Here is a 49431-nt window from a genome sequence, read left to right as displayed (position 1 = left end):
CAGGCGGGCCACATGCGCCCGCGTCTGCTTTACCTTCGCCACACCGTGATCGTATCGTTTCGTTGCGTCACCGCGAGGGAAACCGAACCCTGATGCGCGCAGCGGACGGCATGTCGTGCACAGCCTCCACGACCACGCCGATTTGGTGTTCGTCACGAAATATCGGCGCGGGGCCTTCACCAGGCCGATGCCGGTCCGATGCGAACAGATCATGCGGGAGGTCTGCGCCGTCTTCGAGGTCGAACATCGTGAGTTCGACGGCGAGGACGGCCACGTCCGCCTGCTGGTCTGCTATCCGCCCAAGGTCGCCTTGTCCAGGCTGGTCAACTCGTTGACGGGGGTTTCGGCTCGGGAGCTGCGCAAGGAGTTCGGCGCCCACGTCCGCGAGTACCTGTGGGTTGATCATTTCTGGTCCGGCTCCTACTTCGCCGGGTCGGCCGGCGGGCCCCGCCGGCCGTGCTCGAGCAGTACATCGAGCAGCAGAAACGATCGGTCTGATCGGGGTGGACGCCGGTTCGCCTGGCGGCGAATCGGCTGTTCTTGCCCCGCGGAACTCCGGCGGGAGCGGGTGGTGGTCGCCGCCGGGGGGCTGGGCACCCGGGTGCAGGGGTGGTCCCGCTACCTGCCCAAGGAGTGGCTGCCCGTCGGCGGCCGGCCCGGCATCGTCCATCTGCTGGAGGAGATCGCCGAACTCGGCCCCGCCCATGTGGTGGTCGTCTACCACCCGTACTACGAGCGTTTCACGGCGTGGGCGCGCCACGCGCTGGCCGCACAAGGCCACGACCGCTACCTGCGCTCGGCGGGTCATCGCCTCCCGGCCGCTACCGGCGAACTGGCCGGGATGACGGTCGAGTGGGTCGCCCAGATCGGCGCCTACGGAGACCTGACCTCGCTGCTCAACGGCGCCGACCACCTCGCCCAGGCCGGTGGCGGGGGCGAGCTTTATGTGGCCTTCGGCGACAACGTGTACCCGCAGGCCAGTCCGCTCGCCGAGCTGCGGCAGGCCCCGCCCGGTGTCGCGGTCCTCGCTCGCCCCTACCGGGCGGAACTCGCCCCGCAACGGGGTGTGATCGTGACAGAGGTCGGCCCGGACAACGCACGACGATGCATGATCGAGCTGGTGGAAAAGCCCAGCCCGCGCGCGGCGGCCGCGCTGGAGCACCGGTATGGCGTGGGCGGGCTGATGCTGCTGGAAGGCAGGGCCCGCGTCGACGCCGCTTTCATCGACTTCGCCCGCGAGCACACCGGCGAGGCAAATGCGGAGCCGAGGCTGTCGCTGGTTCTGGCGGCCTGGGCACGAACGCACCCCGTGCGCGTCGTGAGCACCCCAAGCGAAGTCGTTGATCTGGGCGCCCCGGATGGCTGGAGCCGCAGGAAGCCGTGCCCAGCGCTGCCTGGCCCCGAGTGCTGAACGAGCCTAGGACGAAAGCATGGCCACGAGCAGGAGCGTCAGTGCGGCCTGCTCGTGCTTCATCGGTACGACGGCGGCGCCTCCGTGGTGACTCTCCCGTCAGAAGGAAGCCCTCGTAGGGGATTTTTCAAAGTTCGCCGGTTAATACTCCCCCTCGGAAGGCGGCCCACTCCGATGAGGTAAATCTGAGAGGATCGCGGTCAGGGTTCTTGGAGTCGCGTACGGCCTTGGCTCCTCCGGGCAGGTCCGCAATCTCGACGCAGTTGTTCTCCGCGCCACTTGCGGAGGACTTGCGCCAGGTGGCGTCGGAGAGGTCGTAAGCGTAGAGCTCCGCTTTGGATTGGTTCACGTTCTGCTTCCTTGTTCGAGCTGTCTGATGCGGGCGTGGGAGTCTTCCACAGATAGCGCAGATGCCTGGATACGCTCAACAGCTTTGGCGAAGGGGATCGTGTCGTCCCCCTCAATGTAGGTGGCCCCGCTCAGGTTCTCCAGCAACACGACATCCGGGATAGATCTGGAGAACCTAACCAGGCTGAAACCACCCATGGTGCCCGGATGGGCCGTTGAGTCCAACGGCATGATCTGAATGGTGACGTTCGGCATCTCAGCAGCATCAAGCAGGCGACGAAGTTGCTCCCGCATCGTCGCGGGCCGGACAGCGAAACGCTGGTGGAGTGCAGCTTCGTGGATGATCGCCCAGAACTCCAGTGGATTGCCGGGCCGACTGAGAATAGCCTGACGGGCTTGGCGTACCTCAGCAAGGGCTGCGATCTCATCCGGGGTGCGGAAGTGGGTGATCCCCGCGATGTTCTCACGCGCGTAGGCGGCGGTCTGTAGTAGCCCGGGGATCAGGAGCGGCGACCACTCGCACACGCGCTCAGCATCGGTTTCGAGAGAGATGTAGTCGGCGTAGGCAGGCGCGACGACCCCACTGTACGTCTGCCACCAACCCTTCTTTCCAGCGTCTCTGGCCAAGTTCTCCAGCGCAGCCACAACTTCTGGATCACTCACTCGGTACGCAGCGAGGAGGGCGGCGACGTCCACAGGGCGGATGCTCGCGGACGCGTTCTCGATCTTCGACATCTTTGGGGCCTTCCATCCCATGGCCGCTGCCGCGTCCTCCAAAGTCATGCCGGCCTCGTTGCGGAGACGCCTCAGCGTCGAACCGAGGCGTCGACGGCGGACGGTCGGAATCAGGGGAGCGTTTGGCATGTGGGCAGTCTGGCACTCCAACGACCAGTCAGTCACCGAATTCTCACACTGAGTTAGGTAGAAAGCTTGCGCCCACAATCGGAAAGCCTCCATCATCGACTGCAAGTCGCCGTCACGCTTCGCGATCGCCTCACTCCAGTCAGCGATGACGTCCGGCGGTGCTCGGACTCGTACACGTACAGGAGGTCACATGCGGGCGGAGCGAACAGAAGCGGAGCCGGGTTTCTACTTGGCTCGGGCGGCGAGTGGGTTCATCGTGCACATGAACGTCTGCGAGGAGAACTTGCGGGCAGTGCGGAAGGTAACGCTCGAGGTCTTGGCTGCTGCCGGGGTCAACATCGAGACGGCCGAGTCAGCGCGACTGGTCGCGTCAGAACTGATTGGGAACGCCGTGCGGGCCTGCGGGCACTGGGTGCCGGTCGTTGTCGAGGTCGAGCAGGACACCAAGGGGATCTGGGTAAAGGTGCATGACCCGAACCCGGCTCACCTGCCCGTACGGTCGGGAACGGCTCCCGACGACCCGAACGCCGAGTCTGGGCGCGGCCTATGGCTACTGGACGCGCTCGCCCCGGGCTGGGACGTCGTACTCACCCCCATCGGCAAGCAGGTCCGTTGCCTGCTCCCCGCGCCGGAGGCCCTGCTGGCCGTGGTGCTGGGCACCGCCGACACCGAACACGACGTGCGCAAGCGGGCAGAAACGATCTAGGCAGGGGCTCTGGCACAGTCGACCATCGGCAGGTGACGTCGCGCACGCTCTCCGGCCTGTTCGCCTTCTTCGCCCTGGTACAGGTCGCCGTTGACGAGGTCCGTGCGAGTCGCTCGACGGGGTCTCAGAGGTCGAGGAGGTGTTCCAAGCCGATGGTGAGGCCGGGGAGGTCGCGGATGCGGCGGACGCCGAGGAGCACGCCCGGGGTGAACGACGAGCGGTTCATCGTGTCGTGCCGGATCGTGAGGATCTCGCCGTCGCCGCCGAGCAGGACCTCCTGGTGGGCGATCAGCCCAGCCAGGCGCACGCCGTGGACGTGCACGCCCTCGACGTCGGCGCCTCGCGCGCCGGGCAGCTCGGAGCTGGTGGCGTCCGGCATCGCGCCGAGGCCCGCCTTGCGCCGCGCCTCGGCGACCAGTTCGGCGGTGCGCCGGGCGGTGCCCGAGGGGGCGTCCGCCTTGTTCGGGTGGTGCAGCTCGATGATCTCGACCGACTCGAAGAAGCGCGCGGCCTGCTGGGCGAAGTGCATCATCAGCACCGCGGCGATGCCGAAGTTCGGGGCGATCAGGGCGTTGACGCCGGGGTTCTCGGCCAGCCAGCCGCGCACGACCTCCAGGCGGGCCGCGTCGAAGCCGGTCGTGCCCACCACCGGGTGGACGCCGTGCTCGATGCACCACCGCAGATTGTCCATGACGACGTCGGGGTGGGTGAAGTCGACGACGACCTCGGCCGGTGTGAGCGACTCGATGGGGTCGCCGGCGTCGACCGCCGCGACGAGCTCCATGTCCTCGGCCGCGTGGACCGCCTTGCAGACTTCGACACCGACGCGCCCGCGGGCGCCCAGAACTCCAACCCTGATCACGATGCCCAAGCGTAGCGCCAAACCCGGGTCCTCCGGAGAAGACCCGGGCGGGTGCGGCCACGCCCGGACGTGACCACGATCGGCTTCTCAACGGCCCGGCGCCTGGCCCCGGGACGGGAGCCCGGGGCCGGCGGAAGGCGATCCGTTCAGGCCGTTGAGATCGTTCGGGCGGTTCAGGCGATGAAGGAGCTGAAGTCCTTGTCGCCGTACGGACCGATGACGGCGAGCGTCATCGGCCGGGAGAGGATCTCGCGCGCGATGGCGTCGACCTCCTCGGGGGTGACGGCCTCGATGCGGGCCAGCACCTCGTCCACCGACATGAGCGTGTCGTACACGAGCTCGCTCTTGCCGATGCGGGACATGCGCGACCCGGTGTCCTCGAGGCCGAGCACGAGCCCGCCGCGCATCTGGCCCTTGCCGCGGGCGATCTCCTCCTCGGTGATGCTCTCGGCGACGACCCGGGAGATCTCCTCGCGGCAGATCTTCAGGACGTCGTCGATCTTGCCGGGGAGGCAGCCGACGTAGACGCCGAACTGGCCGGTGTCGGCGTACTGCGTGGTGTAGCTGTACGCCGAGTAGGCCAGGGCGCGCTTCTCGCGGATCTCCTGGAACAGGCGCGAGGACATGCCCCCGCCCAGGGCCGCGTTGAGCACCCCGAGGGCGAAGCGCCGGTCGTCGGTGCGCGACAGCGCGGTGGTGCCGAGGACCAGGTTGGCCTGCTCGGTGGGCCGGTCGATCAGCCGCGCGCCCGAGCGCGCCACGGCCCCCTCGCCTGACAGGCGCGGGGCCACCGGCTCGGCCGTGCCGCCGAGCGCGCCCGCCCGCTCGTACGCCGTGGCGACGAGCTCCACGACCCGCTCGTGCGAGACGTTGCCGCACACCGAGACCACGGTGTGCGGGGGCAGGTAGTAGCGCTGGTAGTACTCGGCGATGCGGTCGCGAGAGAGCGCGTTGATCGACTCCACCGAGCCGAGGATGGGCCGCCCGATCGGGACGTCGCCGTACAACTCTGCGGAGAACGCCTCGTGCACGGCGTCGGACGGGTCGTCGTCGTGCATGGCGATCTCTTCGAGGATCACGCCGCGCTCGGACTCGACGTCCTCGGCGGTGACCAGCGAGGAGGTCACGACGTCGGCGAGGACGTCGATCGCCAAGGGCAGGTCCTCGTCCAGGACCCGCGCGTAGTAGCAGGTGTACTCCTTGGCGGTGAAGGCGTTGATCTCGCCGCCGATGCCCTCGATCGCCGCGGAGATCTCCAGGGCGTCGCGGGTCGGAGTGCCCTTGAACAGCAGGTGTTCGAGGAAGTGGGTGGCCCCCGTGTGCTCGGGGGCCTCGTCACGTGATCCGATGCCGACCCACATGCCGACCGCCACGGAGCGGACGGTCGGCATGGTCTCGGTCACTACCCGGAGCCCCCCGGGGAGGACGGTGCGGCGTACCACCCCGGCGCCGTCCCTGCCGGGGTGCAGAGTCGTGGTCGTCACGAGTTGCGGTCGTCCCGTCCGCCGCGGGTGCGGGCGCGCCGCGGCCGGTCGCCTCCGCGCTCCTCACGGGGCTCGCGGGCCTCGCGCGGCTCGCGGAACTCCGGCTCGGGGCGGGAGCCGCCGTCGACGTCGACGTCATCGCCGCCGCTCTCGGCCTTGGCCGCGGCCTCCTTCTCGATGACCTCGACCGGCACCAGGGACAGCTTGCCGCGCGAGTCGATCTCGGCGATCTCCACCTGGATCTTGTCGCCGACGTTCATGACGTCCTCGACGTTCTCGATGCGCTTGCCGCCGTGCAGCTTGCGGATCTGGGAGACGTGCAGCAGGCCGTCCTTGCCGGGCATCAGGCTGACGAACGCGCCGAAGGCCGCGATCTTGACGACCGTGCCCAGGTAGCGCTCGCCGACCTCCGGCATGTGCGGGTTGGCGATCGAGTTGATCGTGCTGCGCGCGGCCTCCGCCGACGGGCCGTCGGTGGCGCCGATGTAGATCGTGCCGTCGTCCTCGATCGTGATCTCGGCGCCGGTGTCGTCCTGGATCTGATTGATCATCTTGCCCTTGGGGCCGATGACCTCGCCGATCTTGTCGACCGGGACCTTGATGGTGATGATGCGCGGCGCGGTCGGGTTCATCTCGGCCGGGGAGTCGATCGCCTCCTGCATGACCGAAAGGATCGCCAGCCGCGCGGCCCGGGCCTGCTTGAGCGCCGCGGCGAGGACCTCGGCCGGGATGCCGTCCAGCTTGGTGTCGAGCTGGAGGGCGGTGATGAGCTCGCGGGTGCCGGCGACCTTGAAGTCCATGTCGCCCATGGCGTCCTCGGCGCCGAGGATGTCCGTCAGCGTGACGTACTGGTCGCCCTCGCCGATGAGGCCCATCGCGATGCCCGCCACCATCTCCTTCAGCGGGACACCCGCGTCCAGGAGCGACATGGTGGAGGCGCAGACCGAGCCCATGCTGGTCGAGCCGTTGGAGCCGAGCGCCTCCGACACCTGGCGGATGGCGTACGGGAACTCCTCGCGGCTCGGCAGCACCGGCAGCAGCGCCCGCTCGGCGAGCGCGCCGTGGCCGATCTCGCGGCGCTTGGGCGAGCCCACCCGGCCGGTCTCGCCGGTGGAGTAGGGCGGGAAGTTGTAGTTGTGCATGTAGCGCTTGGTGCGCTCGGGGTTGAGCGTGTCGATCATCTGCTCCATGCGCAGCATGTTCAGCGTGGTGATGCCCAGGATCTGGGTCTCGCCGCGCTCGAACAGGGCCGAGCCGTGGACCCGCGGGACCACGTGGACCTCGGCGCTGAGCTGGCGGATGTCCTTGGTGCCCCGGCCGTCGATGCGCACGCCCTCGTTGATGACGCGCTCGCGCATGAGCTTCTTGGTGAGCGAGCGGAACGCGGCGGAGATCTCCTTCTCGCGGCCCTCGAAGTCGGACCCGACCTTCTCCAGCGCCAGAGCCTTGACCCGGTCGAGCTCGGTCTCGCGCTCCTTCTTGCCGGCGATGGTCAGCGCGGAGGCCAGCTCGCTCTTCACGGCGCCGGCGACGGCCTCGTACGCGTCCTCCTGGTAGTCCAGGAAGATCGGGTACTGGGCGGTCTCCTTGGCGGCGACCTGGGCGATCTTGTTCTGCGCCTCGACCAGCACCTTGATGAACGGCTTGGCGGCCTCCAGGCCCTCGGCCACGGTCTCCTCGGTGGGCGCGACGGAGCCCTCGGCGACGAGCCTGAGCGTGTCGCGGGTGGACTCGGCCTCGACCATCATGATCGCGACGTCGCCGTCCTCCAGGACCCGGCCGGCGACGACCATGTCGAAGGTCGCGCCCTCCAGCTCGGAGTGGGTCGGGAATGCCACCCACTGGCCGTTGATCAGCGCGACGCGGACGCCGCCGATCGGGCCCGAGAAGGGCAGCCCGGCGAGCTGAGTGGAGAGGCTGGCCGCGTTGATCGCGACCACGTCGTACAGGTGGTCGGGGTTGAGGGCCATCACCGTGGCCACGACCTGGACCTCGTTGCGCAGGCCCTTGACGAAGGACGGGCGCAGCGGGCGGTCGATCAGGCGGCAGGTGAGAATGGCGTCCTCGGACGGCCGGCCCTCACGGCGGAAGAACGAGCCGGGGATGCGGCCCGCGGCGTACATCCGCTCCTCGACGTCGACCGTGAGCGGAAAGAAGTCCAGGCCTTCCTTGGGATGCTTGGACGCGGTGGTGGCGGACAGGACCATCGTGTCGTCGTCAAGGTAAACGACGGCGCTTCCCGCCGCCTGGCGCGCGAGCCGCCCGGTCTCGAACCGGACGGTACGCGTGCCGAACGAGCCGTTGTCTATGACGGCTTCCGTGCTGTGGACACCCTCCACGGGGGACCTCCTCTTGGGTCGGTCGCCCGCGTCCGTGCTGTCTCGCACGCTCAGGCACTCTCGCCGAGCGGCCGGGCGTCTTCGCGTTCGGCCCGCTCGTGCCTGGCATCGTGCCTACCGGCTCCCCGTCATGTGCAGCGCCGGTCTTCGATCGAAGCACCCGGGCTGTACGGCGACCTCGCCGTCGACATCCGGAAGCCACTACCGAGGACCGGCCCGCAGGCGTCACGGGGACGCGCGTGTTCAGCGCTGTGCGGACGCGGGGCACTTCTTCGGCTGTTCAGTTGTCTTTCATCACATCAGGCCAGTGTGCTCAATCAGAGCCCGGTCGCGCTACGACGCGCCGACCATGTTTCCCCGTATCAAGGTGGCCTTTGCCCTGATATGAGAGAGGGAGCGGCAGGAAGCCGCTCCCTTCCACATTATCGACGCAGGCCGAGCCGCTCGATGAGGGTGCGGTACCGCGTGATGTCCTTGCTCATGAGGTACTTCAGCAGGCGGCGCCGACGGCCGACCAGCAGCAGCAGCCCGCGGCGGCTGTGGTGGTCGTGCTTGTGGGTCTTGAGGTGCTCGGTGAGCTCGCTGATGCGCTTGCTCAGCAGAGCGATCTGCACCTCAGGGGACCCGGTGTCCCCATCGCCGGTACCGTAATCGGCGATGATCTGCTTCTTGGCGGCGGTGTCGAGCGACACGGCTCTCCTTAGATCTTCTACGGGCGCACGCGACTGGTCGAATGTCTACGAACGACCGTGTGCGCCTACAGTCGCCGTAAATGCCGACGGGCAGCGCGCAGCGCGCCGAAACCGAGCCGACACGTCAGGCTACCACCGACGCGGCACCACCGCGCTCGATGCGCGCACCCCACCCCGGGCGCCCCGGGCCGATCACCCGGCGATCAGGCGCCGGGCCTCGTCGACATCGCGGCGCATCTGCTCGACGAGCGCCTCGATCGAGTCGAACTTCAGCGTGTCGCGAAGCCGCACGGCGAAGTCGACCACCACATGGGCGCCGTAGAGATCGAGATCGTCGCGGTCCAGGGCGTACGCCTCCACCGTGCGCTCGACGCCCTCGAACGTCGGGTTGGTGCCGATGGAGATCGCCGCCGGCCAGCGGTGACCGTCGTACGGCGAGGGCGACTGGACGCACTCGAGCCAGCCCGCGTAGACGCCGTCGGCCGGGATCGCCGTGAACGGGGGCGACTCGACGTTGGCCGTGGGAAACCCGAGCAGGGCCCGGCCCCGCTGGTGGCCCCGGACGACCACGCCCTCCACCCGGTGGGGACGGCCGAGCGCCTCGGCCGCCGCCGCGACGTCGCCGGAGGCCAGGCTCTCTCGGATCGAGCTGGAGGAGATCGCCTCCCCGTCGGTCACCAGAGGAACCCCCTCGGCGACGAAGTCGTACTTCTCGCCGAGCTCGCGCAGCGTGTCGACGTCGCCCGCGGCCTTGTGGCCGAACCTGAAGTTCTCACCCACGACCACGCCCGCCGCGTGCAGGCGGTCGACGAGCACGGCCTGGACGAACTCGTCGGGGGTCATCCGGGAGAACTCCAGCGTGAACGGCAGCACGCAGACCGCGTCCACACCGAGCGCGCCGAGCAGCTCGCCGCGATGCCGGGGCGTCGTGAGACGGGTCGGGTGCGCGCCCGGCCTCACCACCTCGTCCGGATGGGGGTCGAACGTGATCACCACGGAGGGGAGGCCGAGATCAGCCGCCAGGGCCACGGCCCGCGTGACCATGCGCTGATGCCCCCGGTGCACGCCGTCGAACACCCCGATCGTGATGACAGACCTGCCCCAGTCTCTGGGCACGTCTTCGAGTCCGTGCCAGCGCTGCACCTCGACCCCGTTCCTGTGCTGATCTTCGTACCCGTTCACCACGCCTGCCGTGCGGGATGATTTTCTCCACACGGGGTCGAGAGTAGCCCACTCGGGCGGGCGGCTTGAGCCCGGAGCCGCACAGTGGGGGGACTACGGGGTGTCGTACCCGGCGAGCGCGCCCGCTCATGGACACCCCCGGAGGTCGTACGTGACGATCATCCCTGCCCGCCGCGTGCCGATACAGGCTCTCTGATTCGATTAGCGAATCGTAGTTAGGTCGTGGCATACTGTTACCAACACGCCCGGCGCCCAGGCGACGTCGGGCACCCTCCCCGGTCAGGCCGTGCACGCCTGACCGGTCAGCGTCCGGAGGGACGTGCTCGACGGGCCGGCGGCTCCAGTTGCCGGCACCAGGGCACGAAGACGATTGGTGAATACCGGGCAGCTCGTTGTGCCTTGATTCTGTGTAACGCACAGGATCGCTAAGCCAATCAGAGACGCTCAGGGGACGAAGACCGCGAGCGGTTTGACCGTCCTGCCGTGTTCCTCCACCAGGGCGAGCAGGGTGCCGTCCGGAGCGAAGACGCCGATGGGCCCGCCGCCGAGGCCGGCCGAGGGCAGGCGCCCGCCGTGACCGATCATGCGGGCCTGCTCCTCAGAGACGTCCATGCGGGGGAAGGCCGCCGCCACCGCCTCGGCCATCGGCAGGATCGCGCAGTCCTGGGCGAGCTGATCGATGGTCCTGGCCACCGACAGGTCGTACGGGCCCACGCGCGTGCGGCGCAGGGCGGTCAGGTGGCCGCCGACGCCCAGCGCCTCCCCCAGGTCGCGGGCCAGCGAGCGGATGTAGGTGCCGCTGGAGCAGCTCACCGAGGCGTCGACCTCGACGGCGTCCCCGTCACGCCGCACGGCGGTCACCTCGAACGCGTGGACCGTCACAGGCCGGGCCGCGAGCGCGACCTCCTCGCCCGCCCTGGCCCGCTTGTAGGCGCGCTCGCCGTTCACCTTGATCGCGCTGACCTGCGGCGGAACCTGGAGGATCGGCCCGGTGAGCGCGGCGACGCCCGCGCGGATCGCCTCGTCGGTCACCCCCGCTGCCGAGGTCTCGGCGAGCACCTCGCCCTCGGCGTCGTCGGTGTTGGTCGTGGCCCCGAGGCGAATCGTCGCGTCGTACCCCTTCTCGGTCAGCGCGAGGTGGCCGAGAAGGCGGGTGGCCTTCTCGACGCCGACCACGAGCACGCCGGTGGCCATCGGGTCCAGGGTGCCCGCGTGCCCGACCCTGCGCGTGCCGGCCAGGCGCCGCATCTTGCCGACGACGTCGTGGGACGTCCAGCCGGCGGGCTTGTCCACGATGATCAGGCCGCTGGGCGGCACGGGACGCCTGGCCCGCGCCGTGCCCTCGCCCGCTCCGGTGCCGCCCGTCGTGCTCATGCCAGACCCGTCCTTGTCGATGAATTCGCGGCGCGCGCCTCAGACCGAGGGGCGCAGAAGGCTGCGGAATCTCGCGACCGTCTCCTCAGGGGAGTCGTGCGAGGTGAAACCGGCCGCCCGGACGTGGCCGCCGCCGCCCATGGCCGTGCAGGCCCGGCCGACGTCGACCCCGCCCTTGGAGCGCGTGGACACCTGCCAGGCGCCGTCGTCGTCCTCCTTGAGCACGACCGCGACATCCGGCTCGTCGGTGCGGCGGATCACGTCGATGATGCCCTCGCACTCCTCGTACGGAAGGCAGTAGGCGGCGCGGTCGGCGCGCGGGACGTACGTCCACACCATGCCGAGCCCGCCCGCGGCGGCCGGGTCGAGGGTCACCCGGCCGAGGGCCGCGGCGAGCACCTTGAGGTAGGCGAACGGGGAACGGTCCCACAGCTCGCGCGCGATCTCGTCGGTGCGCAGGCCGGCCGCCACCAGGCGGGCCGCCATGTGGTGGGCGGCGGGCGTGGTGCAGGAATGCCGGAACGACCCGGTGTCGGTGACCAGCCCCGTGTACAGGCAGGTGGCGATGTCGCGGTCCACCGGGTACCCGAGCCGGCCGAGCAGCTCCTCCACGAGCATGGACGTCGAGGCCGCCGCGGAGTCGACGAGCGGGACGCTGCCGAAACCCGTGTTGGACGGGTGGTGGTCGATCACGATCAACTCGTGGGCCTTGCCTGCGTTGGGGGCGAGCAGACCGAGACGGTCGAGGGTGGGGACGTCGAAGCTGATCATCACGTCGGGCTCGGCCGGGTAGTCGCCGGGCTCGACCAGCAGGTCCTGGCCGGGGAGGTACCGCAGCAGCCGCGGCACCGAGAACCGCCGCTCGCCGAACGACGCCACCACCCGCTTGCCGGCGGCGCGCAGGGCCAGCCCCATGCCCAGCATGGAGCCAAGCGCGTCCCCGTCCGGGGAGACGTGGCAGACCAGCGCGATCTCGCGGGCCTCCCGGACGAGCTCGGCGGCCCGCCGCCAGTCGCCCTCGCGGACGACGTGCGCGAGCGGGGTGTGGGATGAGGTGCCGGTGGTCACAGTGCGGTACGCCTCGCCCTGTCGATGGTCGGCTCGGCCATGCCGCCGAGGTCGTCGCCGTCCTCGTCGTCCTCCTCGCCGGGCCTGCGGTAGGGGTCCGCCTCGCCCGCGTGGACCGCGCCCTCGGCCTTCTTGGCGATCTCCTCGTCCCGGGCGCGGGCCTCGGCGAGCAGCTCGTCCAGGTGCCGCGCGTTGTCGGGAAGCGGGTCGTGGCTGAAGGTCAGCGTCGGGGTGTGCCGGACGCCGGTCTGGCGGCCGACCTCCGAGCGAATGATGCCCTTGGCGCTTTCCAGGGCGGCCGCGGTGTCCGCCCGCTCGGCCTCCGACCCGAACACGGTGTAGTACACGGTCGCGTCACGGAGATCGGGGGTGATGCGGGTGTCGGTCACGGTGACGAAGCCGAGGCGGGGATCCTTGATCCGCCGCTCCAGCATCTCGGCCACGACCTGCTGAATGCGGTCCGCAAGTTTACGGGCGCGTGCTGCGTCCACGATCGCGCTCCCCCTCTTTGCTCGCTTTTCTCGCTTAACGGCCCGCGGGAAGCATGACTTCCCGCGGGCCCTAATCTTCGTCCTCGTTGAAGAGCCGTTGTCTCGCGGACAGGACCTCGATCTCCGGATGGAACGCGACCAGCCGCTCGCACGCCTCCAGCACCTCGCCGCAGTTGGCGGCGGTGGCGGAGACGACGGCGACGCCGATCTCGCTGCGGCGGTGCAGGTCGAGATGGCCGGTCTCGGCGACCGCGACCGCGGGGAACCGACGGCGCACCTCGGCGATGAGCGGGCGCACCACGGAGCGCTTCTGCTTCAGCGAATGGACGTCGCCGAGCAGGATGTCCAAAGTCAGAGCACCTATGTACATGGCCGGCGCCGCTTGTCACGGGGTTGAGGGCACGGCAGGGGCGACCGCGGGGCCCACGAGGGGAACCCCGCGGACGCCCGCCGCCGTGCTACCTCCACACCGTCAGACGCGCGGCTTCTCCCGCATCTCGAACGTCTCGATGACGTCGTCGATCTTGATGTCGTTGTACCCGAGGCCGATACCGCACTCGAAGCCCTCGCGGACCTCGGTCGCGTCGTCCTTGAACCTGCGCAGGGACGACACCGTGAGGTTGTCGGCCACGACGACACCGTCGCGGATGATCCGGGCCTTGCTGTTGCGGGTGATCGTGCCCGAGCGGACCAGACAGCCCGCCACGTTGCCGATCCGCGGAACCTTGAAGACCTCGCGGACCTCGGCCGTGCCGGTCTGCGTCTCCTCGAACTCCGGCTTCAGCATGCCCTTCAGGGCCGCCTCGATCTCCTCGATCGCCTGGTAGATGACCGAGTAGTAGCGGATGTCGACGCCCTCGCGCTCGGCCAGGTCGCGCGCCCGCACCTCGGGGCGCACGTTGAAGCCGATGATGACGGCGTTGTCGTCCGCGATCGCCAGGTTGACGTCGTACTCGGTGATGGCGCCGACCGCGCGGTGGAGCACCCGCAGCCGGACCTCGTCGCCGACGTCGATCTTGAGCAGCGCGTCCTCGAGGGCTTCCACGGAACCGGAGACGTCACCCTTGATGATGAGCTTGAGCTCGTCGGTGTTGCCCTTCTCCATGTCCTGGAACAGCTCTTCGAGCGTGCGGCGGCGGCTGGACTTCGCCATGTCGGCGATGCGCTGCCGGGCCACGCGCTGCTGGGCGATCTGCCGGGCCATGCGGTCGTCGTTGACGACGATGAAGTTGTCACCGGCGCCGGGGACGGCCGTGAGGCCGAGCACCTGGACCGGACGCGACGGGTCGGCCTCGGTGACCGGCTGCAGGTTGTCATCCAGCAGCGCCCGGACGCGGCCGAAGGCCTCGCCACAGACGATCGAGTCGCCGACGCGCAGCGTGCCGCGCTGGACCAGCACCGTGGCGACCGGGCCGCGGCCCTTGTCCAGGTGGGCCTCGATGGCGATGCCCTGGGCGTCCATCTTCGGGTTCGCCCGAAGGTCGAGCTCGGCGTCCGCTGTGAGGAGGATCGCCTCCAGCAGGTCGTCGATGCCGAGACCCTCCTTGGCGGAGATGTCCACGAACATCGTCGAGCCGCCGTACTCTTCGGCCACCAGACCGTACTCGGTGAGCTGGGCCCGCACCTTCGTCGGGTCCGCGCCCTCCTTGTCGATCTTGTTCACCGCGACCACGATCGGCACCTCGGCCGCGTGGGCGTGGTTGAGCGCCTCGATGGTCTGCGGCTTCACGCCGTCGTCGGCGGCGACCACCAGCACGGCGATGTCCGTCGCCTGGGCACCACGGGCACGCATGGCGGTGAACGCCTCGTGACCCGGGGTGTCGATGAAGGTGATCTTCCGCTCGTTGCCCTCGTGCTCGGTCGCCACCTGGTAGGCGCCGATGTGCTGGGTGATGCCGCCGGCCTCGCGGGCCACCACGTTGGTGTTGCGGATCGCGTCCAGCAGCTTCGTCTTACCGTGGTCGACGTGACCCATGACGGTCACGACCGGCGGGCGCGGCGCGAGGTCGGACTCGTCGCCCTCGTCCTCGCCGAACTCGATGTCGAAGGACTCGAGAAGCTCGCGGTCCTCCTCCTCCGGGCTGACGACCTGGATGACGTAGTTGAGCTCGGCGCCCAGCAGCTGCAGGGTCTCCTCGTTCACCGACTGGGTGGCGGTCACCATCTCGCCGAGGTGCAGCATGATCTGCACCAGCGACGCCGGGTTCGCGCCGATCTTGTCGGCGAAGTCGGACAGGGAGGCTCCGCGCGGAAGGCGCAGCGTCTGGCCGGTGCCGCGGGGAACCTGCACGCCGCCGATCGACGGCGCCTGCATGTTGTCGAACTCTTGACGCCTCTGGCGCTTGGACTTGCGACCACGCGTGGGACGCCCGCCGGGACGACCGAAGGCGCCCGCGGTGCCACCACCACGGCCGCGACCGCCGCCACCGCCGGGACGACCGGCGAAACCACCGCCGCCACCGGTGCCGGCACCGGCTCCGGCGCCGCCGGGACGACCGCCCGCACCCGTGCGCGGACCGGCGAAGCCGCCGCCACCAGGACGAGGACCGCCACCGCCGCCACCGGGACGACCGCCGCCGCCACCGCCGGGACGGCCACCGCCGCCACCGGGACGACCGCCGCCGCCACCGCCACCGCCACCTCCGCCCCCACCGGGGCCGAGCGGACGGGAAGGCATCATCATCGGGTTCGGACGCGGGCCACCGGGACGGGGACCACCCGCACCGGGAGCGCCGCCGGGCCGCGGGCCGGGCACCGGGCCCGGACGCGGGCCACCCGCACCGGGCGGGCCGGGACGGGCGCCGGGCGGACGCGGCATCGCGCCGTCGCGGGGACCGCCGTCACGACGCGGCTCGCGAGGACCGTCACGGCCGTCGCGGCGCGGCTCGCGGGGGCCGCCCTCACGGGGACCACCGTCGCGGCCGGGAGGGCCACCGCCCTCACGGCCCGGACGCGGCGGGCGCTGGCCCATGCCGCTCGCGGTGGACGAGAAGGGGTTGTTGCCCGGGCGCGGGCCGCGCGGGCCCGGCTTCGGGCCGCCCGGACGCGGCGCGCCGGACGACGGGGCTCCGGACCTGGGACCCGCCGGGGCGCCACCGGGGGCGCCTCCGCCGGGAGCCGAGGAGCCCGCCGGACGCGGCCCGGGGCCGGGACGCGGGCCGGGCTTCGGACCGGGGCCGGGACGGGCGCCCGGGGCCGCCGGGCGGGGCGTCTCGGAACGCGGCGCGTCGGAGCGTGCCGCCTCGGTGCGCGGCGCCTCGAACCGCGGAGCCTCGGAACGCGGGACCTCGGGGCGCGGCGCGGCCGGGCGGGGAGCCTCGGGACGCGGCGCCGGGCGAGGGGCCTCCTGCGCCGGCTGCTGGTTGACCGGCTGGTTGACATGGGGCATCGGAACGGGCGGACGCGGCGCGATGTTGCCGGGACCGGGGCGCGGCCCGGGACCGGGACGCGGGCCGGGGCGCGGAGCCGCCTGGCCGGGTGTCGCACCGTTGCCGGCCGGGCTCGGGCCCGGACGGGGGGACGCCTTCGGCGCCCTGGACGACCTGTCGCCGCCCCTGGAATCGGAGGAGCCCCTGTTGAACGCCTCCGTAAGCTTGCGGACCACCGGCGCCTCTATCGTTGAAGACGCCGATCGTACAAACTCGCCCATTTCTTGGAGCTTGGCCATCACGACCTTGCTCTCGACTCCGAACTCCTTGGCGAGTTCGTAGACTCGGACCTTCGCCACTGCACTCCCTAACTCGGCCCGGGAGGCTGTGCCGCCGGACCGTCGCTACCTAGACGTACTCATCGCCGCATGCTCATCAGGCGCTCATCGCTATCTGACCCGCCCATCGACTCGGCGTCCTACATGACAGTTGGTAACCATTCACCCGGTCCTATTCGGCGTCAAGCCCCGCGAGACAAGCCCGCACGCACGCCGCGTCGAGCGGCCCCGTCGTGCGAAACGCACGCGGGAACGCCCGGCGACGTTCGGCGAGCTCCAGGCAGCGCAGAGCCGGATGCACATACGCACCGCGGCCATGCGACCGGCCTCGCTGGTCGGGAACGATCTCGTTCTCGACCACCACCAGGCGGAGCAGCTCGGACTTTACCGTGCGAACCCGGCAGCCCACACATGTTCTGAGAGGGGCCGCCCGGCCACCGTATTCAAGCTTACCTTGTGGAGGCATCGGCGGGACCGACGGCATTCCCCGTATTCCCCGTATCTCCGGATACCCGGACGTCCCCGGCCGCCGCGGCCTGGGTGTCGGGACGGATGTCGATGCGCCACCCGGTGAGGCGAGCGGCGAGGCGGGCGTTCTGCCCCTCCTTGCCGATCGCGAGCGAGAGCTGGTAGTCGGGCACCGTGACCCGCGCCACGCGCCCGTCCAGGTCGATCACCTCGACATGGGAAACCCGCGCGGGCGACAGGGCATTCCCGACGAACTCGGCCGGGTCCTCCGACCAGTCGATGATGTCGATCTTCTCGCCGTGCAGTTCGGTCATCACGTTGCGGACCCGCGACCCCATCGGGCCGATGCAGGCGCCCTTGGCGTTGACGCCTCCCCGGCGCGAGCGGACCGCGATCTTGGTGCGGTGGCCGGCCTCCCGGGCGATGGCCGCGATCTCGACGGTGCCGTCGGCGATCTCGGGGACCTCCAGGGCGAACAGCTTCTTCACCAGGTTCGGGTGGGTGCGCGACAGCGTGACCGAGGGACCCTTGTGCCCCTTCTTCACCTGCACGACGTAGCAGCGCAGCCGCTCGCCGTGGACGTACTCCTCACCGGGGACCTGCTCGTTGTGCGGCAGGATCGCCTCGATCTTGCCGAGGTCGACCAGCACCACGCGGGGGTCCTTGCCCTGCTGGATGACGCCCGCCACCAGCTCGCCCTCGCGGCTCGCGAACTCGCCGAAGTTGATCTCGTCCTCGGCGTTCCTGAGCTGCTGCAGGATGACCTGCTTGGCGGTGGTCGCGGCGATGCGGCTGAAGTTGCCCGGGGTGTCGTCGTACTCCCGGATCACCTGGCCGTCCTCGTCCAGCTCGGAGGCCCAGATGCTCACGTGGCCGGACTGGCGGTCCAGCTCGGCACGCGCCTTGCCCGCCGCGCCCTCGGTGCGGTGGTAGGCGATGAGCAGCGCGTCCTCGATCGCCTTGACGACCAGGTCGAAGGAGATGTCCTTCTCCCGCTCAAGGCTGCGCAGGACGCTCATGTCAATGTCCACAAGGCTCCCCCTTAGCCCTTGGCGCCGTCGTCGCCGGCGTCGTGTTCTTCGTCTTCGTCTTCGTCGTCCACGTCGTCGGTCTCGTCGGCGTCGTCATCTATGTCGTCCGCGTCGTCTTCCAGGCCGTCCAAGCCGTCCGGCCGGTTGAACTCGACCTGGACCCGCCCCTTGGTGAGCTCCTCCCAGGCGAACAGACGCGCCGCGCCGCCCACCGAGAGCTTGACCCCGGCCTCCTCGGCCGACAGGACGCGGCCCTCGACCGTGGTGCCGTCGCGCAGGTCGGCCTTCACCAGCCTGCCCTTGGCCCTGCGCCAGTGGCGCGGCTCGGTCAGCGGGCGGTCGACCCCGGGCGAGCTGACCTCCAGGACGTACGGGCCGCCGCCCATCGCGTCGCTTTCGTCGAGCGCCTTGGAGACGAGCTTACTGACGTCGGCGACCTTGTCGAGGCTCACGCCGCCGTCGCCGTCGACGACGATGCGCAGGAGCCGCCGCTTGCCGACGGGCGTCACCGTGACGCCCTCCAGATCGAGGCCCTCGACGGCGACGACGGGCTCGAGAAGCTTGATCAGGCGGTCGCGTCGAGCATCGGCGCCCATGCTGACCTCCCATTGATTATCGGCCATCCGGGCACGGCGGCCAAAGGTGTACCTCGCCCCAACGGTTCACCAGCCTATCGACACCAGGACGCGGAAAGAGCGCCACTCGGTCACCCACCGGGTGATGCGCCGTACGATGCTATGTGCCAAGCCAGCAAAAGCCGTCATCCACGGGAGGTGCCGTGCGTCAGCGTGCCGTGTCCCGGCGCGCGGTGCTGCGCGGCACCGCCGCGGGGGCGGTCGCCGCGGCCGTCGCCGGCTGTTCCACCGGGCAGAACGGGCACGGGGGCACCGCCCCTTCCGGCCCCGCCACGCCCGACCCCGAGACCGTCCTGGTGACCAAGGTCATCGCCGACAAGGAGCGCATCGTCGCCCTCTACCGGCAGGCCGCCGCGCCCGGGTCCAAGGCCGCGGCCGTGCTGCTGCCCTTCCAGCGGCGCCACGAGGCCCACATCGCCGAGCTGCGCCGCCGCCTGCCGAGGTCGCCGATGCCCGCGACTCCCACGCCGTCGGGGCCCACGCCGTCACCCACGGGGTCCGCCTCGCCCGGCAAGATCTCGATCGGCAGGCTGCGCGAGGCCGAACGCAAGGCCGCGGCCACCCGCCCGCGCCAGATCGGCGACGTCTCCCCCGCGCTGGCGCAGCTTCTGGCCTGCATCGGCGCCTGCGAGGCCGCGCACGCCGCCGCCCTGGCGAGGGTGTCGTGACCGGCGCGCCGCAGCCGCCGGGCACTCTCAACGCCCTGAACGCCCTCAACAAGGTGCTGGACGCCGAGCACGCCGCCGTGTACGCGTACGGCTTCGTGGGCGCGCGCACGAGCGGCCGGCAGCGGTCCTCGGCGACGGACGGCTACAACGCCCACCGCGCCCGGCGCGACCAGCTCCGCGGGCTGATCGCGGCCAGGGGCGGCACGCCGTCGGAGTCCGGCGCGGCCTATGACCTGCCGTTCCCGGTGAACGCCGCCGCCGACGCCGCGCGCCTGGCGGCCCTGGTGGAGGACCGCGTCACCGCCGCCTACCTGGAGCTGGCCGCGGTCGAGGACGCCTCGCTGCGCCGGCTGGCGGCCCTGGCGATGCAGGAGTCGGCGGTCCGGGGGTACGGCTGGCGTCCGGCCATCGCGGACCTGCCCGGCTGGACCGCTCCGGTGGGCGCCACGCCGCCCCCGCAGCCGATCACTCCGCCGCCGGTTTCCCTTGGCCAGCCGGACTTGTCGCGATAATTCCACGTTCGCCAAACGCGTTTCGGACGGAGAAGGCTCAGGCCTCCGGCGCCGCGGCGGCCAGCACCCGCGCGACGGCCTCGGACAGAGGAATCTCCTCCTTGACCCCGCTCGCGCGGTCGCGCAGCTCGGCGACCCCCTGCGCGAGCCCGCGGCCGATGATCAGGATGGTGGGGACGCCCAGCAGCTCGGCGTCCTTGAACTTCACCCCCGGCGAGACCGCGGCGCGGTCGTCCACGAGCACGCGCAGCCCCTTGGCCTCGAGCTCCTCGGCGAGCCTCACCGCGACCTCGACCTGGTTCTCCTTGCCGGTGCCGACGATGTGGACGTCGGCGGGCGCGACCTCGCGCGGCCAGACCAGGCCCAGCTCGTCGTGCTTCTGCTCGGCGAGGACGGCCACGGCGCGCGAGACGCCCACGCCGTAGGAGCCCATGGTGACGCGGATCGGCTTCCCGTCGGGGCCGAGCGCGTCGAGGGACGCGGCGTCGGCGTACTTGCGGCCGAGCTGGAAGATGTGGCCGATCTCGATGCCGCGGTCGATGGACAGCGGGTGGGCGCAGCGGGGGCAGTCGTCGCCCGCGCGGACCTCGGCCGCCTCGATCGTGCCGTCGGCCTCGAAGTCGCGCCCGGCCACGACGTGCGCCGCGTGCCTGCCGGGCTCGTTGGCGCCGGTGACCCAGGAGGTGCCCGCCACGACGCGCGGGTCCACCAGGTAGCGGATGCCGAGCTCCTTGAGGATCTGCGGGCCGATGTAGCCGCGCACGAGGCCGGGGTGGCGCTCGAAGTCGGCGGCCTCGAAGATCTCGGGGATGCCCGGGGAGAGCGAGGCCTCCAGGCGCTTGAAGTCGACCTCGCGGTCGCCGGGCAGGCCGACGATCAGCGTCTCGGTCTCGTCGGAGCCGGGCGTGCGCACCTTGACCACGATGTTCTTCAGCGTGTCGGCGGCGGTGACGCCGAGGCCGTACCGCTCGTTGACGAAGGAGACCAGCGACTCGATGGTCGGGGTGTCCGGCGTGTCGAGCACCTCCAGGGCGGGGTGCCCGGTGGTTACGGCCTTGGGCGCGGGGGTGACGACGGCCTCGGCATTGGCGGCGAACCCGCAGTTGTGGCAGGCCACGAAGGTGTCCTCGCCGGTGGGGGCGGACGCGAGGAACTCCTCGGACGCCGAGCCGCCCATGGCGCCGGAGACCGCGAAGACGATCTTGTAGCTGATGCCGAGCCGGTCGAACAGCTTGATGTACGCCTCGCGGTGCAGCTCGTAGGAGCGCTTGAGCCCGTCGTCGTCGAGGTCGAAGGAGTAGGAGTCCTTCATGAGGAACTCACGGCCGCGCAGGATGCCTGCCCGGGGACGCGCCTCGTCGCGGTACTTCGTCTGGACTTGATAAAGGATGACCGGATAGTCCTTGTAGGAGGAGTACTCCCCCTTGACCATGTCGGTGAACAGCTCCTCGTGGGTGGGACCCAGGAGGTAGTCGGCGCCCTTGCGGTCCTTCAGCCGGAACAGCGTGTCACCGTACTCGACCCAGCGGCCGCTGGCCTCGTAGTACTCGCGGGGCAGCAGCGCGGGGAACAGCACCTCCTGGCCGCCGATCGCGTTCATCTCCTCGCGCACCACGCGCGCGACGTTCTCCAGGACGATCTTGCCGAGGGGCAGCCAGGAGTAGATGCCCGGGGCGACGCGGCGGACGTAGCCGGCGCGGACGAGCAGTTTGTGGCTCGGCACCTCCGCGTCCGCCGGATCCTCACGCAGGGTGCGAAGGAACAGGGTGGACATACGCAGCAGCACGGCTACTCCTCGGTCGCGGGTTGACAGGTATACAGGCTATCGAGTCCGGCGTCCGTCCTCGCCCCGATAACGGCCCCACACGGCCCCACACGCCGTCGTTCCCGCGCCACAAGATCTCGGCGCGCCACGCCCCACGCGCCCCCCGCCCTCCATAGGCTGGGCATGTGAGCACGCGGCTCCCTCCCCCGGACGCTCCGTGCCTCGGAGGTGACCGGGCCGCGTCATCTCGATGACCTCCGGCGCGCGAGTCTGGCCGGGACGATCGTGTTCCGCGAGAATCGCTCCAAGACGATGCGGGGTGTGATGCCCCGCTTAGGAGGCCACATGTCGCTGCGCGTGGCGATCGTGGGATCGGGTCCGGCCGGCATCTACACGGCCGAGGCGCTGACGAAGCAGGCGGGCGAGCCCGTCGAGATCGACGTGCTGGACCGCCTCCCGACCCCGTACGGCCTGGTGAGATACGGCGTCGCCCCCGACCACACCTCGATCAAGTCGATCGCCGGCTACCTGCGGCGGGTGCTGGAACTGCCCGCGGTGCGGTTCCTCGGCGGGATCGAACTCGGCTCGGACGTCACCGTCGAGGAGCTGACCGCGAGCTACGACGCGGTGGTCTACTGCACCGGCGCCATGGTGGACCGTCACCTGGGCATCCCCGGAGAGGACCTTCCGGGCAGCGTGGCCGCGACCGACTTCGTGAACTGGTACTGCGGCCACCCGGACGTGCCGCCGGACACCTTCTCCCTGGACTCGCTCAGCACCCCCGAGGTCGCGGTGATCGGCGTCGGCAACGTCGCCGTGGACGTCGTGCGCGTCCTCGCCAAGGCCGCCGAGGAGCTGCGCCCGACCGACGTGCCCGAGGAGGTCCTCGGGCGGCTGGCCAAGAGCCAGGTCACGGGCATCCACATGATCGGCAGGCGCGGCCCCGAGCACGCCAAGTTCACGCTCAAGGAGCTGCGCGAGCTCGGTGAGCTGGCCAACTGCGACGTCCGGGTCCGCCCCGAAGAGGCCCGCACGGGCGACCTGGAAGGGCTGCCGCGGCAGGTCCGGGGCAACGTCGAGGTGCTGCGCTCGTGGTCGGCGCGCGCGTCCGAGGGGCGTCCGCGCCGCCTGGAGGTCCGGTTCTGGCTGCGCCCGGTCGAGATCCTCGGCACGACCCGGGTGGAGGCGCTGCGGCTGGAGCGCACCCGCCTGGTGGACGGGCGGGTCACCGGCACCGGCGAGTACGAGACGATCCCGGTGGGCATGGTGCTGCGCTCGGTGGGCTACCAGAGCGTCCCGCTGCCGGGCGTGCCGTTCGACACCGCGACCATGACCGTGCCGAACGTCGCCGGGCGGGTCGGCGAGGGGCAGTACGTCGCCGGGTGGCTCAAGCGCGGCCCGACGGGCGTCATCGGCACCAACAAGTCCGACGCCGCCGAGACCGTCCGCACGCTGCTGGCCGACCTCGCCGCGCGCCCCGGCCGCCCCGGCCCGGCCGTCCGGCTGGACGATCTGCTGGCCGCGCGCGGGATCTCGCCGATCACCTACGACGACTGGCTGGCCATCGAGGGCGCGGAGGCGGCGCTGGCCGCGTCGCTCGGGCGCGGCGAGCACGTCAAGCTGGTCGGGCGGCCCGCCATGTTCGCGGCCTGCGGGCGCACCCCCCCGGCCGTGCCCATCGTGTGAAGCGCCCGCGCCGTGCCCGGTCGTGGGCTCGGTCGTGGGCCCCGGTCGGTCGATCAGTCGTCGATCAGTCGTCGCCGAGGGCGAGGCGGGCGCGGCGCAGCGCGGCGGCCAGCGTCTTGATCGTCGCGGGCTCGTCCATCACGCCGCCGCCCGCGTCCCGCCGCGCCTCCCACGCGCTCACGCGTTCCGCGTAGGCGTCGCGGCGGGCGAGGTGGAAGGCGTACACGGTCGCGTACCGGCTGACCAGGTGTGAGGGGTGCATGTCCCAGCCCTGGTAGAAGCCGTGGCGCAGCGAGTGGCGCACCATCCCGGCGTGCGCGCGCCACAGCGCGTGGACGTCGCGGGTGTCGTCGGAGGCGGGCGAGGCGGCGAGCGAGCCGTCCGACAGCTCGACCCCGGTGCCCGCGAGCGCGACCCGCATGACCTCGCGCGCGTGGTCGCACACCGGGTGGTCGAGACGCTGTTCCTCCGGCGGGAGGCCGCAGGCGGCGGTGTAGTCGAACACGCCGAAGTGCGCCGCCGCCAGGCGCCCGCCCAGCGAGGGGACGAGATCCGGCGAGCGGGCCAGGAACTGGACGGTCTGCGGCGCCTCGACCTGCATCTCGAACCGCAGTGTCCCCGCCGCGAGCCCCAGGCCGCCCTCCAGGGAGGCGAGGACTGCGGCGAACTGCCCCAGATACGCCTCCATAAGGACTTTAGGGAAGGTGACCGTGAAACCGGGCGGAAGCTGCCCGGCCCGGTCCGTCACGCCCGTCAGGAAGCCGTCCAGCGTGCGCACGGCCCGCGCGGGGTCACCGTCCGCGAACGACTTGACCCGCAGGCCCCAGCGGCGCGGCAGCGTCCCCTCGGCGCTCATGGCGGCGACGGCCTCCGCGGCGGCGTCCGCGTGGGCGTCCTCCTCGCCGGGACGGACGCCGTACCCGTCCTCGAAGTCGACGCGCAGGTCCTCGACGGGCTCGGCCGCCAGCTTGCGCGCCACGCGGCGGCGCACGTCGGCGGCGAGGGCGCCGGGCGGCACGCCGAAGACGTCGGTGAGCGCGGCGTCGCCGGGGAGGTGGGACTCCAGCAGGCCGAGGGCCGTCTCTCCCCAGGCCCGGACGATGTCGCGGCCGAAGCGGTGGGCGGGCACGTACACCGTGTGCACGGGCTGCCAGGACGCCGGCGGGCCGGGGTAGCTCCCTTCCTGCTCGGCGAAGGCCAGAGCGAACCCGGGGACGACGCGCGGCTGGTCGCCCAGGGTCAGGCGCACGTCAGATCGTGTCCACGAGGTGCCGCCAGCGCCGCACCCGCTCGGCGTCCACGGGGTGCGACCAGGACTCGCGCACGGCGACGCCCACGTGGAAGGCGCGGACGCCGTAGTCCAGCAGCGGGGGCACCACGTGGGCTTGGAGCCCGCCTCCGGCGAGGATGATCGGGGCGTCGCCCGCCTCGGCCCGCGAGCGCAGCACGGGCAGCCCGGCGGCGATGCCCGACGGCGCGCCGGAGGTCAGCACGGTGGCGAGGTTGGGCAGCAGGCGTACAGCCCGCCAGCTCGCCTGCACGTCGGCGGCGTTGTCCACCGCGCGGTGGAACGTCCAGGGCAGAGGGGCCACCGCGTGGATGAGGGCCTCGGTCGCGGCGAGGTCGACCGCGCCCTCCTGGTCGAGGAAGCCGAAGACGAACCCGGCCGCCCCCGCCTCCGTGAGGGCGCGCACGTCCCGTTCCAGACCTTCCAGCTCCTCGGGGCCGACGGTGTAGCCCGCGTTGCACCGGAGCATCACCATCTGGGGCAGCGCGGACTCCTTGGCGATCGCCGCGACGGTCTCGGGGGCCGGGGTGAGCCCGCCCACCGAGATGTCGGCCACGATCTCCAAGCGGTCCGCGCCGCCCTCCTCTGCGGCCACGGCGTCGCGCACGTCCATCGCGATCACCTCAAGCAGCGATCCGGTCATGGGTCCAGAGGTTATCGGACCCTCATGTCCGGAGTTAGACCGCTACCACCCACAGGCCCTCACCTGTCCGGGATTGGACGGTCAAAGAGGATCTTTCCCAGGTAGGCGAGGGTGTTTGGATCTGACCGGATCTCATCGGACGCGCACGTGCGACGGAACCCGCCGGCGGGCGCGCGGCACGGCGTGCGCGGTCGGGTCGGCGGCCCGCTGGAACAACGCGCCGGAGGCCCGATGGGGCAGGTCCACCGTCCGGACATGACGGAACCCGATCTTGCTGTAGTAGCCCTGCAGCGCGGGGTTGTCCTTGGAGCAGTCCAGCCGCAGCCACCGCCGGCCGCCGGCCGCCACGCGCAGCGCCGCCCAGTCGAGCAGCGTCTCTCCGAGCCCCCGTCCCGAGAAGGCCCGCCTGACCGCGAGCTTGTGGACGTACAGGGCCGTCTCCGGGTGGTCGGAGCGCCGCCAGAACTCGGGGTCGGCGTGGTCGTCCAGCGCCATGGTGGCCGCGGGCCCGTCCTCGCCGTTCTCGAAATCCTCGCCGTCGGCACCGGCAGCGGCGCCAGCGCCTTCCAGCACGTACAGCGTGCCCGCGGCGATCAGCGGCTCGATCCGCGCGGCGGGGAACCCGCCGGCCGGCCACTGCCGGATGCCGCGGCCGTTCAGCCAGCCCGCCGTCTCCGCCAGGAGCGCGAGGACGCCGGGAAGGTCGTCGAGGGTGGCCGTACGGAGGGTCAGGGAGCCCAGGGAGCCGAGAGAGCTGAGGGACTCGGCACGGTCGAAGGTGTCGCGGAACATGATCGATCCTTTCGTCGCCGTGGGTGACGCCTCGGGCACGGAGGGTGTCCGATGGAGGGCGTGCGGCTTTCTCAGTGAAGAGCGGCGCGAACGGCGTTCGCCGCAGAGCCGGCGAGCCGGGCGGGCGAATCGTGCGCGATGGGCCCGGCGCGCGCGGCCGGCGCGTCAGCCGGAATGCGGCCTTTGCCCGCCCCCACGGCGGGCCCGCGCGGCCGCGTCACCACATGGGCGGCGCGCGCGAGGTCAGCTCAGTTCGAGCTCGTACCTGATCAGATGCTTGTCGGCGGGCAGTACCGACACGGCGACCCGGACCGGGGCGTCCTCACGGTCGTATCCGACCCGGACATAGACGACGACGGGGGTACCCGGTTCGAGTTGCAGGCGCGATGATTCCTCGGGAGTCGGCATACGCGCGGAAATGTCGTCCACAACGCGGACCTGCCGGTGGCCCAGCTCCTCCAGGACGCGGTTGGCGCCGCGGGTGATGTCCGCGGGCCGCGCGATCTCCGAGTCCTGGACGAGCGCGTGCGGGAAGTACGAATCGTTGGTGTTGTACGGCTGGTCGTCGACGTACCGCAGGCGGCGGCGCACCACCGCGAAGGCGTGCTCCTCCAGCTCGAGACGGGCGGCGATCTCCTCGGGCGGCCGGACGATGGAGACCTGGATCTCCTGTCCGGGCTTGCGGCCCTCCTTGGTGACGGCCTCGGCGAACGCCTCCCGGCGCAGCACTCCGGGCGAGGCGCCCAGCTCGTCCTGCGGGCGCATGAGCAGCGCGCGGCGGTCGCGGACGAAGCTGCCGCGGCGCCGCATCCGCGTGATGAGACCCTCGTTCTCGAGTTCGGCCAGCGCGAGGCGTACCGTGTTTCGGCTGACCTCATGGCTGTCCATGAGGTCCATCTCCGTCGGTAGCTGGGCGCCCGGCCCGAGCTCACCGGAATAGATGGCCCTGCGCAGCTCGCCGGCCACCTGCTGATACAGCGTCGACCGTGCCAAATCTCACCTACGGTTCCGTCCTTTTGTACCTACGAATCTAGACGATCTCGATCTGACAGCAAACAACCCCTTGACCCAAGCGTCTCCACCCCGCATTATCCAAACGTTGGTACAAATCCATCAAAGGGCCGGCGAGGGGGTGAGGGCCTGTGCTGGCAGTCCGGGCGGGCACGCCGTATCTGCCCTGGCATGATCCGCGCGAGGCGACGCGCCTACTGCGCTACGCGCTGCATCGGGAGGGGTTCACGCACACCTACCAGAGCAGCGGCAACGGGATGTCGGTGCTCTCGGTCACGACCGGGCTGACCGTCTGGTGCAGGAAGGGCTCGTTCGTCTGGAACGAGGACGGCCTCACCGTCACGCATCCGGCGGCCGATCCGGTCGGCGCGGCCCAGCTCGTGAAGCGCCATCTGCGAAGGCCCGCCGACGAACGCGCCCAGGCCGAAGGGCCGCGCGAACTCGGCGAGGAGCCTCCCACAGACTCCGTGCGATGAACGGCGGCCAGGACCCCAACCCTCGCCGGGGTCCTGGAAGTCGCGCCGGGGCGAACGTGTCCTGGCGGGTCCCCCACGCCCGCCAGGACACGTTTTCGTTTTTCCGGGGGACCAGGGTCCTGGGTCCCTCGTCTCCGGCTCGACGCGTCCGCCGCCGGCATCACGGTGGTCCGGCACCGCGGTGACCGTCAACCCGCGGGTGGGGGAATCGGTCCTTCAGGTTAGGAACTTTCCAGACACTTCCGAATGGCGCATGCCGAGGCGCCCGCGGGGTGCTTCGGCCGCGTGCCACCGACCCGCCGGCCGGGCGGCGGACGGGGCGTAGGGGGTGGTTACGGGCGTCTGAGTGGGCTGTTCTCGGATAATGCGGTATATCCGACACCGCCCCCTGCCGCGCCGGCGCCGACCCCATCCCCCTAGGGTCTGTCTCGGACGCGACCTCGCTCCCAACGGCGCTGATCACGCCACCTCCGGGACCATTAAAGCAAGCAAGTGCTTGGCCAAATCGAGGCGGCGTCACCGGCGTGATCGGCGGGCGCGGCGGGCCCCACTCCGTCATCCCGCCCTTGACCTGAACCACCGTTGAGGTTGCATGCTGGTCGCGGAGACAGAGCCAATTCGGAGGCGAGTACGACGATGAGCACCCCAGCGGCACGGCTGGCCACGCCGCATGGGGCGGTCACCGCCCACGGGCATCCCGGTGCCGTACGCGAGGACCCGCCCTCCCTACTGGCTCCCGTTCCCCCTGACAGGCGCGCGGGCGCCACAGCGGGCAACACAGCGGGCAACACGGCGGGCGACACAGCGGCAGCCGTCGACTCCCGCCACTTCAGGAACATTCTCGGCCGCTTCGCCACCGGCGTCGTCGCGATCACGGCCATCGACCCGGCCACCGGCGAGCCCTGCGGCATCGCCGCCAACTCCTTCACCTCGGTGTCCCTCGACCCGCCGCTGGTCGCGTTCTGCGTCGCCCACACCAGCACCACCTGGCCGAGACTGCGGTCGGCCGGCCGCATGTGCGTGAACGTCCTGGCCGAGCACCACGAGGACGTCAGCAGGCAGCTCGCGGCGAGGGGCCCGGACAAGTTCGCGGGCCTCGCCTGGACCTTCTCCCCCGGCGGGCACCCTCTCATCGACGAGACCCTCGCGTGGATCGACTGCTCGATCGAGGCCGAGCACATCGCCGGGGACCACATCATCGTCGTCGCCCGCGTCCACGACCTGGGCGCGCACGCCGACCGGGGGCCGCTGGTGTTCTTCCGCGGCTCATACAACCGGCTCGACGGATGACGCGGATCCAGCCGTAAGGCATCATCGGGTTATATGACACTGTTCTCGGTGGAAGGCAAGACGGTCGTCGTCACCGGCGGCTCCCGCGGCATCGGCAAGATGATCGCCGCGGGCTTCGTGGCCGCGGGCGCGAGCGTCTACATCTCCTCGCGTAAGGCGGCCGAGGTCGAGAAGACCGCCGCCGAGCTCGGCTGCGTCGCGGTGCCGGCCGACCTGTCGACGGCCGAGGGCGTCGAGACCCTGGTGGGGACGGTCGCCGGGCGCGAGGACCGGCTGGACGTGCTGGTGAACAACGCGGGCGCCACCTGGGGCGCGCCGCTGGAGGAGTACCCCGGGCACGCGTTCGACAAGCTCTGGGACATCAACGTCAAGGGCGTCTTCTTCCTGACCACGCGGTTCCTGCCGCTGCTGCGCGCGTCGGCCTCCGCCGACGACCCGGCGCGGGTGATCAACATCGGGTCGGTGGACGGGCTGCGGGTGCCGGTCGTCGAGAACTACGCGTACTCGGCCGCCAAGGCGGGCGTCCACATGCTCACCCGCCACCTGGCGATCAAGCTCGCCCCGGAGTTCATCACGGTGAACGCCATCGCGCCCGGCCCGTTCGAGTCCAAGATGATGGCCTACGCGCTGGACGACCCCGCCGCGCGCGCCGTGATCGAGTCGCACGTCCCGCTCGGCCGCATCGGGCGCCCGGACGACATGGCCGGGGCGGCGATCTACCTGGCGTCGCGCGCCGGGGCGTACCTCACCGGCGCGATCATCCCCGTCGACGGCGGGATCACCGCGGCCTGACCCGCCGACGGGCACGCCAAAATCCACGATCCACTCGAAACAGCTAGATCACGGACATAGCCCACAAAAGTAACGTAGACCTAAAAATCGTCTCTTGTCATGGACAAATGGTCATGAAACGGTTGCTGAATGATCAACCGTTTCACGGTGGTCGCGTCGGCCCTCGCGGCGGCCGCGATCGTTCTCCCCGCCGGAGCCGCCCAGGCGACTCCCGCCCACACCCCGCCGTCCGGCACGTGCGACCCGACCGGAACCACGCCCGTATATCGCAACAAGGTCCCCACCCCCAAGAGCGTGCTCGGCTTCGACCTCGGGCAGCAGGAGGTCACCTCCGCCCAGTCCGACACCCTCCTGGACACCATCGACAAGGCCACCGACCGCGTCGTGACCGGCACCCTCGCGACCACGGCCGAGGGCCGCCCGGTGCGGTACGCCATCGTCGGCGACCCCGCGAACGTCACCAAGGCCGGGCTCGCCGCCATCGAGCTGTCGATCAAGACGCTGCGCAACCCGCTGACACCCTCCGGCCTCGCCAAGCAGCTCGCCAAGCGCACCCCGGCGATCCTGTGGGTCACCGGCAACGTGCACGGCGGCGAGGAGAGCGGCACCGACGCCTCCCTGAAGACGCTGTACGACCTGTCCGACCGCGACGACTGCGCCGCGCGCAAGATCCTCGACAACGCCATCGTGGTCGTCGTGCCGACCCAGAACCCGGACGGGCGCGAGGCGGACACCCGGCGCAACGCGTACGGGTTCGACATGAACCGCGACTGGTTCGCCCGCACGCAGCCGGAGACGGACGGCAAGCTGGAGCTCCTGCGCAAGTACCCGCCGCAGCTCTACATCGACGCGCACGAGCAGGGCGGCACCAAGTACTTCTTCCCGCCGAACGCGGACCCGATCTTCCACGACATCGCCGAGCCGGCCTACGACTGGATCAGCAACCTGTACGGCCAGTCGATGATCGACGAGTTCACCAAGCGCGGCATCCCGTTCACCAACCGCGACGTGTACGACATGTTCTACATGGGCTACGGCGACACCGTGCCGACCACCGGGTTCAACGCGGCCGGGATGACCTTCGAGAAGGGCGGCAGCTCGCCCATCGACGTCCGCACCTTCGAGCAGGCGCTCACCCAGTGGGTGTCACTGTCGGCCGCCGCCTCCCACAAGGAGAGCATCCTCACCACCTGGCACGGCATGTACACCGAGGCACTCAAGCAGGGCATCGCCGGGCAACTGGAGCCCAACCAGGTGTACAACCCGGGCCACGAGGTCATCACCCAGGTGCCCGAGCGCCCCGTCCGCCACTACTTCCTGCGCGCCGACGACCCGGGCAAGAAGGCGGCGGTCGAGTCGATCGTGCGGCGCCTCCAGCGCATGGACGTCCAGGTGTTCACGCTGGCCACCCCGCTCACCGTCCCGGACTACAAGGAGTACGGACGGGCCCCGGGCCGCGCCACGCTGCCCAAGGGCACGTACTGGATCCCCATGGCGCAGGGACAGAAGCACTGGGTCCAGGCCATGCTCGGCGAGGACAGCTACACGCCGTTCCCCTACTTCTACGACGTGACCGCGTGGAGCCTGCCGCTGCTCGCCAACGTGTCCGGCGGGTCCTCCGGCAGCCGACTGTTCCCGCTCGGCCTGCCGGCCAAGCAGATCCCTGCCGTGGTCTCGCCGCCCGCGCCGGCCAAGAAGCCGGTGGTCGCCGTGCTCGAACCGTCGCGCACCTCGACCAGCACCGTCGAGTCCCTCGGGTGGCTGCGCCAGCGTCTCGACCGCGAGTGGAAGCTGCCGTACACCAAGCTCACCCCGGCGGACGTGGCGGCCGGCAAGCTGTCCGGCGTGCAGGTGCTGCTCGTCCCGAACGGCCCGGCCGCCTCGGCGTCCGCCGCGCTCGGCCAGGCCGGGCGTGACACGCTCAAGGCGTGGGTGAGCGGCGGCGGCCGGTACGTCGGCTGGGCAGGCGGCGCCCAGCTCGCGGCCCTGGCCGGGGTCAGCACGGCGACGTTCACCGCGCCGACCTCCGACGTCCCCGGCTCCCTGCTCCGCGTCAACGTGGCCGCCGGGCCGCTGGCCGCCGGGGTCGGCCGCACGGCGTGGTCCTTCTACTCCTACGACGCGCTGATGCGGGCCTCCGACCCGGCGCAGGTCGTCGCCTCCTACCCGGCCGCGACCTCCCCCGACTGGTTCGTCTCCGGCTTCCAGGTCGGCGCCGAGGAACTGGGCGGGACCGCGGCGGTGCTGGACGAGCCCGTCGGCGCGGGGCACGCGGTGCTGTTCGCCGCCGACCCCAACTTCCGCGCCTTCACCGACGGCACCGCGCGGCTGGTGGTCAACGCCATCACCGCCGACCTGCCCTCGGGCGCGGCGGGCCGGACCCTCGCCGCCGCCCCGAAGGCCGCGGCCGTCGTCCCGGCCGACCACGAGGCGGCGATCCGCGTCACCGTCGCCGCAGCCGACCGCGCCAAGGTCGCCGCGGCCCTGACCGGCTTCGGCGCCACGTGGATCGAGCAGGCAGGCCCCTCCGGCTCCGTCCGCTTCGTCGTCGACAACCCCGAGGGCCTCGCCGCCGACGAACACCCCTGGGCCGCGCAGCTCCCCGCGACCCTCCGCACCGCCGGCGTGACGCCCGTGGCGGTGGTGCTGCCCTGACCTGACCCCTTTCCCGATTTTCCGGTACGGCTCGCGTCCCCGCTTTCCGGGGGGCGCGAGCCGTACCCATGTGTGCCGCTCGCCTCAGGCGCGCTGGGCCTCAAGACCGGCGATGATGAGCTCGACGGCGACGTCGAAGGCGGCGTCGGCGTCGCCTTCGATGGCCTCCAGCACCCCGCCCGCCTCGGCCGTCAGGAAGCCGAGGACGAAGGTGAACAGCACCTTGCGGGTGTGGACCAGCCGGTCGGAGGGCACGCCCGCGGCGACCAGGATGCGGGTGTACACCGTCCACATCTCGCCCTCGCGGTCGAGCAGCTCCGGGTGGGCGTTGACGTACGACCAGAGCGACGGGTGCGCGCGCGCCAGGCAGCGGTAGGCGTGGGCCAGCGCGCGGAGCTGGTCCTGCCACGGGGTGCCGTCGTCGGGCGGCAGCCGGAGCCGTGACCCCGCCAGGGCGCTGGCCCCGCGCAGCAGCCCGGTCTTGTTCGGCACGTGGTGGTACAGCGACATCGGGTTGACGTCCAGGTCGGCGGCGAGCTTGCGCATGGACAGCGCGTCCACCCCGGCGGCGTCGATGAGACGCAGGGCCGCCATGTAGATCTCCTCGGATGTCAGGGGGCTTCCCCTGCGCGCACTCACAGCCATACACCGTATGATAGCGTCCATACAGTGTATGGCTGGCGGTATCAGAAGACCGCCGACGAAGGAGGGGTTCTCATGCCGGTCACCCGGTCCATTCCCGCCCCCCAGGGTCTGCCCCTGCTCGGCAACACGCTCCAGGTCCCGGCGCACGCGCCGAACGCGTACTTCGAGAAGCTCGCGGCCGAGCACGACGAGGGCATCTACCAGCTCGACCTGCTCGGCCGCAGGGTCCTGTTCGTCTACGATCCGGACCTGGTGGCGGAGGTCTGCGACGAGACCCGGTTCTACAAGGGCATCGACCCGCCGCTGTCCATCGTCCGCGACTTCGCCGGCGACGGGCTGTTCACCGCCCGCCACGACGAGCCGGTCTGGGGCCACGCGCACCGCATCCTTATGCCGGCCTTCAGCCAGCGCTCCATGAAGACCTACTTCCCGCAGATGCTGGAGGTCGCGCAGGCCCTGGCCGCCAAGTGGGCCGTCTCGGACGAGGTCGACGTGCCCGCGGACATGACCCGGCTCACGCTCGACACGATCTCGCTCACCGGGTTCGACTACCGCTTCGACTCCTTCGAGTCCCCCGAGCTCCACCCCTTCCTGCAGGCGATGGGCCGCGCCCTCACCGAGGCGATGCTCCGCGACCGGCAGATGCCGCTGGTCACCAGACTGAAGAAGAAGCAGGACGAGGCCTACCGCTCCGACATCCACGTCATGCAGACCCTTGTGGACGAGGTCATCGCGCAGCGCCGCGCCGCCGGCGGAGGCGGCGGCGCCAAGGACCTGCTCGGCCTGATGCTGGAGGCCGCCGACCCGCGCAGCGGCGCGCGGCTGTCCGACGAGAACATCCGCAACCAGGTGCTGACCTTCCTCATCGCCGGTCACGAGACCACCAGCGGGCTGCTCTCCTTCGCCCTCTACAACCTGCTGCGCAACCCGCACGTGCTCGCCATGGCCTACGCCGAGGTCGACCGGCTGCTGCCCGGGGACACCGTGCCCACGTACGAGACGATCATGAAGCTCGAGGTGATCCCGCGAGTCCTGGAGGAGACGCTGCGGACCTGGTCGCCGATCCCGGCGTTCGCCGTCAAGGCGTTCGCGGACACCACGATCGGCGGATACCAGGTGCGCGAGGGACAGATCGCCGTCGTCCTGCTGCCGGCGCTGCACCACCACCCCAAGGCGTGGGACCGGCCGGAGGAGTTCGACATCGACCGCTGGCTCCCCGAGAACAAGGCCGGCCACCACCCGGCCGCCTACAAGCCGTTCGGCAACGGCGAGCGGGCCTGCATCGGACGCCAGTTCGCGCTGACCGAGGCCAGGCTCGCCCTCGCCGTGGTCCTCCAGCGGTTCGCGATCTCCGACCCGGACGCCTATCAGATGCAGATCAAGCAGACGCTCACCCTCAAGCCCGACGACTTCACGATCCGCGTCCGCGAGCGCAAGCCGCACGAGAGGGGCGAAACGGGCAGGGCCGCGACGGCGGAGGTCGCCGAGGAGACGCCCGTCGAGGTGGTCGCCGACGGCATCGGCCTCACCGTCGCCTACGGCTCCAACCTCGGCACCAGCGCCGACGTCGCCGAACGTCTGGCCGAGCGCGCGGGCCGGTCGGGCTTCGCGACGACGCTGACCACGCTCGACGAGCTCGACCCGCCCCGGGAGGGGCTGCTGGTGGTGGTCACCTCGACCTACAACGGCAAGGCGCCGGACAACGCCCAGCGCTTCGACGCCCTCGCGGACCTCCCGTCCATGGAGGGGGTGCGGCTGGCGCTGCTCGGCTGCGGCAACACCCAGTGGCCCACCTACCAGGACTTCCCCCGGCGCGCCTTCGACAAGCTCACCCGGGCGGGCGCCGTGCCGCTCGTCGAGCGCGGCGAGGCCGACGCCGACGGCGACTTCGACGGCGACGTGTCGGCGTGGACGGCCTCGCTCTGGGCGGCGCTGGCCACCGAGTACGGCGCCGCCGCCGCGGAGACCGGCCCCCGCTACGAGATGGACGTGCTCACCGAGGCCGACGTGCGCCCCGCGGTGGTGTCCCCGCAGGCGTTCCCGCTGACCGTCATCTCGAACGAGGAGCTGACCGGCGACCCCGCCGGGCTGTGGGACTTCTCGCTGGAGGCGCCGCGGCCGGGCGTGCGGTCGATCGTGGCCGAGTTGCCCGAGGGGACGGCGTACACGGCCGGCGACCATCTGGCGGTCTTCGCCAAGAACGACCCCGAGCTGGTCGAGTGGGCCCTGCGCTGCCTTCACGTGCCGCGCGACCAGATCGTACGGCTCCGCGCGCGGGGGGCGACCCACCTTCCCGTGGACACCCCGGTCACGGCCGGGCTGCTGCTGTCGGAGTTCGCCGAACTGCAGGAAGTGGCCACCCGGTCGGACCTCGCGGTGCTGGCCGGCCAGACCGACTGCCCGTGGACCCGGGGGCGGCTGGCCGACCTGGAGGCCGCCTACGCCGACGAGGTGCTCGCCAAGCGGGTGTCGGTGCTGACGCTCCTGGAGCGCTTCCCCGCGGTCTCGCTGCCCCTGCCGCTCTTCCTGGAGATGGCGGGACCGATCCGGCCGCGCTACTACTCGATCTCCTCCTCGCCGCTCGCCTCCCCCGGCCGCGTCCGCGTCACGGTCGGCCTGGTGGAGGGGCCCTCCTGGTCGGGCGGCGGCGCCTACAGGGGCATGTGCTCGGCCTACCTGGCGGGCCTCGCGCCCGGCGACGTCTTCTACGGGTACGTCAGGGTTCCGAGCCCGCCATTCCGCCTGCCCGCCGACCCGGCGACCCCGGTGATCCTGGTCGGCCCGGGCACGGGGTTCGCGCCGCTGCGCGGGTTCCTGGAGGAGCGGGCCGTCACCGGGGCGAGCGGGCCCGCCGAGGTCTTCTACGGCTGCCGCCACCCCGAGCACGACTGGCTGTACCGGGAGGAGCTGCGGGCGTGGGAGGACGCGGGGGTGGCCCGCGTGCACACCGCGTTCTCGGCCGTCCCCGGCCATCCGTTCCGCTTCGTGCAGGAGGCCGTCGCCGCCGAGGCCGACCGGCTCTGGGAACTGCTGGAGGACGGGGCCCACGTGTACGTCTGCGGCGACGGCCTCCGCATGGCGCCCGCCGTACGCAAGGCCCTGGCCGCGATCTATCACGACAGGACGGGCGGCGACGGCGACCGGTGGCTGCGCGCCCTGGAGGATGAGGGGCGCTACCAGCAGGACGTGTTCGCCTGACACCCCGACCGCGAACGACGGCGCCTGAAACAACGGCCCGCGCCGCCGAAAACCCCGGCGGCGCGGGCCGCGTACATGAGAGGATTTCACCGTTCGTAGTCACGACGACACGGAAGGCGACATCCCCCTTGTCTGCTCTTGCGACAGAGCCATACAGTTGCTGCATGGCGACGGTTGAGGTACCCGACGTACCCGAGGCGACCGTGCGCGCGCTCGAATCCCAAGCGGCCGAGTACGGACTGACGCTCACCGAATATCTGCGCGGCGAACTCGAACTTCTCGTCGGCCGCTCCCCGAACGCGGAAGCGGTGGCACGCATCGCTCGGCGAGGTTACAGCGGCGGTCCGACCAGAGATGACATCGTCGAACAGATCCGGCGCATGCGGGACGCCTCGTGATCGTAATCGAAGCATCGGCGATGGTAGAAGCCCTCGTCGCCGGGCCCGCCGACCCAGCGCTGTCCGAGTTCATCGCGGGCCAGGAACTGCACGCGCCCAATCTTCTCGACTTCGAGGTCGCGGGCGCCCTGCGCGGCTTGGTACTGGGTCGCAAAATGGAACGTTCCCGGCTCGACAATGCGATCATGGACTACAGGGTGTTCCGCATTAAGCGGCACTCGATGACGAAGTCACTGCGCAGGATGTTGGATCTTCGCGACAACTTCACGGCCTACGACGCCTCGTACGTGGTTCTGGCGCAGGCTTTGGCCGTGCCTCTGCTCACGTCGGACCTGAAGATGAAGGCGGCGGAGAAGGTCGGTGTAGAGGTGCGCATTCTGGAGAGCAGCGGCGTCTGAGGTGGCTCGCGCCCGTCAACAAGGCGCGAGCCGCACCGCGTGGTCTGGGCTCAGAGGAGGTCGCGGAGGGCCTCGGTGAAGCGTTCGGGGCTGCCGGGGGCGAAGGCCAGGTAGAAGTACGGCTCGGTGAGTTCCAGTTCCATGAGTGCCGGGGTGCCGTCGGGGAGGCGGACGAGGTCCACGCGGGCGTACAGCAGGCTCTCGGGGATCTCGCCGAGCGTCTTCTCGGCGACGGCCACCTGGTCGGGGGCGGGCTCGCGCAGGTCGGCGCCGACGTGGTTGGCGCGGGGGGCCGCCGTCCCGTCGGCGAGCATCGCGGTACGGCACACGGCGTGGCTGAACCGGCCGCCGAAGTACAGCAGAGACAGCTCGCCTTCGTCCTCGACCATGCGCAGGTAGGGCTGCACCAGCGCGACCTTGCCCTCGGCGACGATCATCTCGGCCTGCCGCGCGGCCTCGGCGGCGTCGGCCGTGCGGATCGTGTCGCGCGCGCCCGCCGAGACCGACGGCTTGACGACGTACTCCTCCCCCGGCCTCCACCCCTCCCAGGACGAGACGTCCGCGTCGTCGCCGGGGCCGATCCAGTGCGTGGGCACGATCGGGACGCCCCCCGCCGCCAGGTCGCGCAGGTAGGTCTTGTCGGTGTTCCGCTCCAGCACGGACGCGGGGTTGAGCAGCCGCGTCAGCCCCTCCACCCGGCGGGCCCAGTCCACGAACTCCCGGCGCCGGTCCATGTAGTTCCACGTCGAGCGCACCACGGCGGCGTCGAACGCCGCCCAGTCGGCGGACGGATCGTCCCAGCTCACCGCCGCGCCGTCGATGCCCGCCTCGCGCCAGTGCGCGAGCACGACCTCTCTGTCGTCGTCCGGACCGTCATAGGTGACATAGGCGATCTTCACCGGCAGCTCCATCCCGTGGCCGACGTGTCAGTACCGTGAGCATCGTACGGACATGTCATCACCGGGGAGTTGACCGGGTCGTTACCCGGACCTGGGTCAGCGGGACGGCGCGAAGGCGCGCAGGAAGGTGTCGACGCCCGCCGCGACGGCCTGCTCCAGCTCGGAACCGCCGATCGGGCGGCTGCCGAGGGCGGTGAGGGCGGGAAGCTCAGAGCCGATGAGGGCCTGGAAGTGGGCGGCGGCGCGGACCGGGTCGGCGATCCGCAGGTGGCCGGCGTTGGCGGGCCGGGCGAGCCTGCCCGCCAGCGCGTCGGCGGTGCGGTTCGCCCCGGTCGCCAGCACGGACTCGTACAGGCCGGGGAAGTGGCCCGCCTCCGCGTACAGCAGGCGTTGCAGCGCCCACGCGTCCTCGCCGATCATGCAGTCGACGAGGCGCATGGCCACAGCCACCAGGTCGGCGAGGCCGGTCGGGAAGGACTGCAGGGCGGCCTGCACCTTCTCGGACGAGTCGCGCGCGGCTCCCTCCATCACCGCTGGAACGACGCCGGATCCGAGCCCTGGAACGACCCGGGGACCGAGCCCTTGAAGCGGACCGCGAACCAGACCACCCGGCCGGCCGCGTCCCGGTACATCCCCCAGCGCTCGGAGATGGCGTCCACGAGGAAGAGCCCTCGCCCGCCGTCGCCGTAGAGCTCGTCCCGGACCTGCGGCACCCTTCCGAACCCGCGTCCAGGACCTCGACGTGGATGCTGTCGCCGCACTCGCTCACCGCGAGCGTCACCCGCCCGCCATCACGGGAGTCGGAGTGCGTGACGCTGTTCGTGATCAGCTCGGACACGAGCAGCACCACCTCGTCCCGCACGGGATGCCCGCTCCCCAGCACCTCGGCCACAAACCGCCGAGCCCGCGAAACCGATTCGGGTACGCCGGGCAGTTCCAAAACGCCCAGCACTTCGCCTGTCACCATGGCGTCCTCGCTTCGTCTTTTGGCGGCTGCGGAGTGACACGCGGCCAGCCACGATCCCGTGCCATCGGCGCTCCATCTCGCAGCGACAGATCTCGGAAAGAAGGAATTGCCTTCCCAGACTGACTCCACATGGATACGCTGCGAAGCGAAACAGTCACACAGTGAACACACTCTTGCTGTGCGAAGCCCGCACTGATCGCCAACGAAGAACCCCGCGTAAGGGAGGGCCCTTGCCCCAACCGATCCCTCTGCGCCCGGACGCCTCGCCCCTGGCGCTGTTCGGCTACGAGTTGCGCCGGTACCGCGAGGAGGCGCAACTCACTCAGGAGCAACTGGCGAAAAGGATCGCTTTCTCCACCAGTCTGGTCGGAATGGTTGAAAGGGCGGCACGTCGCCCCGAAAAGGCGTTCGCCGAGAGATGCGATCAAGCACTAGGCCTGGATGGCGTCCTGACGCGGTTGAGCGCCGTCGCCCGCCGCGAGACCGACGCCGAGCACTTTCGAACGTGGCTGGACATCGAGCAGGAAGCGGCGACTCTGCGAGCATGGGATCCTCTGCTGATACCAGGCCTGCTCCAAACGCAGAGCTATGCGCGTCGCATCATCGCCGGCGAGCCGGGCATCACTCCCGAACAAGCCGACCAGCAGGTGGCCGGTCGAATGCGTCGCCTGTCGATCTTGTCGCGAGAGGACCCCGCCATCATCTTCGCTCTCATCGATGAGGGCGTTCTCCGTAGACCCATCGGCGGGCCGGACAACATGCGAGAGCAGTTGGCCTACCTGATTCAGGTAGCAGAACATCCCACAGTGACGATTCAAATCGTTCCGTACAGCGCGCAATCAACTTGCGGGCTACTGAGTGCCTTCGTCATCACAGAACAACACAATTGTCCCCAAGCCGCCTATGTGGACTGTTCTCCGCGAGGCCGGACGATAGAAGATCGAGCAGCCGTCTCGGAACTAGCGAGGCGGTACGACACCATCCGCGCCGAAGCGTACCCACAGCACTTGTCGATCAAGCTCATCGAGGACGTGATGGAACAATGGGTCTAAGTCAGACTCGATGGAGAAGGTCAAGCTACTCCGGATCGGATGGCGGACACTGCGTGGAGGTGGCCGACAACCTCTCGGACATCGTCGCCATCCGCGATTCGAAGAAGCCACACGGCCCCACAATTACGGTTGCGGCAGACGAGTGGCGCACATTCACCGGAAGCCTGAAGGCCTCCCGCACAACCACCTGACCTGCATCCACAGCACATCGCTCTGGAATAGCAGGCCGACCGGGAACGGGACGCTCGGCCGGTGCCTCGCCGCAACAGGCGCCGGCTTCAGCATCGTCCCTTCCCGCCGACGCGGCGCCGGATTGAGCACCCCCTTGGCCAGAGCGGAGGGTGCCATTCAGAGCGGAGGTGCCATTCGGCGCGGGGGTGCCACCCGTGGGGAAGTCACGTCCTTGAGGGTGCCATCCGTGGGGAAGTGTCGTCCGTGGGGGGCCGTTCGGCGTGGGGATGTCCGGGCATGCCCTGAACGCCGGGACACCGCATCAGACGCGATCGTGAGCAAGTTCCAGTCCGCAAGGAACCGTGAAGCAATGGACCTGAGGCTCGCCTAGTGGCGCAAGTCGACGTACTCCGGCCCTGATGGTGGTCAGTGCGTCGAGGTGGCCACCAACATCCCCGGCATCATCGCCGTCCGTGACTCCAAGATCCCCAACGGTCCCGCTCTCACTGTCACGACAGACGCATGGCGCGCGTTCACCGCCTCATCGGCGAGCTCCGGCTGGGCCGCCGCAGCGAGTTCGTCGGACCGCTCCAAGGAGGACGTGCACGATCGCCGGCGGCCTGGAGGGCACCGTCGTCGCCAACGGCCGAGAAGCGGATCTCTCAACGGCCGAGAACCAGCGAGCGACGCCACATTCATGACCGTCGAACTCCCGCGCCCGCCACGGGGACCGGGCCCCTCAAGCCCGCACTTAGCCACAATGCAGCCGTCTCCAAGCCACCTCGTGCACCGTGGTCACGCCCCACCTCCCACGGCTCGCTTCCACGAGGCCGCGGGGGGATCCGCCACGACGACATGTCCGGCGGGACATCCCGAGATGGAGAAAGATCATGAGTGCATACCCCACGCGAGCCGACCAGGGCCATGATTCGGCGCTGGCCAGAGACCTGCGGCGGGCCCTGCGCGGCCCGGTGTCCGTCCCCGGGGACGCGGACTTCGAGGCGGCGCGCAAGCCGTGGAATCTGACGGTCGAGCAGCGGGTCCGGGCCGTGGTGGAGATCGAGGACGCCGCGGACGCGTCCGTGCTCGTCAGGTACGCGGCCGGGGCCGGCCTGGCGGTGGCGGTCCAGCCGAATGGCCACGGCGCCGCCGCGGGCCTCGACGGTGAGATCTTGGTGCGCACCGGGCGCATGCGGCGCGTGGAGGTCCGGCCGGAGGAGCGCACCGCGCGTGTGGCCGCGGGCGCCTCCTGGAGCGAGGTGCTCGCGGAGACGGCCAAATACGGTCTGACCGGACTCTGCGGAAGCTCTCCCGTGGTCAGCGCGGTCGGTTACACCCTCGGCGGCGGGCTGAGCTGGTTCGGCAGGCGGCACGGCCTGGCCGCCAACGGCGTCCGCTCGTTCGACGTGGTGGACGCCGAGGGTTCGCGCCGGACGGTGAGCGCGGCGTCCGATCCGGAGCTGTTCTGGGCGCTTCGGGGCGGCGGCGGCGACTTCGCGTTGGTCACGGCCATGGAGATCGAGCTCCACCCCGCGCCCGAGGTGTACGGGGGCAGGATGGTGTGGCCGGCGGCACGGGCCGCCGAGGTCCTCGCGGCGGTCCGGGACACGACTGCGGTCGCGCCGGAGGAACTGACCGTCTGGTTCTCGCTGATCGACTTCCCGCCGTTCCCCGAACTGCCGGAACCGCTGCGCGGGCTCTCCGCGGCGGTCGTCGATCTCACGTTCCTCGGCGACGGCGCGCAGGCCCGCCACCTGCTCGGCCGGTTCGACCGAATTCCGGGCCTGGTCTTCGACACGCTGGGCTCGGTGCACATCCCCGATCTGGGCGCGATCTGTGCCGAGCCCACCATGCCCGGCCCCGGGATCCTGCGCGCGGAGCTGCTCGACCGGCTCGACGACGCGGCGGCCACGATGTTCCTCACCGCCGTGGCGCCGGGCGCGATGGCCCCGCTCGTGACGGCGCAGATCCGTCACCTCGGGGGCGCGCTGGCCCGTCACGCGACCGGCGCGGGGGCCTGCGGGCACATCTCCGAGCCGTATCTGGTCGGGCTGCTCGGAGTCCCCTGGTCGCCCGCGGACGTGACCGCCGTAGAGGCACGGCAGGCGAGCGTGTTCCGGTCCCTGGACCGGCACACGAGCGGGCGCAAGCCGTACACGTTCCTCACCCACGAGGAGCGCGCCTCGGCCGCGTTCACGCGGGACACGCTGGCCCGGCTGCGGGAGGTCAAGCGGCGCGACGATCCGCGTGGGGTCTTCCGGGCGAACCACCCCGTGCTGGTGTGAGAGGGGGGCCTCGCTTTACCTTTCGGGTACTTCGGGTGGGTGTGCGGGGGGGTACGAACGTCATGACAGGGGGGCGCCATGAGGAAGATCATGAAGGTTGTCGCCTTCGCGACCACAGCCCTGTTCACCATGTTCACCGCGTCCGCCGCCTCCGCCGTACCGACCGTGACTGCCCGGCCCGCCGGGTCCGGCGTGTCCGCGGGCGGGGGGCCGCCGGGTCCTGAGGTCAGGCAGTCCGTCAGCCTGGAGCAGTACCGGATCCTGAAACGTCAGTGCAAGTACGCCGACACGCCCAAGCGCCGCCGGGAGTGCCGTGCGGAGGTCGTGAGAAAGTACGTGATCGGCAAGAGGGCCACGAACCTCGACTGCCGGACGTACTCGGGCGTGACCGTGTGCGGCACGCTGTCGCTCAGCCCGCGCCAGCAGCGATGCGTGGACCAGTCCGTGGCCGCCGGCCTGACCTACCGCCGCGCCGAAGTGGAGTGCTACGCGTTCTACTGACAGGCGCCGGAACCTGCTGAGGAACCTGCTCACAGGTGCTGGGGCGTCTCCACGACCGGGTGGCGCCGTCGTCACCGCAGCACGTCGTCACCATAGCCATCACCACCACGGCACCGTGTCACCACGGACGGTCCTCGATCGGGCGGTCGTCACCACAGCCACTCGTCCAGGCCGTACTCCACGTACGCCCGCCGGACGATCGCGGCGTGGCCGGGCTCGTAGGCCCGGTAGAACCGCCGGCCGCATTCGAGGTCGTCCAGGGCCGCCCTGATCTCGCGGGTGAGGTACGGGGTGGCGTCGGCGGCCATCAGGGACGGGAAGTAGTCGTGGTCGGGCAGGTCGCCGGCCTCGATCGCCGGGCGGGCCATCGCGCGCCCGAGGGCCTTCTCCTCGGCGTGGAAGACCTCCGGACCCCGGCGGGCCAGCGCGGACGGCGTGCCGGACGGGACGGAGTACCCCTTGTTCCTCAGGCAGCGCGCCATGTCGGCGCCGAGCGCGGCGAGGCGGGGGTCGCCGTCCAGCTCGCGTGTGACGAGCCGGTCGATGCGCTCGTTCGCCTGGATCATGTGGTCGGTGATCGACGTGACGTCCTTGCCGGTGGTCATCTTGACCGCCTTGCTGTAGCAGGCGTCGCCGGCCTTCCCGTAGGCGGCGAACTGGGTGCGGGACAGCGCCATGGCGATCGTGTTGTTCGGGTTCACCGGGGCGTCGGTCTCGACCTGGGGGTTTCCGAACTCGCGGGGGTACGCGTAGAGGGCGAAGATCCCGAAGCCGTACTTCTCGCGAAATCTGCGCATGGCCGGGTACTCGCCCGCGTCCCGGGCCCGCGCCTCCGCGGCATCCCGGCGGATGGGGTTGACGTACGTGGAGAGGAACGGCACGTACCGGAACCCGCGCCGCCTCATGCACTCCGCGCGTATCTCCTCCCGCGCCTGGGCGAGCTGTGCGGGTCCGCGGAGCAAGGGCTCTTGGGGACGGCCGCGCGCCTGGGTGACCGCCCACATGTCCACCGCCGCCACCGCGGCGAGCGCGGTCAGCACGGCGGCCCCGGACCGTACGGTGGCGCGGGCCGTACGCGGGCCGATGAGGCGGCGGGCGGGCGGCGTCACAGCAGCGCGTGACGCCGGGCGTGCAGGGGCACGGCCGCCGCGGCGACGGTCAGCAGCACGAGCACGCCCAGATGGGACAACTCCTGCCGCCCGGCCGAGAACCCGTGGAAGGACACGAGCACGTCGGCCCGAGAGGTGGTCACCCCCTCCAAGCACGCGACCACGGCCGGCGCCAGGGCGATTGCGGCGGCCAGGGCCCAGCGCGGGTCGGCCGCGACGCGACCGGCCCAGACGGCCAGGCACAGCAGCGCCAACTCCAGGCCGACCCTCACCGCCGCACGCGGCGACCCTGACTCGACCATCAGCCAGGAGGCCGGGTCGACGCCCGCCGTCAGCGGCACCGCGAGCCACCACCGCCAGGTACGCCTCCTGAGCGGCCCGTGCCGGGCGGCGAGCACCGCCAGGCCCAGGAACGCCAGCGCGTACGCGGCGACGGGCGCGACCGGGCCTCCCCGGGAGTACAGCGGGGGCGCGTTCCACACGCCGTCGGAGAAGACCGGCAGCAGGGTCTGGTCCAGCCAGGGATGCCCGAGCACCACGGCGAGCACCTTGCCGCCGACGAGCGCCACCAGCCCGAGCGCCGTACGCACCCATCCCCGGGTGACGGCGAAGAGCGTCACCGCGGCGAGCGCCGTCCAGACCGGGACGGACCTGGCGTACGGCACCAGCACCCCCAGATTGAGCACCGCCAGGACGGTGACCCCGAGGTGGACCCCGTCCGCCCACGCGGGCCCGCGACCGGCGCCGAGCGCACGGGCCCGGGCGCCGCCCGCGACCAGCGCCAGCGCCTCACGCGGCCACGGCACGGCGCGGCCGTCACCGTCCGTCTCCAGCAGCGTGGCGATCATCTCCTCGCCGTGAGCGGCCCTGTACTCACGGGGGTAGGCCCGTAAGAGCCACCGGTACCACCGCTCCGGCCCCGTCAGGGCGGTGGGCCGCCTCACGACGGGGCCGTCCTCGGGGGCTGGGCGCGGGCGGTGACGATGGAGGCGGCGTGCTGCATGCGGCGGGCCTCGGCGAGCACCAGGCCGGTGCCGTCGTCGGTGAGGCGGAAGTAGCGGCGCGGGCGGCCGTCCACGACCTCCTCGTGGTCGATGGCGATCAGGCCGTTCGCCGCGAGGCGGTCGAGCGCGCCGTACAGGGTGCCGACGGGGAGCCGGATGCGGCCCTCGGACAGGTCGACGACGCGTTTGATGATGCCGTGACCGTGCAGCGGGCCGTCGAGGAGGGCGGCGAGGATGAAGTAGGTCGGCTCGCTCACCGAGGATGATCCGGTGGCCATGGCCGAGACCATACTCTCCCGGAAGTATGGTCAGCCCGGCGGACGCCGCTCGGTGGCGCCCTGTTCCGGACCCCGGCCGCGCAGCGCCGCCCCAGGCCGACGCGCGGGCGGCAGCGCCTTTTCGAGGGTGGCCAGCGTCGCGTCGGTGAGCATCTCCCCGTGGCCGCCCGCCCAGTAGCGCTCGACCATCTCGAACACCACCACCTCGCTGTCGCGCACGTACTCCGCGACGCGCGCGGGACCGGCATTGGCGGGGGCGTCGCTGCGCAGGACCGTCAGACCGGCGAAGTACGGCGTGATCCACGGCAGCGACTCGCGGGTGAACGAGTCGCCGATGAGAAGGGTGTCCGGCCGGAAGAGCGCGGCCCCGGAGGTGGTGTTGGCGACGCGCACGGCGACCGGCGCATCCCGGTCGTCGCGCCCGAGTTCGCGCACCCCGTCGCGGACGAGCCCCCAGCGGGCGACGGTCTCGGACCGGGAAGCGCCGAGCAGCCGGCCGAGGTCCCCTTCCCGGACATAGGGCCCGAGGGGGACGTGCCGCGTCCCCCTGGACAGGTCCGGCTGGAGCGCCCGGGCCAGTTCCGTGCCGTACAGGGCGGCGGCGCGTTCGTTCCAGTGACTGTCGGTCCGGAAGTAGGCGGGCTCGCCGGTCGCGCGTTGGAGCTGTTCCAGCGGGGCCCCACGGCGTGCCCGCGCAGCGGGAGGTGGTCGACGGCTCACGCCTCGAAGCGGGACGGGAAATCGCCGGGGGGCGACAGCGCGGGGAAGCCGGCCAGCCTGCGGTTCTCGATCTCGGCCGCCCGGTCTCCGGCGGCGAACGCCAGGGCGGGGCCGAAGAAGAACAGGCCCGCGCCGAGCATGGCGATCCTACGGCTCATGGGCGAGCCCCCCTCGCGCGACGTGTCCATGATCAGAAACTGGTAGTAGAGGAACGGGGTCAGCTTCTCGGCCCTGGAGGGTGAGCTTGCAGCTCCTCGCCGTGCATGGAGTGCACGGGTCAGGCCGCGTCGTCGGCAGCGTGACTCACTGCCCAGCACGCAACACCACGCGAGGCGATGTTGCGGGCCGCGTTGACGTCGGCGTGCTCAGCGAAGCCGCACGACGTGCAGAGGAAGGTTTCCTGGCCGGGCCGGTTCCTTTTGTCCACGTGCCCGCACGATGAGCAGGCTTGGGAGGTGTAGGCCGGATCCACGTGGATCACGGCGACTCCGGCGCGGGCCGCCTTGTAGGCGATGAACCTTCCAAGCTGGTGGAACGACCACGAATGCAGGGTGACCCGCTGGGGCTTACGGAGCCGTACCCGTTCACGGATCCCACTCAGCTCTTCGAGTGCGATGCCGCGTCCGGTACGTGCAGCCTCGGTCACGATGCTCTTGGAAATGACATGATCGACATCCCGGGCGAACCGGGACTCCTTACGGCGGCGCGCCTTCAACAGCCGCCTGGCGGACTTGGTCCCCTTGGCCTGCAGACGACGCCGCAGTTCCCTGTTACGGTACCGGACCGCGTTCAGACGCTTACCCGAGTGGCGTTCACCGTCGCCGGTGGTGGCGATGTTCGCGATGCCCAGATCGACGCCGAGGAACCCGGCCGGTTCGCTGACGCCGATGTCTGCAACCTCGCAGGTGGCGATCAGCAGCCACATGCCGTCCCGGTGAACCAGGTCCGATTCGCCTTTACGGCAGGCCGCCAGCGTGGCGGCCTGCTCGACCGAGCAGCCGAACGCCACCCCCCGCATCCGGCCGCCGGTGGTCCAGATCGACACGGTGCGGGCCTCGACCTGCCAGGACAGGCACCGGTCGTCGAACGGCTGCGCCGCGTCCGGACGGAACCCGATCGGCTTGGCGACAGTCGTGCGGAGCTTCGCCTTCACATGCGCCTTCACCGTCGTGTAGGCGTCGGCGACCTTCTTGATGACGTGCTGGGCGGGCTGAGCCGACAGACCCATGCCCCTCAGCTCGCCCTAGGTGTGCAACCGAAGATCGTAATTTCGGAACACCTTCGTCTCCCACGCGATGCGGGAGACCAGGTTCGCGGCCTGGTTGCACAGGCGCAGCGTGTCCGCCAGCGCCGCCTCCTGGGCGGGCGTCGGGAACAGCCGGACCTGCACAACGAACCTCACGCCGTGATGTTCACCATGGATCTACCGGCGTGCGGCGCCGTATGCGATTCTTTGCGGGTCTGAAGGCCTGGGGTTCCTCGCATGACGCCGCTGAACGTCCCGGCGGCGACCAGCACGGCGGCGTGCGGCGCGGCCACCCAGGTCACCGAGGCCCGCGCCGCGCCCGCCACCCACCGCGCGGACCGTCCCCGCCCTGCTCCAGGATTCGCCCGAGGCCGGGCGAGGCGGGCAGCAGCACCACGCCGAGCGCGAGGGCGAGGGCGAGCGTCCGCCGGTGGTCGAGGGCGAACAGGACGAACTCATCCAGCTCGCAGCCCCGCGCGCCCGTGGTAGAGGCCCCCAGCACAGGAACGTCCAGTTGGCCCCGTGCCAGAAGCCGCACAGCACGAAGATAATCACAAGGTTGCGGTACGTGGCCCGCGTCCCGCGGCGGTGCCACCGAGCGGGATGTACTCGTAGTCGCGGAACCAGCGCGACAGGGAGATGTGCCAGCGCCTCCAGAACGCGCCCAGCGCGCGGCCTCCGCCCCGCGCCGGGCGATCAGAGCACGCCACGAGCTCAAGAAGAAGCTATTTCTGGGCGAAGCCGTACACAGGACCCGGGAGGGGCGCTTCGACCAGGAGTTTGTTCACGGCCTCGCCGACCTCGTGGAGCTCCCAGCGCGAGCCCTTGTCCACGCCCGGGCCGTCGCTCCAGCCGGTGGCGATGGAGATCATGCCGCCCTCGACCTCGAACACCCGCCCGGTCACCCCGGCGGACTCGGCCGAGCCCAGCCAGACGACCAGCGGCGCCACGTTGGCCGGGTCCATGACGTCGAAGCCGGTCTCGGGCGGGGCCACCATGTCGGCGAAGAACTCCTCGGTCAGGCGCGTGCGCGCGGCCGGCGAGACCGCGTTCACCCGCACCCCGTACCGCCCGAGTTCGGCGGCGGCCGTGTGGGTGAGCGCGACGACCCCGGCCTTGGCCGCGGCGTAGTTGGCCTGCCCGACGCTGCCCAGCAGTCCCGCGCCGGAGGTCGTGGTGATGACCCGCGCGTCCACGGGCTCGCCGGCCTTCGCGCGCTCGCGCCAGTACGCGGCGGCGTGCCGCAGCGGCAGGAAGTGTCCCTTGAGGTGGACCCGGATGACGTCGTCCCAGTCCTGCTCGGTCATCGAGACGATCATGTGGTCGCGCACGTAGCCCGCGTTGCCGACGAGCACGTCCAGCCGGCCGAAGGCGCTGACGGCGGTCTTCACGAGCCGCCCCGCGCCGTCCCAGTCGGCGATGTCGTCGCAGTGGGCGACCGCCTGCCCGCCGAGGTCGCGGATCTCCTCCACCACCGCCTGCGCCGGGCCTCCCGAGCGTCCCTGGCCTCGCGTGTCGGTCCCGAGGTCGTTGACGACGACCTTGGCGCCCTGCCGGGCGAACTCCAGGGCGTACTGCCGGCCGATGCCCCGGCCGCCCCCCGTCACCACGACGACACGCCCGTCACAGATACCGCTCATCGAAACTCCTTGAAGGCTGAAACCCTGGGTTTAGCCCAGGGGAGGAAAGCGGGACAGGACGACCACGTTGTGTATGCGAACCGTTCCGTTCTGTTAAGGTTGATCTATGCGGACGGCGTACAAGTGCCGGGCTTACCCGACACCCGGACAAGCTGCGGTGCTGAACCGCACGTTCGGCTGCGTACGCTTCGTCTGGAACCGCACCCTGGCCTGGCGGCACGCCCGCTACCACGGCGAGCGGCTCACGACGAACTTCGTCCAGGCGAACGCCCACCTGACGGCGATGAAAGCCGGCGAGGAGACGGCTTGGCTGAACGAGGTGCCGTCGGTTCCGTTGCAGCAGGCGATCCGCCACCAGCAGGTCGCGTTCACGAACTTCTTCGCCGGACGCGCCAAGTACCCGCGTTACAAGTCCCGGACCGGGCGGCAGAGCGCGGAGTACACCCGGTCGGGTTTCCGCTACCGCGACGGGCGGCTGTGGCCGGCGAAGATGGACGCGCCGCTGGAGTTCGTCTGGTCCTGGCCTGGCATTGACCCGGCGGCGATCAACCCGACCACGGTGACCGTTTCCCGTGACCCGTGCGGACGCTGGTACGTGTCCTTCGCCGTGGACGTGGACGACCCCGAGCAGGCCCCGGCGACCGGTGCCGTGGCCGGCGTGGACCTCGGAGTCAAGCACTT

The 49431-nt window shown here is 70.8% G+C and carries 49 protein-coding genes and 4 pseudogenes; 19 read left to right on the top strand and 34 right to left on the bottom strand.

Annotated features, from left to right (window positions below; translation table 11 throughout):
- The first annotated feature begins 115 nt into the window (after positions 1–115).
- Together tnpA and AB0M95_RS33950 are read left to right on the top strand one after the other, a co-directional pair.
- Positions 116–498: pseudogene (gene tnpA, locus AB0M95_RS33955) on the top strand (IS200/IS605 family transposase).
- A gap of 70 nt (positions 499–568) precedes the next feature.
- A complete protein-coding gene (locus tag AB0M95_RS33950; protein ID WP_363773623.1) occupies positions 569–1411 on the top strand; it encodes an NTP transferase domain-containing protein in 843 nt (280 codons plus the stop codon).
- Between the two features lie 127 nt (positions 1412–1538).
- Here the strand turns inward: AB0M95_RS33950 and AB0M95_RS33945 are convergent, their stop codons facing one another.
- A complete protein-coding gene (locus AB0M95_RS33945; RefSeq protein ID WP_363773620.1) occupies positions 1539–1760 on the bottom strand; it encodes a DUF397 domain-containing protein in 222 nt (73 codons plus the stop codon).
- Positions 1757–2623, bottom strand: a complete 867-nt coding sequence (locus tag AB0M95_RS33940; protein WP_363773617.1) for a helix-turn-helix transcriptional regulator — start codon at positions 2621–2623, stop codon at positions 1757–1759. Before AB0M95_RS33940 ends, AB0M95_RS33945 begins: the two co-directional genes overlap by 4 nt.
- A gap of 145 nt (positions 2624–2768) precedes the next feature.
- Between AB0M95_RS33940 and AB0M95_RS33935 the strand changes: the two genes are divergently transcribed.
- On the top strand, positions 2769–3329 hold the full coding sequence (locus tag AB0M95_RS33935; RefSeq protein WP_363773614.1) for an ATP-binding protein: 561 nt from the start codon (positions 2769–2771) through the stop codon (positions 3327–3329).
- Positions 3330–3453: 124 nt separating this feature from the next.
- Here the strand turns inward: AB0M95_RS33935 and dapB are convergent, their stop codons facing one another.
- From dapB to rimP, 13 genes and pseudogenes are all read right to left on the bottom strand, one after another.
- Positions 3454–4191, bottom strand: coding sequence for a 4-hydroxy-tetrahydrodipicolinate reductase (gene dapB / locus AB0M95_RS33930; protein ID WP_363773612.1), 738 nt, complete (start codon positions 4189–4191; stop codon positions 3454–3456).
- Positions 4192–4364: 173 nt separating this feature from the next.
- The gene (locus tag AB0M95_RS33925; protein WP_363773609.1) at positions 4365–5675 is read right to left on the bottom strand and encodes a pitrilysin family protein; all 1311 of its coding nucleotides are present in this window, start codon (positions 5673–5675) and stop codon (positions 4365–4367) included.
- On the bottom strand, positions 5672–8014 hold the full coding sequence (locus AB0M95_RS33920) for a polyribonucleotide nucleotidyltransferase (RefSeq protein ID WP_363773606.1): 2343 nt from the start codon (positions 8012–8014) through the stop codon (positions 5672–5674). Before AB0M95_RS33920 ends, AB0M95_RS33925 begins: the two co-directional genes overlap by 4 nt.
- Before the next feature lie 422 nt (positions 8015–8436).
- A complete protein-coding gene (rpsO, locus tag AB0M95_RS33915) occupies positions 8437–8706 on the bottom strand; it encodes a 30S ribosomal protein S15 (RefSeq protein WP_358517447.1) in 270 nt (89 codons plus the stop codon).
- A 192-nt stretch (positions 8707–8898) separates the two neighbouring features.
- The gene (locus AB0M95_RS33910; protein WP_363773632.1) at positions 8899–9849 is read right to left on the bottom strand and encodes a bifunctional riboflavin kinase/FAD synthetase; all 951 of its coding nucleotides are present in this window, start codon (positions 9847–9849) and stop codon (positions 8899–8901) included.
- A gap of 483 nt (positions 9850–10332) precedes the next feature.
- Positions 10333–11262, bottom strand: coding sequence for a tRNA pseudouridine(55) synthase TruB (gene truB / locus AB0M95_RS33905; protein WP_358517445.1), 930 nt, complete (start codon positions 11260–11262; stop codon positions 10333–10335).
- 39 nt (positions 11263–11301) lie between these two features.
- A complete protein-coding gene (locus AB0M95_RS33900) occupies positions 11302–12330 on the bottom strand; it encodes a bifunctional oligoribonuclease/PAP phosphatase NrnA (RefSeq protein ID WP_358517443.1) in 1029 nt (342 codons plus the stop codon).
- The gene (rbfA, locus tag AB0M95_RS33895; protein WP_363773629.1) at positions 12327–12824 is read right to left on the bottom strand and encodes a 30S ribosome-binding factor RbfA; all 498 of its coding nucleotides are present in this window, start codon (positions 12822–12824) and stop codon (positions 12327–12329) included. Before rbfA ends, AB0M95_RS33900 begins: the two co-directional genes overlap by 4 nt.
- Positions 12825–12891: 67 nt before the next feature.
- Positions 12892–13191: a DUF503 domain-containing protein gene (locus AB0M95_RS33890; RefSeq protein ID WP_358517441.1), complete on the bottom strand. Its 300-nt coding sequence runs from the start codon at positions 13189–13191 to the stop codon at positions 12892–12894.
- A 102-nt stretch (positions 13192–13293) separates the two neighbouring features.
- A complete protein-coding gene (gene infB, locus AB0M95_RS33885; protein ID WP_363773601.1) occupies positions 13294–16548 on the bottom strand; it encodes a translation initiation factor IF-2 in 3255 nt (1084 codons plus the stop codon).
- A 151-nt stretch (positions 16549–16699) separates the two neighbouring features.
- A complete protein-coding gene (locus AB0M95_RS33880) occupies positions 16700–16993 on the bottom strand; it encodes a YlxR family protein (RefSeq protein WP_358518028.1) in 294 nt (97 codons plus the stop codon).
- Positions 16977–18026: a transcription termination factor NusA gene (gene nusA / locus AB0M95_RS33875; RefSeq protein WP_363773598.1), complete on the bottom strand. Its 1050-nt coding sequence runs from the start codon at positions 18024–18026 to the stop codon at positions 16977–16979. Before nusA ends, AB0M95_RS33880 begins: the two co-directional genes overlap by 17 nt.
- A 137-nt stretch (positions 18027–18163) precedes the next feature.
- A pseudogene (gene rimP / locus AB0M95_RS33870) lies at positions 18164–18622 on the bottom strand (ribosome maturation factor RimP); the annotation flags it as partial.
- Positions 18623–18804: 182 nt separating this feature from the next.
- On the opposite strand from rimP, the gene AB0M95_RS33865 reads away from it, so the two are divergent.
- Together AB0M95_RS33865 and AB0M95_RS33860 are read left to right on the top strand one after the other, a co-directional pair.
- A complete protein-coding gene (locus AB0M95_RS33865) occupies positions 18805–19329 on the top strand; it encodes a hypothetical protein (protein ID WP_363773595.1) in 525 nt (174 codons plus the stop codon).
- Complete coding sequence (locus AB0M95_RS33860; protein ID WP_358517436.1) at positions 19326–19841, top strand: ferritin-like domain-containing protein; 516 nt, start codon at positions 19326–19328, stop codon at positions 19839–19841. The genes AB0M95_RS33865 and AB0M95_RS33860 overlap by 4 nt, the downstream gene beginning before the upstream one ends.
- Before the next feature lie 37 nt (positions 19842–19878).
- On the opposite strand, the gene AB0M95_RS33855 is transcribed toward AB0M95_RS33860, so the two are convergent.
- Positions 19879–21627, bottom strand: a complete 1749-nt coding sequence (locus AB0M95_RS33855) for a proline--tRNA ligase (RefSeq protein WP_363773592.1) — start codon at positions 21625–21627, stop codon at positions 19879–19881.
- A 324-nt stretch (positions 21628–21951) separates the two neighbouring features.
- Between AB0M95_RS33855 and AB0M95_RS33850 the strand changes: the two genes are divergently transcribed.
- On the top strand, positions 21952–23292 hold the full coding sequence (locus AB0M95_RS33850; protein ID WP_358517434.1) for an FAD-dependent oxidoreductase: 1341 nt from the start codon (positions 21952–21954) through the stop codon (positions 23290–23292).
- Between the two features lie 64 nt (positions 23293–23356).
- Here AB0M95_RS33850 and AB0M95_RS33845 read toward each other — a convergent pair whose 3' ends face one another.
- From AB0M95_RS33845 to AB0M95_RS33830, 4 genes are all read right to left on the bottom strand, one after another.
- On the bottom strand, positions 23357–24541 hold the full coding sequence (locus AB0M95_RS33845) for an aldolase (protein WP_363773589.1): 1185 nt from the start codon (positions 24539–24541) through the stop codon (positions 23357–23359).
- Position 24542: 1 nt separating this feature from the next.
- Complete coding sequence (locus tag AB0M95_RS33840; RefSeq protein WP_358517430.1) at positions 24543–25223, bottom strand: copper homeostasis protein CutC; 681 nt, start codon at positions 25221–25223, stop codon at positions 24543–24545.
- Positions 25224–25355: 132 nt separating this feature from the next.
- On the bottom strand, positions 25356–26015 hold the full coding sequence (locus AB0M95_RS33835; protein ID WP_363773585.1) for a GNAT family N-acetyltransferase: 660 nt from the start codon (positions 26013–26015) through the stop codon (positions 25356–25358).
- A gap of 243 nt (positions 26016–26258) precedes the next feature.
- The gene (locus tag AB0M95_RS33830) at positions 26259–27008 is read right to left on the bottom strand and encodes a GntR family transcriptional regulator (RefSeq protein WP_363773582.1); all 750 of its coding nucleotides are present in this window, start codon (positions 27006–27008) and stop codon (positions 26259–26261) included.
- A 149-nt stretch (positions 27009–27157) separates the two neighbouring features.
- On the opposite strand from AB0M95_RS33830, the gene AB0M95_RS33825 reads away from it, so the two are divergent.
- From AB0M95_RS33825 to AB0M95_RS33810, 4 genes are all read left to right on the top strand, one after another.
- Positions 27158–27502 carry a hypothetical protein gene (locus AB0M95_RS33825; protein WP_358517424.1) on the top strand — a complete coding sequence of 115 codons (345 nt, stop codon included), beginning with the start codon at positions 27158–27160 and terminating at the stop codon, positions 27500–27502.
- A gap of 636 nt (positions 27503–28138) precedes the next feature.
- Positions 28139–28792: a flavin reductase family protein gene (locus tag AB0M95_RS33820; protein WP_363773579.1), complete on the top strand. Its 654-nt coding sequence runs from the start codon at positions 28139–28141 to the stop codon at positions 28790–28792.
- A gap of 33 nt (positions 28793–28825) precedes the next feature.
- Positions 28826–29584: an SDR family oxidoreductase gene (locus AB0M95_RS33815; RefSeq protein WP_363773576.1), complete on the top strand. Its 759-nt coding sequence runs from the start codon at positions 28826–28828 to the stop codon at positions 29582–29584.
- A 129-nt stretch (positions 29585–29713) separates the two neighbouring features.
- Positions 29714–32239 (top strand): M14 family zinc carboxypeptidase, encoded by a 2526-nt coding sequence (locus AB0M95_RS33810; protein ID WP_363773573.1) that lies wholly within the window; start codon positions 29714–29716, stop codon positions 32237–32239.
- An 84-nt stretch (positions 32240–32323) separates the two neighbouring features.
- On the opposite strand, the gene AB0M95_RS33805 is transcribed toward AB0M95_RS33810, so the two are convergent.
- On the bottom strand, positions 32324–32884 hold the full coding sequence (locus AB0M95_RS33805; RefSeq protein WP_363773570.1) for a TetR/AcrR family transcriptional regulator C-terminal domain-containing protein: 561 nt from the start codon (positions 32882–32884) through the stop codon (positions 32324–32326).
- A 72-nt stretch (positions 32885–32956) separates the two neighbouring features.
- On the opposite strand from AB0M95_RS33805, the gene AB0M95_RS33800 reads away from it, so the two are divergent.
- From AB0M95_RS33800 to AB0M95_RS33790, 3 genes are all read left to right on the top strand, one after another.
- Positions 32957–36082 (top strand): cytochrome P450, encoded by a 3126-nt coding sequence (locus AB0M95_RS33800; RefSeq protein ID WP_363773567.1) that lies wholly within the window; start codon positions 32957–32959, stop codon positions 36080–36082.
- A gap of 164 nt (positions 36083–36246) precedes the next feature.
- Positions 36247–36480, top strand: a complete 234-nt coding sequence (locus tag AB0M95_RS33795) for a hypothetical protein (protein ID WP_363773564.1) — start codon at positions 36247–36249, stop codon at positions 36478–36480.
- Positions 36477–36878, top strand: coding sequence for a type II toxin-antitoxin system VapC family toxin (locus tag AB0M95_RS33790; protein ID WP_363773561.1), 402 nt, complete (start codon positions 36477–36479; stop codon positions 36876–36878). Before AB0M95_RS33795 ends, AB0M95_RS33790 begins: the two co-directional genes overlap by 4 nt.
- 50 nt (positions 36879–36928) lie before the next feature.
- On the opposite strand, the gene AB0M95_RS33785 is transcribed toward AB0M95_RS33790, so the two are convergent.
- From AB0M95_RS33785 to AB0M95_RS33770, 4 genes and pseudogenes are all read right to left on the bottom strand, one after another.
- The gene (locus AB0M95_RS33785; RefSeq protein ID WP_363773558.1) at positions 36929–37777 is read right to left on the bottom strand and encodes a hypothetical protein; all 849 of its coding nucleotides are present in this window, start codon (positions 37775–37777) and stop codon (positions 36929–36931) included.
- 96 nt (positions 37778–37873) lie between these two features.
- Positions 37874–38305 carry a TetR/AcrR family transcriptional regulator C-terminal domain-containing protein gene (locus tag AB0M95_RS33780; RefSeq protein WP_363773626.1) on the bottom strand — a complete coding sequence of 144 codons (432 nt, stop codon included), beginning with the start codon at positions 38303–38305 and terminating at the stop codon, positions 37874–37876.
- Complete coding sequence (locus AB0M95_RS33775) at positions 38305–38490, bottom strand: ATP-binding protein (protein ID WP_363773555.1); 186 nt, start codon at positions 38488–38490, stop codon at positions 38305–38307. Before AB0M95_RS33775 ends, AB0M95_RS33780 begins: the two co-directional genes overlap by 1 nt.
- A gap of 14 nt (positions 38491–38504) precedes the next feature.
- Positions 38505–38744, bottom strand: a pseudogene (locus AB0M95_RS33770) (ATP-binding protein); the annotation flags it as partial.
- Between the two features lie 230 nt (positions 38745–38974).
- Here AB0M95_RS33770 and AB0M95_RS33765 point away from each other — a divergent pair.
- From AB0M95_RS33765 to AB0M95_RS33745, 5 genes and pseudogenes are all read left to right on the top strand, one after another.
- A complete protein-coding gene (locus AB0M95_RS33765; RefSeq protein WP_363773552.1) occupies positions 38975–39796 on the top strand; it encodes a helix-turn-helix transcriptional regulator in 822 nt (273 codons plus the stop codon).
- On the top strand, positions 39787–39987 hold the full coding sequence (locus AB0M95_RS33760; protein ID WP_363773550.1) for a DUF397 domain-containing protein: 201 nt from the start codon (positions 39787–39789) through the stop codon (positions 39985–39987). Before AB0M95_RS33765 ends, AB0M95_RS33760 begins: the two co-directional genes overlap by 10 nt.
- Positions 39988–40370: 383 nt before the next feature.
- Positions 40371–40895 (top strand): annotated as a pseudogene (locus AB0M95_RS33755) (DUF397 domain-containing protein); the annotation flags it as partial.
- Entirely contained in the window at positions 40858–42252 is a 1395-nt protein-coding gene (locus AB0M95_RS33750; protein ID WP_363773547.1) for an FAD-binding protein, read from the top strand. The pseudogene AB0M95_RS33755 and the gene AB0M95_RS33750, both read left to right, overlap by 38 nt.
- 90 nt (positions 42253–42342) lie before the next feature.
- On the top strand, positions 42343–42753 hold the full coding sequence (locus tag AB0M95_RS33745) for a hypothetical protein (RefSeq protein ID WP_363773544.1): 411 nt from the start codon (positions 42343–42345) through the stop codon (positions 42751–42753).
- Positions 42754–42902: 149 nt separating this feature from the next.
- On the opposite strand, the gene AB0M95_RS33740 is transcribed toward AB0M95_RS33745, so the two are convergent.
- From AB0M95_RS33740 to AB0M95_RS33700, 9 genes are all read right to left on the bottom strand, one after another.
- Positions 42903–43862 (bottom strand): hypothetical protein, encoded by a 960-nt coding sequence (locus tag AB0M95_RS33740; RefSeq protein ID WP_363773541.1) that lies wholly within the window; start codon positions 43860–43862, stop codon positions 42903–42905.
- Entirely contained in the window at positions 43859–44806 is a 948-nt protein-coding gene (locus AB0M95_RS33735; protein ID WP_363773538.1) for a hypothetical protein, read from the bottom strand. The genes AB0M95_RS33740 and AB0M95_RS33735 overlap by 4 nt, the downstream gene beginning before the upstream one ends.
- Positions 44803–45144 carry a PadR family transcriptional regulator gene (locus tag AB0M95_RS33730; protein WP_363773535.1) on the bottom strand — a complete coding sequence of 114 codons (342 nt, stop codon included), beginning with the start codon at positions 45142–45144 and terminating at the stop codon, positions 44803–44805. The genes AB0M95_RS33735 and AB0M95_RS33730 overlap by 4 nt, the downstream gene beginning before the upstream one ends.
- Before the next feature lie 30 nt (positions 45145–45174).
- Positions 45175–45864 carry a hypothetical protein gene (locus tag AB0M95_RS33725; RefSeq protein ID WP_363773532.1) on the bottom strand — a complete coding sequence of 230 codons (690 nt, stop codon included), beginning with the start codon at positions 45862–45864 and terminating at the stop codon, positions 45175–45177.
- Positions 45861–46022 carry a hypothetical protein gene (locus tag AB0M95_RS33720; RefSeq protein ID WP_363773529.1) on the bottom strand — a complete coding sequence of 54 codons (162 nt, stop codon included), beginning with the start codon at positions 46020–46022 and terminating at the stop codon, positions 45861–45863. Before AB0M95_RS33720 ends, AB0M95_RS33725 begins: the two co-directional genes overlap by 4 nt.
- A gap of 119 nt (positions 46023–46141) precedes the next feature.
- On the bottom strand, positions 46142–47092 hold the full coding sequence (locus AB0M95_RS33715) for a transposase (RefSeq protein WP_363773526.1): 951 nt from the start codon (positions 47090–47092) through the stop codon (positions 46142–46144).
- Positions 47093–47107: 15 nt separating this feature from the next.
- Positions 47108–47266, bottom strand: coding sequence for a hypothetical protein (locus AB0M95_RS33710; protein ID WP_363773523.1), 159 nt, complete (start codon positions 47264–47266; stop codon positions 47108–47110).
- Positions 47267–47408: 142 nt separating this feature from the next.
- Positions 47409–47648, bottom strand: a complete 240-nt coding sequence (locus AB0M95_RS33705) for a hypothetical protein (protein WP_363773520.1) — start codon at positions 47646–47648, stop codon at positions 47409–47411.
- 187 nt (positions 47649–47835) lie between these two features.
- Positions 47836–48750, bottom strand: a complete 915-nt coding sequence (locus AB0M95_RS33700) for an SDR family oxidoreductase (RefSeq protein ID WP_363773518.1) — start codon at positions 48748–48750, stop codon at positions 47836–47838.
- Positions 48751–48856: 106 nt separating this feature from the next.
- Here AB0M95_RS33700 and AB0M95_RS33695 point away from each other — a divergent pair.
- A partial coding sequence (locus tag AB0M95_RS33695; protein WP_363773515.1) for a transposase occupies positions 48857–49431 on the top strand: 575 nt, incomplete at its 3' end.

Source organism: Sphaerisporangium sp. NPDC051017, from assembly GCF_040683095.1.
GTDB lineage: Bacteria > Actinomycetota > Actinomycetes > Streptosporangiales > Streptosporangiaceae > Sphaerisporangium.
The sequence above is the reverse complement of the archived record's forward strand: the minus strand, read 5'-3'. Positions and strand labels throughout refer to the sequence as shown.

Excerpts from the sequence above, each read along its gene's own strand:
- AB0M95_RS33940 (WP_363773617.1), bottom strand. The coding sequence starts at position 2,623 with ATGCCAAACGCTCCCCTGATTCCGACCGTCCGCCGTCGACGCCTCGGT.
- AB0M95_RS33935 (WP_363773614.1), top strand. The coding sequence starts at position 2,769 with ATGACGTCCGGCGGTGCTCGGACTCGTACACGTACAGGAGGTCACATG.
- truB (WP_358517445.1), bottom strand. The coding sequence starts at position 11,262 with ATGAGCACGACGGGCGGCACCGGAGCGGGCGAGGGCACGGCGCGGGCC.
- AB0M95_RS33890 (WP_358517441.1), bottom strand. The coding sequence starts at position 13,191 with ATGTACATAGGTGCTCTGACTTTGGACATCCTGCTCGGCGACGTCCAT.
- AB0M95_RS33880 (WP_358518028.1), bottom strand. The coding sequence starts at position 16,993 with ATGCCTCCACAAGGTAAGCTTGAATACGGTGGCCGGGCGGCCCCTCTC.
- AB0M95_RS33850 (WP_358517434.1), top strand. The coding sequence starts at position 21,952 with ATGTCGCTGCGCGTGGCGATCGTGGGATCGGGTCCGGCCGGCATCTAC.
- AB0M95_RS33840 (WP_358517430.1), bottom strand. The coding sequence starts at position 25,223 with ATGACCGGATCGCTGCTTGAGGTGATCGCGATGGACGTGCGCGACGCC.
- AB0M95_RS33835 (WP_363773585.1), bottom strand. The coding sequence starts at position 26,015 with ATGTTCCGCGACACCTTCGACCGTGCCGAGTCCCTCAGCTCTCTCGGC.
- AB0M95_RS33820 (WP_363773579.1), top strand. The coding sequence starts at position 28,139 with ATGAGCACCCCAGCGGCACGGCTGGCCACGCCGCATGGGGCGGTCACC.
- AB0M95_RS33815 (WP_363773576.1), top strand. The coding sequence starts at position 28,826 with ATGACACTGTTCTCGGTGGAAGGCAAGACGGTCGTCGTCACCGGCGGC.
- AB0M95_RS33810 (WP_363773573.1), top strand. The coding sequence starts at position 29,714 with ATGATCAACCGTTTCACGGTGGTCGCGTCGGCCCTCGCGGCGGCCGCG.
- AB0M95_RS33805 (WP_363773570.1), bottom strand. The coding sequence starts at position 32,884 with ATGGCTGTGAGTGCGCGCAGGGGAAGCCCCCTGACATCCGAGGAGATC.
- AB0M95_RS33800 (WP_363773567.1), top strand. The coding sequence starts at position 32,957 with ATGCCGGTCACCCGGTCCATTCCCGCCCCCCAGGGTCTGCCCCTGCTC.
- AB0M95_RS33795 (WP_363773564.1), top strand. The coding sequence starts at position 36,247 with ATGGCGACGGTTGAGGTACCCGACGTACCCGAGGCGACCGTGCGCGCG.
- AB0M95_RS33780 (WP_363773626.1), bottom strand. The coding sequence starts at position 38,305 with ATGGAGGGAGCCGCGCGCGACTCGTCCGAGAAGGTGCAGGCCGCCCTG.
- AB0M95_RS33760 (WP_363773550.1), top strand. The coding sequence starts at position 39,787 with ATGGGTCTAAGTCAGACTCGATGGAGAAGGTCAAGCTACTCCGGATCG.
- AB0M95_RS33750 (WP_363773547.1), top strand. The coding sequence starts at position 40,858 with ATGAGTGCATACCCCACGCGAGCCGACCAGGGCCATGATTCGGCGCTG.
- AB0M95_RS33745 (WP_363773544.1), top strand. The coding sequence starts at position 42,343 with ATGAAGGTTGTCGCCTTCGCGACCACAGCCCTGTTCACCATGTTCACC.
- AB0M95_RS33730 (WP_363773535.1), bottom strand. The coding sequence starts at position 45,144 with ATGGCCACCGGATCATCCTCGGTGAGCGAGCCGACCTACTTCATCCTC.
- AB0M95_RS33720 (WP_363773529.1), bottom strand. The coding sequence starts at position 46,022 with ATGAGCCGTAGGATCGCCATGCTCGGCGCGGGCCTGTTCTTCTTCGGC.
- AB0M95_RS33715 (WP_363773526.1), bottom strand. The coding sequence starts at position 47,092 with ATGGGTCTGTCGGCTCAGCCCGCCCAGCACGTCATCAAGAAGGTCGCC.
- AB0M95_RS33700 (WP_363773518.1), bottom strand. The coding sequence starts at position 48,750 with ATGAGCGGTATCTGTGACGGGCGTGTCGTCGTGGTGACGGGGGGCGGC.